The following is a 57,671-nucleotide window of genomic DNA, read 5'->3' as shown; positions in this document are numbered from 1 at the left end:
GATTTTTTCTAATATTATTTTTATAGCAAGGTGGAATGCTTCATTTATTATTCCTTGATTTGACGAATTTGCTAATCTAGATAAAGTACTTCTTTCAAGATCAAAAAAAGATTGGTAAGCATTAGTGATTTCTAGTTTATTCTCAACATCATTAGGTTTTAAATCAATAATCTTTGTTTTTTGTCCATTTATTGAAAGTTTTAAATTCCTTAGCTCCATTTCAAGTAATCTGAGAATTCGTCTAGCTTCAAACTTATCATTACAGAATATTTTTATATCATCCATAAATCGATAGTATTCTGGAACCAAATGACACATAAACACATCCAATTCACTTAAATAAAAAGTTGCTAATAAAGAAGAGGCATCACTATTTTGTGGGATACTAGTATTTGACTTTTTACTAAATATTTTCAATGCTTTTTTTAATTCAATAGAGGCATTTCTCTCGTTGTCTGTCTTAGCAATAGATGTAACTTTCTCACAAAGCAGGTTAATGTCAATATTATCATAGAAATTCAATACATCTATCTCTATAATATATTTGAAGTCTTTAGATCGTTCTTCAATCTTGTATTGCATTTTTTTCCATTGTTCAACACCAGAAATAATTAAACCTCCTGTATGTAGTTTATTGAATCTAGCTGAATAAACGAATGGTTTAATACAGTTATCGATTGATAAACCTAACACTTGAACAAGAGCAGCATAGAAAATTCGATCAGGATAAGAGATGACCATTGCTTTTCTTAAAGTATAAGATTTTTTTGGCAAAAAAAATGTTTCAGTAGAAATAGTTTCATACTGCTTGCCTTTTAAATTATCTCCGAAATAATCAAATAAGAAATCATAATTACTTAAATCAACAAAACTTAATGGGTCATGAAACCAGTCATCTTTAGAGTCAACCTTTACATGCTTAATAGCTAATTCTAAATTGAGGCTTACGTTATTTATTTTTGCATTATCAATATCTATTACAGTATCATCTTTGACAATTCTCCTTTTATTGTTTACAACATCCATACACAAAGTTTCTAACTTGTGCTTGCTTAGTAAATGATTTATTTCATTAAAAGTGATATCAACGGCATCGACAATATTTTCATTAAATTCCTCTGATGGAAGTCGCATAACAATTCCTTGTAATATCGGAATATCTGTTGAGATAATTCCAGATCCTGATGCACCATGAAGATCTTCTTTTTTTCCAAATTTATTAAGCTGATAAAGTTGTTCTTTTGAATCAACTCTTTCATAATTTAAAGGATATAACCTCGTATTAGACTTATTAATTATTGAATATGAAATACAATTTACATTACCTATATCTGAAACTTTTATTATTGGAAATTGGTAAACATTAGACTTCTCAACTAATAAAATAGCTAAATCTTTATCTGTGAAGATTATTCTTTCTCTATATTTATTCTTCGAGAATCTTTCTAATAGAGTGAACTTTTTGTTTTCATAAAATGAAACTTCAACTTTCGTAATATCTTCTAAGATAACATGTTCGTCTTCAGCATCATTTTTAAATGTGTGCTTAGTTGTTAAAACATAATCGAATTGACTATTCACAGATGTTACATATAAAAAACCAGTAGATTCGAATTCAACTCCTGCAACAAAAGCATTAATTCTGACTGAGCATTTTTTATATATTTCAGAAGGTGTATCCATTATCAGAATTATTAGGGATTAATTTTATATTATGACTTTTTCTTTCCTCGGCTGTTATACCTAATAAATCAATTACAGTAGAATAATTAAAGATGAAATTAATTTCAGTTTCATTTCGATTTAAAAAATTGATAACCTTTAAAAAGGTTTTTTTGTTTGGTAATTTGTTATTATTACCATCTGTACTTATTAGAAAAGAATCACATTTTATTTTTTCGATTATTTTTTTTGTAATATTTCGATTACTACCATGATGTGGTAGTTTGAAGAAATCATATTTAATGTATTCTCCTCCATTTTTTATATATAATGAGTCAATAATTTCCTCTAATCTTTTTGGGGTAACGTCAGCTGTTAAAAGACCTTTTCTCTCTCCTTTTTCAATTTCAAAAACAACACTTGTTTTGTTTGGTATTGAATCATCAAGACTTTTGTCATGAATAAAATTTTTAAGAGATTTTAATGAATTGTGCCAATCACCATTACCTCCATTTGACAAATATTTTTCAGGAGTTTTATCTGCATAATTGTCAATAATTTCTTGTGTTGGTGATAAAGTTTTTAGTTTAAACTCACCTACATTAATTTCATTTGCCCCCTCAATTAAAAGTCTATCACAAGTTAAATCTAGTTCTCTAATAAGAACTTCTATTTCATATGCTTGTTTATAAGATAAATAATTAGATTTTTTTGATAACCTTAGACCATTTATTAATTTTGGAGAATTAAAAAACACCTGCTTAATAAAGTCTTTTGGAGCTCCATATCTTCCTTTTTTGACTTCATTCAAGAAAGTTAAGACCCCTTCAATATGATCAGCATCATGATGAGTAATCACTAAATAATTTACACATTCATTCTTGCTTTTTATCTCATCAAGTTCTTTTATTAAGAATGATGCATCATCCCCTCCGTCAATAACCATATTCTCTCCTTTACTTGATATTAATATGGAATCTCCTCTTCCCGCTTTTAAAAACTTAATACCTTTCATCGTTACTTCTCTTTAACAAATCATTTCATGAACATTGTGAATAGTCAATTTATCAGTTCAAATGATTATTAATATTATTTATATAAATACTTTACTATAATTTTAATTTATTCCCTACTCAATCCATCCAGTTTAAACCATAAGCTGAATTTTAGAATCAATCTTAACTTTCAAGATGTGAGAGTTTACTTATTATTTTTAAAAATCGTGATCCACTACATTTTAGCTAATTTCGTAAGTTTCTCTTTTGCTTTTTTGCATTAGTATTTTATGAGAATTCTCAGATTTATAAGCTAGTTGACAAATTTCTTCCCAAGAGTCAGGGATGAATACACCACATAATTTATTTAAAACATAAAAGCAGATTTGTGAAAAACAACCTTGGCAATTTAGGAATAAAAATTTTTCTATAATTATGGGAAACCCTCAATTCTTTATAAAAATTAAGGTAAATATTCCCTTCTTTCGATATGTAAAACCAGTTGACAAAACAAACACTTATTAATCAGTTGTTTAACAAAATTAATTCCAATTGTACGTAACAAGCATAGGCTAACGGTTTAAAAACATCTATTGAGTGACTAATTTCATAATTAACAGTATCTCTCATAAAATTCATATAAGTTTCCATCCAATGATCACCTATTTTTCCATTAGGTACATTCATTAGTCTGTAAACTATTTCTGATATTTCTATAAAATAAAGTTCCGTACCGCAAAGCCCTATTTGATCTAAACCATATAATAATTGACTATGCTTTAAATCTTGTTGTATGAGTTCAATGATTAATTCTTTGTTTTCCATAGTGATTATATGTTTAAAATGGTATAAATATTGATTAAACCAATACAAACATAAGTATAAACAATGAATTTTTAAAATATTATCACTGTTTTAAAGCATATTAATATAGTTTTAAACAATGTTTTTGTTGGAAAAACCAGTGTTCGTAGATACAGCAGATTGTATGAAACTATCATTATTACTAATTTTACTGTATGGCAGAAAGAATAAATAGAATAAAAGAAGTACTGATTATTAAAGGGGTGAGTCAAAAAGAACTAGCCGCCGAGCTAGATAGAAATCCTAATACCGTTACTTCTATGTGTAATAATAAATCACAACCGCATTTAAAAGATTTAAAGCGTATTGCTGAGATTTTGGATGTGGATATTAGAGAATTATTAGTGCCTACTAAAGAATCTAAGTCATAGCACTTTTTATTTAAACATTTTGGATAGTTAGCCATTTCACACACATTACACTCCCCTCCTATTTTTCTTTAAATTTTGAATATGTGATTTAAACTGTTTTTATTACGAGTTTTATATATTCTCAAACTTTCATTTTTTTAACTTGCAATATTAAATTTAAATAGTAGATGAATCAAGAGAATATTATATCAGTATTCAATCAATATATAGAAGCAAATAATACACAATACGCTATTTTAATAAATGGTGGTTGGGGAACAGGAAAAACTTTTTTTTGGAAGGAAGCATTAGTACCTATAATTGAACAAAAAAATATTAAACCCCTATATATATCACTAAATGGTATTAAAAGTATTGAAGCATTACAGAGACAGTTATTCATTAAGCTAGTACCATATATTGGAAATGATCAAAACAAAGTATTAAAAACAATTACTACATTTAGTGGTAATTTAATTAATTCAGCAAGTAAAGCTCTAATTAAAGTTGATCCATCTGATTTATTTCAGGGTGTTGGAGTGGATAACTTCAGCTTTTCAAATAAGTTTATTTGTTTTGATGACTTTGAACGTTGTCAAATACCCATGAAAGAACTTCTTGGTTTTATTAATGGTTTTGTGGAACATAAATATCTTAAATGTTTAGTATTAGCTGACGAAGAGAAGATATTTGATACAGACTCAAACCAAAAAGTTAATTACTATAATATTAAAGAAAAAGTGATAGGGCGTGTTTTTAACTATAAACCCGAACTAAAAAGTGTTCTCCCTATTCTATTTAACAAGTATGAAAAGGATCAACCTTTTTTTATTTTTTTAAAAGGTAATCAAACTTATATTTATAAAATTTTTAACGAACAAATTGAGAATAATATAAGAATCATTTCTTTTTTTATTGATTGCCTAAGTAATATTTACAGCCATATAATTGAAATTGATAAAGAATTAAAAAAAGAAGTACTTTTTTTAACAGCTATTTTATCTATCGAATTCAAAAGAGGCTTTTTAAAATCTAATGAAGCCCAAGATTATAAAGATTTAGGAAATACTAGTCAATTTTGGTATCAAAATATTGATTCAGATCTTTTAATAGATAACGATGAAAAGCCAGAAAAAAAGAAGAGTTATATAGAAATATTTTTCATTAAATACATTAGTAATCGTCTTGATGATTATCATTTTTATGAAAGTATTTATACTTATATACTTTCTGGTTATTTAGATGTAGAAAAGCTTTTAAATGAATTAGAAAAAAGAAAACCAGAACAACTTACAGAAGAAAATAAGGCATTTGAAAACCTTATGAGTTATAATTTTAGAATACTAAACGATGAAGAATTTATAAAATTAACTACAAAAGTTTTAAGCTATTTAGAAAAGGGAGCATATAGTATATATTCCTATGAAAGATTATTTAGTTTTTATCATTTTTTTTCGGAAAAAGGACTCATAGATTATACCCCAAAAGAAGTTGAACAAAAATTATTCGCAGGTATTGAAATAGCTGCCAAACAAAAAGAAATAGATCGTAGATTTTACGAAAATATGATTCATTTTGAAGTTAGTGATCCTATTGTACAGCCAATTAGAGAAAAAATAATGGCATTGCATAAAATTCTCGATCAGGAAGAAGTACAAAAAGAAAGTTATTTACTTTTGGATGTTCTTGAAGAAGGGGATTATGAAAAACTTAATAATCTTTTTAAAAGTAAAAAATACAATAAAGAATTTATAGCTTATTTGGATGGTAAAGAGTTATTTAAAATTTTAAATGAGTGTTCAAATCAGTTCTTGACTATATTCACCAATGAAATAAAAGACAGGTACAATCATAATGGTATAAAGAAGTTTTACCCTAATGACCAAGACTGTTTAAATCCATTACTTGAATTGATACAAAAACATTTAGAGGATGAAGCTTTACCAGTACTTCGGAAATTTTTATGGAAAGAAATGGAATTAATTCTTAAAAATACTTGTGAGACATTACGAATTGTAAAAGAATAATTCAATGGTTTATTAAAGCAATGAATAAAACTATTAAACAAATAGATAACATTACCATTCCACACACATTAAACTCCCCTCCTGCCGTCGGCTCGCATAATAAGTGTTTCATTACCTTTTTTAAAGGAACATTTCGTTAGAAAACTTTTAAAATAAACTGTAGAGGGAATAAACTTTGCTTTTACCAAAGCAAAGTGACATAACGCAAGTACATTATAGTACAAATGTTATTGTAAGCAAATTGGCTTTTACATAATTGCAGATATCATAACACCGTTAGGTGTTTTATATCGTCAGCAATTATGTAAAAGCCAATTTGCGAAACGTTAAGCTCATTCGTAACTATAATGTAATATTATGTAAAATATCCCACAGTGATTCTATTTCATAGCAATATTAGCTACTGGGGTCATTAATAATTCAAAAAACTATTGCTGAAACATCCTGCTCACATTTGTAGCTATAATTTGCCGTTATGTAAAATTGCCGCGCCCAACCGCTTTATTGCTTTGTAAATAAAAATGCTTAATGCATTTTTCTCTACACACAATTTGTCAACGCTTGGCCACACCAAAAAAAAGCAAAACTTTCAGGTAGCTTATAAATCGCGTATTTGATTAATTATACGTGAAAAAAGTTTTTACGGGATTCTCATGAAGGTTTCCGCAAGAGTATAAAATTACTCTGACGAGATAATTTCTATACACATGCTATAATTCTGCTATGATTGAACTATAAATTATTTAGATTCCTTAAATTCTTTTATAGCTTGACAAACTCTATAAAATTCCCCTTTTAAAGCCCAATCATTAAGATTATTTAAATTGTCTTCATCCATATCGTTTATTTCAATTATTATTTCATCAACATTTTTTTCTTGTAAATATTCTAACAATTTTCTTTTGGCAACTTCAGCTGCCTCCAATAACCCATTAATTGTTCTGTCGTGTTCTTCCTTATTAATCATTTCTATTTATATAAATTAAGTATAATTGAAATCTTTTTTTCTTGATAAAAAAAGAAACAAAAAAATCAAGGCTGCACAAAACTTTGGAAACACGGACGAGCGTTAAAAAAATGTCCCAGAGGACATTTTTAGTGAGTAGCGAGCCTGTGGCGTTAGAGCGCAGTCGCTATATTTTAGAAAGCATACTAATTCTTAGGATTACTTAGAACTTGAATGAATATGTATAGCTTATATTAAAACTTAGTACTAAACCTCTAAAATATGGACGCTCCTTTACCTATTGTTTAGACCAAAGTTTTCTGAGGCCGTTTTTTTGATAAAACTTTCAAATTACCTCAATCTCCACCAACTTGTGAGTTACCATTTTGCTCAGAAAATTGTAAATTAAATATTTGATATCCAATACCAACTCCAAACCAGATATTACCATTACTTTGCCAATCAAATGTTTTTTGATTATTGATATAATCAACTCCTGCGTATAACCCAAATTGAACCTTTTTATACTGAAGCATTATACCAGTAAGTCCAGTTAAAGTTGTAACATCTTGTGGTTCTTCATCTGGTAGACTATTAGCATTGTTTTTATTAAGGCCAACGCTTCCAATTCCAGCACCTAATTGTAAATTAAATGAGGCTTTTTGAATTTCGGTTAATCGTATATTTAGTGTAGAACTTAGATTGAATTCAGTATCAAACTCAAGATTTCCTGTTCCTCCACCTTCAGATCTCACAGGTCTAGCTTTAAAAGGTAAAGTAAGAAGCCCTATAGAATAAGCCCCCTCCTCTTTCTCTTTTTTAGTTGAAGGTTTTGGTATTTTAGTAGTTGCGTATTTATTGAGATCATCAGAATTTACTTCATATATAATACTGTTGTAGCTTTTTCTTAAAGAGCTCCCAGAAAGTTTCCATTTAAAATTAATAGCTTCTAACGTTGTTATTTTATTTGTAGTGTCAATACTGATGACTTTATATCGATAACCATCATCCAAGAATATTTTTGAGTTTTTTGGATTTACAGTTCGACTACCATTTTTGTTTAATTTTTCTTTATAGGATGTTATAACTTTAATTGGCGCCTCGAGATATAAGACATTATCCACTTCGTAATTAAGTTGTGAATAAGAAAAAAAGGAAAAAATAAGAAAACCGAATAATAATAATTTTTTCATAAGAGATTTGTTTTTGATTTTAAGATTATTAAATGAATTTTTAATAATAATGCTGTTACAAAACATACCATTATCGAGCAGGTTTTAGTAAATACATATTATCAGAGAGGCAAGTAAATTTATATACTACCTTCATTTTATTACTGAAAAAATAAATGTGGGGAATAATAATATGACAATTGAAGTGTTTAAATTTAACAAGAACTCATTTATTAAAAAATAAGTAAAAACACCTGTTTTTAAGTCTTTTATAAAAGTAAATACTTTTATTTTATGTTTTTTATGGGAATCAGTATTTGAAGATAAATTTTTTAGAGAATATTCCCATTCCACACACATTACGCTTCCCTCCTGCCGTCGAATCGTATAATAAGTGTTCCATTACCCTTTTTTTAAAGAAACATTTGAGAAGAAAAAAATATGGGAAGATTCAGTGGTAAAAGCTTTTTCTTAAAGCTCAAGTGACATAACGCAAGTACATTATGATACAAAACTGTAATTCATAATTCCAGCCACATCATCTCGCAGCTTTACAAAATTGATTCACAGGATCAATTTTGTAAACTCGTATAAAATTGCTTTAAACTTTAAAAATTTCGGATGTGTATTATAAGCTATAAATTCTTTTCATAATCCATGCTTTGGTTTAATACACGAACAATTAAAATATCAATATCTGTAACCAAATAAAAAATAGTGTGAGATTTATAAGAAAATCGTTTTAATAATAAAACAAATTCTGATGCATCACGTCCAAAATTGGTATTATCGGCTAATACTTGAAACAGCGTATGCATTCCTAATAAATATCCCTTGGCTTGTTTTAATCCAAATATTTCAATACCATATTCATACATTTTGGCAAGATCTATTTCAGCCTTTTTTGATACTTTATAAACGGCCACCTGCTCGCATTCGCTCTTCAACTTCTTTCATAATATCTGGGACAGACTTATCACTAATACCACTATCCATACCTTCAGTTATAGCAGCTTTAAGTGTAGAAAATTTTTCTTTTTTAGCTTGGTCACGCCTTACTAAATCACGAAGATATTCACTATCATTTGTGAACTCCCCTGCTTTAATTTGAGATTTTATCCACTTATCTTGTTTCTCTGTAAATGTGATCGTTTTTCTAATTGTTGACATAATTGAATGTTTAGATAATCATACTATTGGTGTAATATACAATATTCATTAAACATTCCAAAGTACATATAATACAAATATATAATTATGAATAAAACAGCGAATAGAAGCATTTATAAACCACTAAAACACCTACGCTACACTCATCTTTTGTTTGAACCAAAATGATAGAAGGCCAGTGTTTGCCAACGAAGCACCTGAGTTAAAACTAACACAATATTATCTAAAAGAACATTTATAATTATAATATTATTTACTTTCGCAGGCTACGATGAAAAATAATAAGCACTTTATTGCCTTGTTTTATGTGGTCTTGTTTCTTTTATTCAAGGTAGCAGGTTTGCATGCGATTTCTCATCATGGAGAGGATTTAGATGTTCAGCATTGTGAAATCTGTAACATAGCAACAACTGCTAACTTTAAACCATTACTCCAGACAGAATCTCCTGTTTTACCTAAAACGGAATACTTTTTTTTAGAGACAAAATTCAATAATAAATTTCAATACGTTGTTTTTAACAGCAGATCTTTATTTAGTTATCTTCGTCGTACTAGACCTCCTCCAAAAGTAGCATAGTCCAAAGTTTTTAAAGTATCATCTTGTTTACAGGACAGTTACATGTTATTTAGTTTATAAAGACTAAATGATTGCCTAAAACTTTATGGACTCTATCCTCTATTAGAGGATTACTCTTCAGCTACAATCAAATTTAATTCATCTAATATTTATGCTAAAAGCAATAAACATTACGAAGTCTTACAATGGAAAAGTTGCATTGAAAGACGTTTCCTTTGAAGTATCTAAAGGAGAAATATTTTGCCTTTTGGGCCAAAATGGTGCAGGGAAAACTACAACCATTAATATCTTTTTAGGTTTTATAAAAAAAGATGGTGGTCAAGCCTTTGTTGGTGGTAAAGAAGTGGGTAGAGATGTAATTAACGAACTCACAGCTTATATACCCGAAATGGTACAATTATATGGTAACCTTAGTGGCATAGAAAATTTAGATTTTTTTAGTCGCTTGGCTGGTTTTAAGTATTCAACATCAGAATTAGAGGCATTTCTTACTAAAACAGGTCTCCAAGAAGAGGCATACCATCAAAGACTATCCTCCTACTCTAAAGGAATGCGCCAAAAAGTTGGTATAGCAGTAGCACTAGCCAAAAATGCAGAGGCTATTTTTATGGATGAACCTACATCTGGTTTAGACCCTAAAGCAACTGCAGAATTCACTAAAATCTGTAAAGAATTAGCAAAAATGGGCAAGGTCATTTTTATGGCTACGCATGATATTTTTAACGCTGTAGAGCTTGGTACCACCATCGGTATTATGAAAGAAGGGGTGCTCGTTCAGCAACTAAAGGCTAATGAAATAAATGCAAGCCAATTAAATCAGCTTTATTTAGAAACAATTTAACAAAAACATGAAACTAGCATGTTCAAATTTTAATCAACAAATTAGAATGATTAATTGCTAACTGCATGTGACCCCATAAAGAACAATTAGTAAAAACACATGAAAAATTATATTACAATTATACTAGCAATTTTTGCTATCAACTTATCATCTTCACAAATATCAGTGAATGGAAAAATTACGGACGCAAATGGAGTTCCTATTAATGGAGCAACCATTTCTTATTTAAACGAAAATTCTAACGTTAAGAATGGTACCATCTCTCAGGAAGATGGGAATTTTAGTTTTGAACTTTCAGAAACAGGTAATTATCAAATTACTATAAGTTATATTGGTATGAAGACACAACGTTTTCAAAAATCTTTTGATCAATTAATTGATTATGACTTAGAAAACTTGGTTTTAGAAGATAGTTTGGAGCAATTACAATTAGTTGAGATTACAGGAAGAATAAGAACCGATTATAACAGTGATTATTCCTTTTCTGCAACTAAAGTGGCTATAGAAAATAAAGAATTGCCACAAGCAATAACCTCTGTTACAAAAGAACTGATAGCCGATCGTATAGCTTTTCAATTACCTGATGCCGTAAAAACGGTAAGTAACGTTACCTCTACCGGATTATACAATCACTACAATATTCGTGGTATTACCCAAGCTGACGATGGACAAATACTTAATGGTATGCGTACGCGTCAATACTATTTTTTGCAACCAATTACGTCACATCTTGAGCGTGTAGAAGTTATTAAAGGCCCTTCTTCAGTTACCTTTTCGAGTGCCGATCCCGGTGGAACAGTAAATATGGTAACCAAAAAACCATTGGCTGAAAAAAGAAATGAGGTTTCTGCAACTACGGGTAGTTTTGGTACTTTGAGAGCTACTGTAGATTTTACAGGTCCTCTAAATGAGTCAAAGACGCTATTATATCGTTTTAATGGTGCGATTCAAGAGGCAGGTTCTTTTAGAGATGTGGTAAATAACAATGCTGTTTTAATTAGTCCATCTTTAAGTTATATCCCAGACGAAAATACATCGCTTAATGTTGAAATGATCTACAATAATGCTGTAGGTAATTTGGATAGAGGTCAGCCAATTTTTGGGGCTATAAATGGTGAATTTGATTTAAAAAGCACTCCAATTACAAGAAATGTTGGTGCATCGAGCGACCATTACAAAAACAAAGAGTTTATTTTCATGGCTAATTTTAGTAAAAAGTTTGCTCAAAACTTTAGTTTCAATGCACAGTACATGAAACAAACTTGGGATGAAGATTTAGCAGAACATAGAGTTGATGGTACAGCAGTTGATATTGATGGTAATGTGATTCCTACACTTGCAAGACTGCGATACGATGAAAGACAACAATTCTGGGAAACAGATAATTTTAGTACTTACTTTACTTATGACATCAAAAAAGGTAACATTACTAATAAAATATTAGTTGGATATGATGCTACACGTTGGGAACGTAAAATTGGAGCAGGATTTCTGCGCTCTAGAAGATATTTAACTGTCGATGGTGGTCAGTCTAATTATGACCCAAGTAATCCTGACAATTTTCAGCAAATGGTTGTAGACGGTGTAACGATGCCAGTGCCTGCTGTACCTCATTTTAATTTAGAAGATCCTTTTAATGGAGCAAGAAATACAAATAGTTACAATCTTGCGCAATTATCAATTCCTGCAAACTTATCAAAATCTGATGGTATCTATTTTCAAAACCAGTTTAAAATTGGAAAGTTTTCAGCCTTAGTGAATTTAAGGTATGAGTGGTTTACAGATATTTTTGACTATGAAGGCGATGAACAAGAGTTTAAAACCAGTGCTTTTGTACCTAGATTAGGTTTAACCTATGAAGTTACAAATGAAATTAGTGCCTATGCTACTTATTTAAAAGGATTTCAACCACATACTAATACGGTTTCATTATCACCAACTGCCGAAGGTTTCTTTTGGGAGGCTTCTCCAAGTAGATTTGACCCTTTAGAAAGTAGTTTATTAGAATTTGGTGCAAAAGGAGAATTCTTAAATGGAAAAATATTCGCTAACCTTGCTATTTATGATATTACGCAAAAAAATATCTTACTTGGAGACACTTATGTTTTAGATAGCTTAACAGCAAGAGGTGAGCAAAGAAGTAGAGGTTTTGAAATGGATATTTCTGGTTACATATTACCAAATTTTCAATTGACAGCGTCTTACGGTTTTGCAGATACTGAAATTGTAGAGGATGCTATAGAAGAGTTTATAGGAGAATCAATTGGTGGTGCTCCAAAACAGAATGCAAGTTTTTGGGGGCGTTATGACTTTAGAAATGAAACATTAAAAGGTATTGGAGTTGGTTTTGGAGCTCAATATGTAGATGAAAGATTTACTTGGTACAATCCTACATATTCTAGTGATCGCGTATTATTACCTGAATATACAGTATTTGAAGCGGCAGTTTTTTATAAACCGTCTAACTCAGGTATTCAATTAACGCTTAAAATAAATAACTTGTTTGATAAAACGTATTGGTTAGGTGGTCTTAACCCTTCTAGGTTAGGTCCTGGAGCTCCAAGAAATGTTTTATTGAATGCCACCTATAAATTCTAGGTATGAGAAAAAGTGTAATCTTTTTACTAGCACGTCAACTGTGTAAAGATACTTTTAGATCAAAAGTGATGCTTATCGCGTCACTTTTGATCTTGTTTTTATTGCTTTTTTCAGCGTATACTGGATGGGAAAATTATCACGACCAAAATCTTACAAGAGGTTTAGTACAGGATGAAGTGCAAGAAAGTTGGGAGAGCAATCCAGATAAGCATCCACATCGTATGGCGCATTATGGTTCATTTGCTTTAAGAAAAAAACATGTTTTAAGTGGTTTTGATTTAGGTATGGAAAATTTTGTAGGTAACGCTGTGTTTTTAGAAGCACACAAACAGAATACAGTCAATTTTTCTGAAGCTAGTATGTCTACAGGTTTATTGCGGTTTGGTGAGGTGAGTTTGGCCATGCTATTAAAAGTAATTATACCACTTTTAATTTTCTATCTAGGCTTTGCAACTATAGCGAAAGAGCGCGAAAACGGTACCTTAAAACTATTAATTGGCCAAGGTATTACTAGAAAGGAAATTGTATTTGGTAAATGGTTAGGACTTTGGTGCTTATCGTTAGCTTTTTTATTCACAGTTTTCATAGTGGTCTTATTTTTTGTCTTAATAGACTCGCACGATCACGTACTATCAGATAGTTTTATTAGATATTTTGTACTCTTGCTATCGTACATATTGTTTTTTGGGATTTTAAGTGCCATCACTATTTTGATCTCAGCATTTAGTAAAACGGCCAAAGGTGCTTTAGTAAAACTTTTGGGTATCTGGTTACTATTTGTAATCATAATGCCTAAATCTTTACAAGCTATCGGTTATTATTTATATCCTACTCCTTCAAAAATAGAAATGGAGACTGCTGTTGAACATGATTTAACTAAACTAGGTGATAGTCATAATCCTGATGATCCTCATTTTAAAGCATTGAAAGATTCTGTGCTTTTGGCACATAATGTGCCAAAAGTAGATGACCTTCCTTTTAACTATGGTGGCTTTATTATGGCTCAGGGTGAAAAATTGAGTACAGCCGTATATTTAGACCATCAAGAAAGATTATATAAGGTATATACACAACAGAATAATGTAGAGCGTTATTCTGCATTTATAAACCCTTATACAGCTATTAAAAATTTATCTATGGCTTTCTCAGGAACAGATTTTAAATCCTTTCTGCATTTTAAGAGTAAAGCAGAAGCTTACAGGTTTAAATTAGCTCAGGATATGAATCAGCTTCAAATGGATTTTATCCCGAATAAAGGAAAAGAGGGACCAAATAAGATTTCGAACAAATATTGGAAAGAATTCCCACCATTTGAGTATAATTTTTTGACCATTTCTAAGGTGTTTAAAAATGAATTGATTTCAATATTATCTTTATGTCTATGGGGGTTTTTAGCAATTTTTGGTCTATCTAGATTATCTACTAACTTAAAAGCCATTTAAATGTATAGTTTATTATTTAAATCATTTTTTAGAACAAAAATATTTTTGGTTAGTCTCGTGTTATTAATGAGCATTGGTGTTATTAGCATTTTAATAGGTAAGCAATATTTGGTTAAACAGGAAAAAACTATAGTTGCTGCGCAAGAATTTCAAGAAGAAAGCATAAAGCGAAATGTAGAATATCATAATGATGATTTAGGCTTGCTTTTGTATTACTTACGTTTCACATTAATAAAGAAACCAACAAATATTAGTGCTATTTCAATTGGTCAGAGTGATGTTAATCCGCTATTACAAACTGTAACTATTCGAGGTTTAGAGGGACAGAAATATGATACTGATTTTGAAAACCCATCTTTATTAATGTCTGGAAATCTAGATTTAGGATTTGTTATTATCTACCTGTTTCCATTGATATTGATAGCTATGACTTTTAACTTGTATTCTGAAGAAAAAGAGTTAGGCACTTGGAAAATATTAGCAGCACAAACGTCAGGTAAAGCAAGCTTTTTGTTTAAAAAACTAATTGTCAGAATAGGCTTTGTTTTTGCTATTTTAATTTTCTTGATGTTTTTAGCAAGCGCTATTTTACAACTACAACTAGACCAGAATTTCTGGGCTATATTTTTACAAAGTATTTTGTATTTACTGTTTTGGAGTGCTTTGTGCTTTTGGATGATCTCTTTATTAAAAAGCTCTAGTTTTAATGCGCTAGCGTTGATATCGGTTTGGGTTGTTCTTACCATTTTAATTCCCGCTTTAGTAAACAATTATGTTATCAATGCCTATCAAGTACCTGAAGCATTAGATGCTATGGTAGAACAGCGAGATGGTTACCACAAAAAATGGGATTTAGAAAAAGGTGCGACAATGACTGGATTTTATGAAGTATATCCTCAATATAAGAACTACGAAGTTCCTGAAGATAAATTTAGTTGGATATGGTATTATGGCATGCAACACAATGGGGATTTAGCAGCGAAAGAAACCAGCGCTGAAATGAAAGAAAAGATTATGTTGCGAAATACGGTGAGTGAAAACGTTGCGCTTTTTGTACCAACAATGCATGCACAATTAAGTTTTAACCATTTAGCAGGTACAGACATGTTAAATCATTTAAATTTCCTAGATGCACTTACCGAATTTCATGAGAATTTGCGTTTAGGTTTTTACACTAAAATTTTTGACAACAATACTGCAGATGCTGTAGATTGGACAAATCATAAAGTTAAGTTTTATACTTCAAAACGTGATTTTAGTTGGCTTTATCTTGTGCTACCAACTATTCTTATTACATTATTAATAGGGATTTTAGGTACGATTAATGTTGGAAAGTTGTAATTAAATAAGGCTAGATTTTTATTCTGGCCTTATTTTAATACTATTTACTAAATATTAGTTTAGAATATTATTGTTATTCCACAAATCTAAGAAGAAAAGTAGTTATTTATAAATTGCTTTTTCTCCCAAAGCAAAGTTACATAACGCAGAACATTATAGTACAATATATTATATGAGTAAATCAGCAAATAAAGCTTTTTACTGTGCTAATTTTTATAACATAATAACATGTTAGGCAATCCTATTAGGCTCATAAGTTTTACCTTACGAGCCTAATAATTTTATTTAATTTTAGTAGCTTCAACTAAAAGGGTTCCTCCTTCTGCAGTTTTAAGCAAAGCTCTAACTCCATGAACTGGAAAATAAACTTCTGGTTGAGTTTTCATTGATTCATGTATTGGACCAAAATCGGCTAAAGATAAAAAGCCATTAATTGTATTTAATATTCTATAAGCAGTAACTTTATCACATCCAGCAATCATGGCTATAACATGGTAAAAACTTATTAAACTAGATATTATCGGAAGTATGTATTTTGAAATACCATAACTCACCTTATCTTTTACCCCTTCTTGTTTAATTAGTAGGTAAAATATAAGTCCAAAAACGATTACATGTGTTGTAATAAACCCATAAATTAACCACTTAGTAGATGCTTTATCTAATTTTATATATTTGTTATACTGATATGTATAATTAGTACTTAGGGAAACAACTGTAAAAACTAACGAAATTTTATTAATAATACCTGCATCTGGATTTACTGGTTCGGCAATTTCTAAGGCTTTTTTAGGTAGTAAAAACCATGAATTTACTATTGCCGTCGTTCCTCCCACATAGGCATTGATTTTTAAGAATGTATTACTCATTTGATTTGTTTTTTAAATGGTTAACTTAAACATTGTTCTTCCTGAATTTAAAAATTCAGTTTTTTCGATTTTTTGTTTAAATGGCGCTTCTCCTTCTCCAATTTTATACATAGCCGTTATAGGAATAGCCATTAACAAACAAATCAAATCATTAATACTAAACGTATCTTCACCAGATACATTTTTGTATAAATAAGAGAAGAATGGAATGTTAATTGGTGCATTTAATATTTTATCTACACTTTGGATTAATTCTATTAATAATTCAAAAATTAAATCAATAATCTCTTGAGCTACTGCAACACCCAACTCTAATAAATTTAGCACCATGTATTCTAAGAAATCTCCAATTTTCATGTTACCATGAATAAGGGCAAGAAATTTTTCTGTTAAATCTGTAAAAACTGTTGCCGCTTGGTTTCCTAATACTTTGAAATGCTCTATTATTTTTGTTGAAATATCAGTGGCTTTTGCCATGACATTATCTGGAATTGCATTTGCAACTTTCCCTTGAGCATCTGATTTTACAATATGGTTTGTTTTTTTTCCAATCCAATTAGCTCTTGGATCTATTTTACTATCTTTTGTATTTACATTCCGAAGCTGATCTAAATTTTGATTATTTAAAGATTTAAAATCAATTTCTTCCCTAGTCTTTTTTAATTTGTCTTTAACTTCATCAAAATAATTATAGGTTTTCTTTTTAATATTTACCATTTCATCGGATAAGCCTAAAATAATATTTGAAATGTATTGCTCCATCACTCTTTTGGTATGAATGATATCATTCCAATTGAATAAGAATGCTAAATACTCAAATAGATCTTTAAAAAAGACTTTAATTTTTTCCCAAATCCTTTCTAAAAAATGAAATACATCGGATACCAATTTAGAGGTCCATTCAAAAATTTTTCCTCCAATTTTTACAATAAATTTGATGCCATGACTTATCTTTTCTGTAATAAACTCGGTTATTTTAATAAAGCCTTTTTTTACAGAATGCCATATATCTCCAAATGTATTTCCAATATCTAAAAAAGCATCATTAGAAGCTTGTAATTGAACCTTGTTTTCTTCAGCACTATTACTACTATTTTTTAAATCATCTATATGATCATAAGCTTTATTTGTGGCAGAAACAATAGCAGAAAGATCAGAATCACTAACAGTATTAGAAATTAGATGTTTACCACTAGGTAATTTTGCATTTTTCAATACTTGTTTATCTCCAAATTTGGTTTTTATCTCTTTTTTTAATTTATGTGCTGGATCTATTGTTTCTTTACCTGATAAAAAATCTGCCTCTACATAAAGTAATGATGATGCAATACTTTTTGTTGGATAGACAATAGTTATATAATCATCCTGAATAGATGTTTCGTAACTTTTATTAGGCCCTATAGCAACTTTTTCACTTCCTATATAAACTAGCAAATTAGCTTCGGATGAGACCCTTACTTTCTCTCCATGGAAAGAGCACATAGAAGAATCTGACTTAAATTGAATATTAACTGTAAACGTTTCTAAAGTTTTTAACTCTTGTAATGACTGTAAAACAACAGGATGTTCCTGCCAATGTGTTGTAACCTTATCTTGCCAAAAATGAATAAGTGAATTTGTATTCCCTTCTGTTCCTAATAAAAATAATTGATTAGAAAAGGCGTTTCCTTTTATACTTGAAAACTCACTTACAGCTGCTTGCATTTGTAAAGGCACTGTCCATTTGCCCTTATTTACTTTATCTGCAGATTCGTAAAAATTATTTGTTATATAATATAAGCCAGATTTATTATTGGCTTTACCAATTGCCCAAATTGTTGTTTCACTTTCATTAATAGAGACTTCAATTTTTGAAAACACTACTCCTTTACCGCTTTCACAAATAGTAATTTTATCATCATCTGGAGATGTATATTTATAAATGCCGTCACCAGATAAATATAAGTGACTATTACCATCGGCGTTATTTACTGTATAAAAACCATCTAAAACATTAACATTACTAGGTCTAAACCTGTATAAATTAGCCTCGCCAAATTCTGAATCTGGAAAACTTTGGAAAATCATTGTTCTTTCTGCTTTCATATCATAAAGTAAAAAAACTCCAAAATCATCGTAAATACAACCTACTTCTAATTGTTTTACTTTAGTTGTGTTTTCTGGCAAGGTATAATCTTGAGGCTTATTGCCATATACAAAATAACTGTATGTTGCATCATCATTTAAGTAAGAAGTACTATAAAGCAATCCACTTTGGTTCATTGAAATATGATCGATTTTTCTAGAAACGTTATTAATATTAATAGAGTCCCATTTTAATACATCTTTAAATTTAAAAGGATCGATGGTACTTAATTTAACTTCATCACTAAGTAATAGTGCACTAGAGTCATTGTTTACACTGGCATAAGCTATTTTAATACTATTACTTTTATCATCATGATGAATATCGAAAGCTGAAACCTCTAAATTATCGGTGGATAAATTATAACTAGACCAACCAGATTCTGACTTATCAATTTGGATAATCACACGGAGTGTATGCTTCTTATCTATAAAAAAAAGCATAGCAAGTTCATCTTTATATTGAATAGATTGTAAACCGTTGCTAGAATCTATTGTAGACTCAGAAAACATGTTTTGCATGAGTTCTCCATGGTATTCAACTTTTATTTTATCACTAATATTTGGTTTGAAATTATTTTCCATAATATGTTAGTATTTTATTTTTTATTGAGAAACAACACCATAGCTAGTGTCAAAAAGTAAGACAGGATCGTTAGCAGGTCCATTGTCTAAAAGCCTTACATTTTTATAAGTATAAACAGATGAAACTGGTAATATTATTTTGTTTTCAAGATTTTGAAGGTTACTTATATTTAGAGAATCGCCGATGTTATCTATATTAGATAAATTACTTAAGTCCTTTCCTATATCTGTTTGGATATTAAACATAACTTTTGCAAAGTCCGATAGTATTTTATTTAATCCATCCCAAAATTTATCTAATGCTCCTTTATAGTTAGGTTCCTCTGTATCGAATCCTAATTTAAACTCTGTTTCATAGTTTACTTTTAGTTCTAATTTACCGCTAGTACCAGCTTTTAAACTTACTATTAATAGCCCATCGTGACCATTAGATTTTCTATACCTACCTTTTGTTGAAATTGACCAATCAACACCTACTGTTCCAAAAAGTTGTTTAATCTCCTGATGTACTCGGGCTTTAGATTTCACTTTATAGATAATATCCACATACTTATTATCATTACTTTTTCGTATTCCATCATATTCAATATCAATACTTCCTTCTTTAACATTATGCCACCCAAAATTAAAATGGATATCATCTCTTCCATTTACAGAAGCAGACTTGCATTTACTACCCATGCTACTTTTAATTTTATTTTTTAAAACATTAGATAATAAATTAATATAGTTTTTCTCGAAATCAGTTTTATTCATACCAAAAACACCATTGATTGTTCCTGATTTATCTACAGCATACTCCATTAAACTGGTAGGCAAAATTCCAGCATCTCCACCTGTAGGAAAAGAATGGTTGTTTAAAAGCATTAAGAAGTTAAAGGTAGATGCTCTTTTTTGCTCACTGTAATTTGTTGAATATGCCACACCTGTTGGGTAGAACAAATTACGTTCTTCAGGTTTAACCTCGTTTTTATGAATGCCATATCCTAAAACATATGGGTTATTATTTGATTTAACTAGGTTAGAAAAATAATTAACCATTGCGGCTTGTAATAATGCATTATTATTTGCTTCACTAGGTAATTTGCTGTTTTTAGCATCATAACTCGCTATATTTGCATTTTCGAAATCAAGAAATAAAGATTGAATAGTAAAATCATTATCGGTAATTCCTTTATCTCTCAATGTTTTAGTGTGTTCTATCCCTTTACTATCAATTTCTACAATTTTTTTATCGGCAGTAATTTTCACCTTACCTATAGCAACTTTAAATGCATAAATAATTCCATTTCCTCCTAAATCATAAAAAGCCATTTTACCTTCATGAGTATAAAAAAGCTTACTATTACTTTTAAAAATAATTTGAAGTGTTAATTCTTTAGCATTGTCTTTATTAATTTCTATTTTAGGTGCAGCTATATTTGCTATAAGTCCTAAATCATATTTACTAGCTTCATCAATTTTTTCTTTTAGAACTTTTACTTCATCTTTTAGTTTTCTTTTTTTATTTTTTAATTCCTTAATTTTTTTATCGTCCCAATCTTCCTTATCCAATTCTGCCATGATTTGCTTATCAATAGCTTCTAACTTATCTTTTTTTGTTGCGTATGCAGCTTTATTAATGTTTACATTCTCCCAAAACTCTTTAGCCTCTTTACTTGTTAAGGTCTTAGCTTCTTTTCCCATTGAGTTTGTTAAAAAAACCCATTCATTATGTATAATTTTTCTTTTATACATTTTACTAAATTGATAATTGATCTTATTAGTTGAAAGACCAAGTACCATATCATAATTTCCAAGATTTCTGTTCATTATTTCTGGTTTTAAAAGTTATAACTACTTTAATTTTTCTAAACGTGTTGATTGAAGTAGTCATTTATTAGATTTAAAAGTAATTACTGCATATTTAGTCAGTAATCCCATTCCATACATATTTCGACTTCACTCTGTGGGTTTTCTCAAACCTAACTAGAAGCCATCTATGTTATTTCATCTGTTTTTTATAAAATTATTTGAATTGTAGATATAATTAATTGTCCCTAATTAAAAATCAACTCTTTTCCTCTCATTACTTTTGCCAATTAAAGGTTGTAATATTTTAAGAAAAGAAACAAAAAATGAAGATATTCTTGTATCTACACTTCTTCTATCCTGACTTCTTATAACGGTATACCTAATAAAACAAATGCAAAGTGTAGTAAGTCTGCAAAACTTATCGTGTAGGCTCCATCTTTATACGTTATTGCATAAACTACAGAACCTCTTGTTAACTTCGAAATGTCTATATCTTTTGAACTAACTAGTTGATCGATTTTGTGTAATTCGGTAGACCGAAACTAGCTTGAATAATATTTGATAATTCTCAGCCAAAACACAAAACTGTTTCCAGTAAGTAATAGAATCATTAATTAGAATACTACCCTGAATAAAAGTTGAAGATGTACCAGTAGAGATATTAAGATACCCTTTAGATCATGTAAAAACCTAATTTCCCATATCGAATTTTCATAATTAGGAGGTATATTACTAAAATCAAAATTTTCTGGAATTTCTATGAGGTTGGACATATGAATAAATAATTTAAATTTATTTGATTTGTGAAAAGGTTTATTAATTAAATTACAATCAAACTTAATGAAATATTACTATAATATGTCGTGAAATAACCACCTTTATAATTAGAATTAAGGACTTTTTTTTCTCATTTTTGATATATAAAATCAACTAGTGAAAATAAATATTTATAAGTCAATTGTTTATCACTTTTAATTCCAATTAGGCATAACAAACGTATGCCAACTGTTTAAAAATATAAATAGAGTGTAATTTTATAATTAACAGGGATTCTTATAAAATTCATATGGATTTTCCATCCAATAATCGCTTATTTTTACAAAATTGTAGATATAGCGTCTTTAGATCCATAAAACACTAATTATTTTGGAATGTTTGCTACACATTCCAAAATAATTACAAAAATCAAGGTTTTATTCTATAGCTATTAATTGACTATCTCTGATAAAAGCGCTGTGGCAACTTTACCAATTTCTCCATCAGTATCTAAAGAAATAGCCTTTTTGAGTACTTCTTTTGCTTTTTGAGTTTCTCCTACTGCTATATATGATTCCCCTAGATATTTATAAGCATTTGCTGAATCTGGGAATAATCCTAAAACCATAGAAAATACTTGAATAGAGGCCTGAATTTGTGGTGTACGACCACTTTGTAATAAAATATTCCCTATTTTGATTAAGCCTGTCTCAAAATCACAAAATGCATACAGTGGGTCTTGAATCATTTTAGGAAGTTCTTCTGCCATTTTTTGTGTTTGTCCAGATAAAAACAAGCTTACAATATAATCCATTGGCTTAGGTTTAAAATCCTGTACGTTAAAAGTTAATGCTGCTTCTAATACAGGATCCTGATTGCTAGCATACTCATCAAAACTCATAGTAACTGGAATACTAGGGGCTATCCATTCTGCATTTTCTAAAGCTGGCTTATCTTGCCACCATAAATACGATAAAGAGATATCAATAGTACTGTTTGGTAGTGTTACAGGACGGTTATCACCCCAAAAGTTGACATTTTCTGCTGTGGGTTCTCCCACAAAAATAACATTGGTATAATTGTCTATTTCATTAACCAGGTTTTGGGAAGCAGAATAGGTGCGTTTTCCAATAATTACAAATAACTTTCCTATTTTATTGATCTTTTCAGATTTTATAAGACCTTTTATAACATCTTTATTTAAATAGTTATTTCCACCACCATTTAAACGCAAATCGATAATTAATTTCTCAGTATCGTTAGTTTCTATTTCATTAAAAACACGAGCATAGAAATCTTTAGTGCTTTCTTCAGCATCATCTGCTATTCTACTATGCCTAACATACATCGTCTTTTCTTTAGCTAAGTATTCTGAGAAGTAAACCTTATCCAAATGTTGTAAATATAATGGTGTTGTTGATTGGTCTCTCGCATCTAACCAATTTTCATTTTGATGTACAAAACCACGATGTGTAGGCACTCTTTTTCCTTCCTCCAATACAGTAAAGGATTGTGTAAATAATTTCCCGCCTTTTTCTAACGTAAGTGTTACTGTATTTTGAAGGGTTTTTGTAATTTTTTGTGCGTGTAAAACTTCAGGATATCGTATATTATTAATTCCGTAGGCTTTAAAATACTGTGAGTTTTCTACTTCTACTGTCGGTTCAATTGCTTTTAGAACCTCTGAAATTGGCATCCCTTCTACTGCTATGACTTTTGCTCCAACTGCTTCTGGGTAGTTCTTGTGTGCTCCCTGAATATAAATTTCATCATTAAATTCATATAAATTGAAAGGAAATTGTGAAAACTCAAATGGCTTTTGATGAAAACTAATATAGGTATGCCCGTATTTGAATAAAGACACGAGTCGAGAAATCCCAACAATAATTTCGTGTTCTTGTAAATTCGGAATGTCATTGTATAGTGTTTCTACTTCGGTATCAAAATCTTCTTTTGTTGTTTTTACAAAAAGAAACGAATAATCTTTATGTATCGTGTTTTGAATAAAACGAAGATCTTCTTGCCATTGAGCTGTAGTTAGAGTCTCTTGAGACCATAACTGAGAACATAGAAATAGACTGAGTATAATTAGTATTTTTTTCATGATGCTGTTTTTTTGATTACATCACAAACATAGTTTTAACCCATCTTCATTAATAGTGTTTTCAGTTGAAACGTAAGTATTGATACTTGAAACGTCACTTGCTTCTTATTTATTCATCCAATCTTTAAAATCACTTGTCTTTTGTCTACTTACAATAAACTCTTGATCCCTTGGATTTGAAATAGATAGCTTTACGCGATGGTTGAAATAAGTATCTATTTTATGGATTGAATTTTTAGATATAATCTGTCCTCTATTAATTCTATAAAACTTAGTATCATCTAATGAGTCAAATAATTGATCCATAGTTTCATCTATGATATATCGTTTGTTGTGGGTGATACCAAAAGTGATACTATCCTGTGAATACATATATAAAAGCTCTGACACCTTTATTTGTACAAAGCCACTCCCCTCTTTTACTAATATTCCTGAGCGTTTTTGTGGAGTTTGAATACTACTCAAGAGTTCTTTTAATATATTCGGTTCTATAGGGTTTGATAGACTTTTAGATTTTGAAAATTTGTTTAACGCAGCGTCTAAGTCATTTTGTTGGATAGGCTTTAGTAAATAGTCAATACTATTTACTTTAAATGCTTGAATGGCATATTGGTCAAAAGCCGTAGTAAAAATAATGGATACAGTTACTTCTATTTTCTGAAAAATCTCAAAACTTAAGCCGTCTGCTAGTTGAATATCCATAAACACTAAATCTGGTGCCCTATTTTTTTTAAACCATGAAACTGAATCTTCAACGGAATCGATAATAGTTAGTACTTCAAAATCAAAAACACTTTTGTTTAATAAGTTTTGTAATTGACTTGCAGCACGAGGCTCATCTTCAATAATTAATATTTTCATGAGTTGTCTTTTGATTTGATGCTTTTAATAATGGTAACGAAACTGTAAAATATTCTCCATCATTATTAATAACAGGTGTTTTGTTTGATATAAGTTGATATCGTTTTTTTATATTATTTAAGCCAATTTTTGTAGATGGTGTTTGGGTAGATTTTGCTTGAATTTTGTTGCTCACCACTAAGGTATCCACTTTAATAACTACAGTAATAAGTAAAGGTTTGGCTTTAGAAACAATATTGTGCTTTATAGCATTTTCTAGTAAAAGCTGTAAACTCATAGGCACTATCATTGTAGAGAGTTTATCCTCTGGAATATCCCAAGTAAGCTTTAAATTATCTCCAAATCTTTCTGATTGAATATGAATATAGGCTTTAGCAAATTTCAACTCTTTTTTTAAGGAAATTAAATTTGAATTACCAGACTCGATAATAAAACGATATACACCAGATAAATTATCTACAAAATCTTTGGCATCTTCCTTAGTATCGTAGTCTATGATATCTCGTAAGGTATTAAGACTATTAAATAAAAAATGGGGTTGCGCTTGATTCCTTAGCGTATCTAATTGTGCTTGAATCATTACCTGTTTTGTTTGTTCTTCTTCTCGTATAGATTTTTTCAATCTCACATAATAATACATAGCTTCGTATATAGCCATGATCATTATGGTTACTAAGGTAACTGGTAGCAACACTTTCAACTGTGTAATATAATTTGCATTTTTACCCAAAAGACGATATACATATTCAATCAAACTTCCTCCTACATAATCAACAATGAGTATAATGGTGACAATGGCTATAAAAAAAATGACTATACGCTTTACATCATCACGAAAATCAGGATACTTTTTACGTAAAAAGATTAAAATTCTTCGTATAATCAGCCAATCACAAATGGTTACGATTAAAGAAGCGCCCCAACTATAAAAAGCTAATCCTAATGGATAACTCTGAAAAGAATTATTAAAGATATAATCCGTACTAAGACTTAAAATCAAAATGCCAACAACCGAAAACCACACATCATTAAATCCTAAATATTGTATACGTTTCTTTTTGTTGAATAGTGGCATAGATTTATAGACTTAATTTGTGGTATACCTTCTCTTGGATACTATGAATGCTAATAACGGAATTATTTGTATACCGTGCAACCAAAAAAAATGAGCTGTTGTCAACAACTCAAATATCTTATTCTTACTTTTCACTCCTATCGTTGCTTTGGGCAAAGCTTATTATATTATAATTACCAAAGAAAAGCTACATAACGCAAGTATATTATATTGAGTTCTTTTTTTGAATTAAACAATCAAAAATAATGAACTGATCTACTTCTTCTTTTCGAATACCTGGTTAATTAGTACCTTTGATTTACTTTTTCTCATATATAAACAAAATAACATGCTAAGCATATCAATAGTAAAACGATTTATAATTGCAATTTGTATTGTAACATTATGTTCTTGTAAGCAAAATGAAAAATCTAAAGAAGTTACAATACCGAAAGAAATTATAGTAGTAGATACTATAAATACTAGTTTAAAAGAGGCCCTAACCTTTTATGCTTCTTTTGACCAAGGGGTTGAAGCCGACTTCTCATTAGGTGATCCAAGTATGTATACAGCTGTTGATTCTGTTAAGACTGGATTACATAAACCTGATATTAATAGACAGGAAGAAGAAGGAAAATATGGCTATGGATTAGTATTTACAGAGAGAAGCAAAGGAGATATTTATTATCCTAGCGAAAAAAATATAGCTTATAATAAAGAAAATTGGAATGGAGCTATTTCATTTTGGTTAAGCTTAGATCCTGCTACGGATTTAAAACCTGGTTTTTGTGATCCTATTCAAATTACAGATGTTAGCTATAATGATGCTGCAATTTGGGTTGATTTCACTAAAGAGAATCCTCGTGATTTTAGATTAGGAGTTATTGGTGATCGAGATGTATGGAATCCAAATCCTGAAGGGCCAGATAATGAAAATCCTATTTTTAACAAACGTCTAACTGGAGTGAAAAATCCTCCTTTTGGTAAAGATCAATGGACACATATTTTGATTAATTTTTCTAATTTGAATAGTGATAATGGACAAGCTTCTCTATACATGAATGGTAAACTTATGGGTACTCGTAATAATATTGATACCCCATTTACGTGGGATGTATCAAAATCTAATATTTATTTAGGGTTAGGATACATTGGACGTATGGATGACTTATCAATTTTCAATAGAAATTTAATCAATAAAGAAATTACTGCTCTATACCAGCTGGAAAATGGAGTACAAACTATTTTAGAACCGTAAAGCTATAATTTACTCACGAGGGTTATAATTTGAATTATAACCCTCGTGATTGATTTGGTAGTTTATTTTACACCCAATTATCCAACGCTTGCCAACTGCCAAAATAAAAGCTAACCTTTATTTAATACCATTTACGCTTTGAATTTACCGCAATAAAATTCTCTTCTTCTCCTATGCTTTAGAATAAAAATTAACCGTAGCTATACTACCACTTGAACATCACCATCTGGCACTAAAGGGCATGACCCACCAGAGAAACTAATTGCTAATTGATTAGTGAGTACGATACCTCCAATAATTTGAGCAGCTTCTTCTGGTGTCATGTTTTCGTCAGCATGGTTTACGTCTTGAGCAACTACATAGATTTTCCACCTACCTTCGTCTTCTTTATTAAAAAAATAACTTCCTGTATAGGTACCATCATTTTTTAATTTATCTATCTTATTACCATTATCTTGAAGAATAAAATCTATGGTTCTTCCTGTTTCATTATGTATTAAGAAGCATTTCACAAATAACTGTTCACCTTTGAATAACTTCTCATTTTCATCATAAAACTTTCCTTTAACAATAAAATACTCCTTCTTATATGGCCGTACAATATCTGGTGCCTCAATTTCATATTTTGATAATAAATGAACATTTTTATTTTCGGTAACTTCAGAATATGTATATGATTTTTCAACACCATTTGTATCCCTAGTTAATCGTTCATAATGCCAATCTATAATAACCTTAAATGGGGTACCAAATTCAATGCTATCCATATATTTTAATTTAGAAGTCATACTCTCACTTATGGTCAATTCCCCAGGGCCTGGAAACGTTTTGTCTTGCCCAATTCTATGTAAATCTCTTTCGTCACTATATGCTGCAATACCTGCAACAACAGCAGCTGCAGCAACAAGACCTGCTGCAACAGGGCTACTTCCACTACCCGATGCGCAAACACCAGATGGTGTAGTGGTACAACCTGCTGTCGCAGTAATAGAACCAGACCCAGAAGTTGCTTCAACAATTGCTGCAGCTACAAGTATTAGAAAAGCTATAATAGCAATCACCACTTTCCACCAAGGGTCATTAAATGGCAAATCACTATACTGTCCAGAGTAAGGCGGACTTGGTGTCCAACCTGTTTCTAAATTTAATGGTAAGAAAAAGACTGGACATAATTCATATGTTTTATTTCCTAATGAAAAAGTATAGCTCAAATTTTCGAAGAAATCATCATAACTTAAATCATTATTCTTTGACCTTTCTTTTTTACAGCATTTAGTTTTATTTACTTCTGTAACTTCTCTATATCTTACTGCAATTTTCCCCTCAGGAGTTTCGGCAAAGAATGTATCACTAGTTGAATCAAAGCTTACTTTTGTAATAAAAATCTTCTTGATAATTCTTTGTCTACCACTTGTATTTTCAACAATAAAACTAACATAATGTGATCCTGCTGAAGCCGCTGAAATATCTACATCCCAATTTTGTAATACAGATGCTCCACTTTCTAATGAACTTACATGGTGTGTTACAGGAGTAACTACAATTCCTGGATGAGAAGCACTTTCAACATAAATGCTTAATCCACTTAAACTATTGGTACTTGAATTGGAAAAATGTGCATTTAGCTTCATTTTACCTAAACTTGTTTCAAAAATCCCATCTGGCATCATTATACCTGTAATTAGATCCGATGCAAAAGGTCTGTTATTTATTTTTATTGGTATCATGCTTACTAATCTTTGTCATTAATTACTACTATTCCTAAACCTCCCATTTCAACATTTTTATGATATTGAGTGACAACTAAAAAGACATAATCTCCTTCTATATTTCCTGTAATCGCTAAAGGTTTCTTACCAAATCCATTAAGAGTAAATTCTTCACTATTATTTTTACATTTTGAAAACTCTCTTGTCTTATCCATACAACGCTCATTGGTAAAATCAACATTTTTTAATTTACCTTCTTTTTTACCCTTAAGTTTTTCTTTTAGATCTGGTGAAATATTTTGAAGTTCTTTAATGCTTACTTGTTCTACCTTTGCATTGAATTTTGCTTTTTTTCGTGAACCGTTATGCATTTCAAAATTCATGTGAAACATTGATCTAAAAGCCATTAACACAGAAAGATTTTTTTGAGCAACATGTCGATCTGTTGGTACGTTAAAATCTACAGTTCCTGGTAAAGGGTCACTAGAATGAAACACTTCTACTATAAGACACTCATGTCCATTATTTACATACTCAGGTACCCAAGGTGTTAAGCATAGTACATCGGCCTCACCCGCTCCGTCTAAGCTAATAAATGATTGACCTATAAGTATTGCGGTATTTCTATTTACCCCAGTAGATGGGTTTGCCCAATAAAATTTTACAGTTGCATTTGTTGCATTTGTCGTTCCATGGTTTTTCACCTTTGCTTTTACAAAGAAAGGCATGCCAGCAACTGGCACTGATTCAATTAAATCTTCAGGTTCTTTTACTACCCATATATCTGGACTTAAATACCAGTGAGGAGAACCATCTCGAATTTCTAACTCTATAGCCATAATGTTTTTGTTTTGAGATTTAAATGTTATTCCTAAATCTTAAGTTATTTATAGTATAAAATTATAAGTATGCATTACTACAATCAAGAGGTTAAAACACTAAAATGAATAGGTTTTCACCCTATTTATTTTAGTGTTTCGCCTATTTTAAAAAACGTGTATTAATGGTGTAGTAAGATTTATTTGTAAGCCAGTTAAGTTTCTATTCCATACACATTTCTTCTTCATTCTTATCATCACCTATACCGCAAAAATCACATTTTTCTAATTCTAGAATATAATTCTTGGTCGTTTAAATGAGTAATTTCTGTATGCGAGTAAGAGAAGAATGATGAAGACACAAATTTTACAATTCAACCAAATTTAACGACGGTTTAACCTAAAGTCATTTTATAAACTAGTTAAGAGTTTAATATTTGATACCCGCAGAGCAAGACATCAATACAAAAGAATAATTATGAAAATATTGATAATTGAAGATGAACCACGAGCAGCAAGCCAATTAGAACGAATGCTAAAAGCATGTAATTTTGATTATGAATTGTTAGGTATAATTGATACGGTTGAAGATGCTGTGCTATGGTTTCAAAAAAACACTACTCTGGATTTGGTATTTATGGATATCCAACTGGCAGACGGCTTAAGTTTTGAGATTTTTCATAAAACAGAGGTTACAGCTCCTATTATTTTTATCACGGCTTTTGATCAATATGCCATTCAAGCATTTAAAGTAAATAGTGTTGATTATTTATTAAAACCTATTCAAAAAGACGATTTGAATACTGCTTTGGATAAATTTTTGAAGTCTAATACATCAACCGCTATCAATTCTACCATAATCAAAGTAATTAGATGACAGTATACAGGCATCCTCTAAAAGAGGAGGTGTTGATCAAAGAAGGGTGAATCTCAATATAACTCAAAAAATAGATGTATCAATGAGACTATTGATTACAATTCAACGACCCATTACGACACTTTGGTAAAAATGATTACTAAGAGTAATAGGTTAAACGGATATTGTACCAATATTAATTTAATCATTGAAAAAAGAAAAGTAAAACTCATTAAAACAAATCGAAATGAAAAAATATATATTTATTACATTATTCGGAATTTTATTTACTAGCTGTAGCGTAACAAATAAGGAAGAAACTCGAAACTTAGAAAGGTTTGATAAGGTAAATCTTGTAGGTAATGTGGAGCTTCATTTAGAAAGAAACTCTAATCACTCTATAGAGATTGTTGCAAAAAACACCTCTGATATGGCAGATTTAATTACAGAAGTTCGCAATGGTGAGTTATATGTTTATAATGAAAAAAGTTGTGGTAATTGCAAAAACTCTAAATACATTATTTACCTGAATCATTCTGGGATATCAGGTTTAAACATGACTGGAGTAATAACACTAATCTCGGAGGATAAAATAAATCAAAAAGATTTAGTTATAAGTGGGGATGGTATTTTAAACGGAAATTTAGAGGTTTCTGTTACTAATCTCAGTGTTAACTTAAAAGGGTTGTCTAATATTAATATTTCGGGTTATGCAGCTACTTCTAACTTAAAAGTCACTGGTATTGGAATGATTAATGCTGCGAAATTGAAAACTAAAAGCAGTAAAAATGTCTCAAAAGGTATTACTATGATCAATAAATAGAAATCACAATAGAAATGATTTTATTTACATAAAAAGGCAACAAAAGAATAATCGTATTTTTTAAACCTTAAGAAATCTGGTCATTAAAACCCTGTCTATACATTTAGACAGGGTTTCTGATTTATAATTTATTTGGTGTAATACATTACCATCTTAGTTATCAAGGTATGTTCTCTGTATATAAATCTATTCTAAAAAAATCAATACTTAAAATAATAAAACAGAGATACAGTTCAACGATCTAAAACGATGATCTGGCAATATTACCTATCTAGAGAAGAAGGTAAATGGGATATTGCAACCATATTAATAAAACAAAACTACATCATGAAAACGCAACCTCAAAAAACTGAAAGACTACACTCTTTAGATTCTTTAAGATCAATTATGATGCTATTAGGATTGGTTATTCACTCTGCTATTACGTATGGTGTCCATAATTATGGTAATGATTGGATTCTAAAAGATACTGGAGCTATGCACATCTCTAATGACTTAATTGTTGTATTGATTCATTTTTTTAGAATGCCAATATTCTTTCTAGTCGCCGGTTTTTTTGGATCAATGTTGTTTTATAAAAGAGGTTCTCTAGAAATGATGAAAAATAGAATCTCAAGAATAGTATATCCTTTTATTGTTTTTATACTGTTATTATGGCCTGTTCTTTATTTTTCTATGGAGTATACCACTGAGGTACTTGCAGGAAATAAAGATGCTTTTGCAGAGACAATTGCTCACTTTTCCAATCCTATTATGTTTATCCCACAACTTACCTATCATTTGTGGTTCTTATATTATCTGATATTGATAACAGTATGTTCAGTCTTACTTGCACTATTAGTCAAAAAAATACCGAACATTTCAAAAATGGTATCCAAGGTATTTAATTGGGTATTTCAAAAACCATTCTTACGTATCATCGTTTTCGCTAGTTTGACCTGGTTCACATATTTAATTACTGGTACTACTATAATAGAAACTTCTTTTTCTTTTGTGCCTAAAATCAACACATTTCTTTTTTACTTTTATTTCTATATTGTTGGTTGGATTTTATTCAAGTCAAAACATCTACTAAATAGTATGATACGATTAGACTGGGCTAGTACTATTTTGGGGGTTGTATCTTTTTTAGGCTATATTGTTGCAGGATCGTCATTACGCTATGAATGGGTTATCCTTTTACAATCATTGATTGTTTGGCTGTTTATTTTTGGGATTATTGGCTTGTTTATTCGTTATGGTAGTACTTACTCGTCAAAGATGCGGTATATTTCAGATGCATCTTATTGGGTATATTTGGTTCACTTACCACTTACTGCTATAATTCCAAGTTTTCTATATGATTGGGATATGCCTTCAACCATTAAATTTTTAACAGTATTAATTAGCACGACTACTATATGCTTTGTTACCTACCATTTTCTAGTTAGGGCTTCATTTATTGGGAAATTCTTAAATGGTAGAAAATACTCAAATAAGTTTTCAAGTAGTAAAAAGGAAAGAGTACCATCTGTTTCAAAACCTATTCTTGAAAAGTAAAATCTAATTTTAACACTGTCAAAGTTTAAACTAAGTTGAAATACGTTTATTTAAACTTTGACAGTGTTAAGAAACCATTGATTTTGCAGGATATTAAGAGAAGTCTTACTTATTTTGGGTTGTCTTTTTAAAATATCACTTGCTAGATTTATTACTTGGGTCTGAGATTCTCAATAATCTTTGCATCCACCCAATAAGGACTTCCTCCCAATTCATACTTCCATCACCTCGAACCTTCTCATCTCCTCTCCAAAAAAATAAATATTTTCCATCGGGTGTGACCCTTGCGCCCTGCTCATAGATCCCTGTGTTTATTTTATCTCCTATGCTAATTGCGGCTCCCCATGAATCATCTTTCTGTCGAAAACTAATATAAATATCAGCACCATGTTCACCTTCTTTTTCAGCACCCCACATTAAATAGGATTCATCTGGAGCAATGTAGGGGTGGGCAATCCATTTTCCTGTGTTAATCTCCTTGCTCATTTTTTGAGGGTTTTCATATTTTCCGTTTATAAAACGTGAATAACTGATATAGCCATTGTCCTCCTTTTCTGTCGAAACAATACCAGGAGCAAATAATTCGGGAGTTAATCCTGGTGGTTTTTGACCAAGATAGCGGCCTTTGAGTACAGGGAATTTATCTTTATTTAACAAACGCTGGAATGATCACTTTAGAAACCTGAGTCATTATAGTATCTTCTCTGTCATGACCATTAATCACAATAACCAAATCTAGTTCTTCTACAGTAATAATGTATTGTCCTCCTCCTCCCCAAGCAAAACTGGTACTATAATTTTTATCCCCTACTGTGATATCTGTTTGGTAAAAAAAATAACCGTAGTTATAATTTTGGGGTATCCAATCTTGAGTAGGCTTAGTAATGTTACTGATAGCCTTTGCTAAGTAATCTCCTGAAATAAGCTGTTCTCCATTCCATTTGCCTTTATTGGCAACCAAGGAACCCAACTTCAACATATCGCGTGATTTTAGGCTTACACGCCAACCCGCTTCTGGCTGACCACTTACGGCATTCTTCCATTGATAATTGGTAATGCCCAATTTATCCAGCAGTTCTTTCTTAATAAAATCTTGAACGCTTCCTGGTACAACGGCATCAATTACTTGCATTACCAAAATGGGATTGTAGTTACCATATTTATAGACCTGAGTCTCTGGTGTGATTGGTGTACTGTATTCAAGAAGAGTCTGAACAAACCCTTGTCCTTTTAGCTTACTAGAAGGTTTTTCCAAATTTTTACGTTGTTCTTCACTTATACCAAGCCCCCCATGCATAATCAATGCTTTATGGAGCGTGATTTTTTCTGCACCTTTAGCAAGATCTTTGGTATCCAGTTCTGTGAGAAAGCCGATTAGGGGTTTGTCTAAATCAGCCATAGATAGGTACCCTAGCTGTATAGCTCGGCCAAGCAACAAACTGGTGTAGGCTTTAGTGGCTGATGCTTGTGGATGTAGCAGATCAACACGACCTTTTCTGTAATAAGATTCAAAAATCAATTTGTTTTTGTGTGAAATAAGTAAGGCATCGTAATCGCCATGTAGCGTCGTATCAATAATCTCTTGCGCTAGTTTTAGAACCATTGCTTTATTACCGCCATCAACTCCTAGCTTACCAACCAGAATATTATCTTCTCTGGCCTGTGGTGCTGTATCGATAAAGGCTTTTTCTAAATAAGGAATATCCCAAAATGAGAGTTCGGCTTCTGCGGTCGTGACCTTTGGTGCATGATTCTCTTTTTGTTGGGCGAAGCTACTAATGGTAATAACAAGAAGAGTGATAAATAATAATCCTATTTTGTTTTTCATAGTCGTTATTAAATTTTTCGTTTTTAATATATTTTTGATTCTATTTCTTTTATGGTAGTATTATTCACTTTTTTGTAGTTCTTCAAGCTTATGTCTGGTACGGTTATTTTGAGGATTTAATTCGAGTGATTTGGTATAATTTGAAATTGCCAAATCAATTTCTCCTATTTTCGTACAAGCTTCTGCATAACTATCATATACTTTATAACTATCTGGATAGAGTATCATATTCACTTTGAAAACATCTTGCGATAATTTCATTCTATCCTCATGGAAAAAACTATATCCTAAATCATTTAAATAGTCCTCATTAACAGTAAGATAAGTTGGGGCATGTTCTTTTAAGGCCTTATATGCATTAAGTGCTTTGTCAAAGTCACCTTCAAGAAGGAATTCTACTGGTTCTTTTTTATCAATATCCATCTTAACAAAAGTTGAAGCTATTGTTCCATCGTTTCTATTCAGGTAAATTAAATTGAGTGTTTCTTTTTCAGAATCTGGCTTGAATTGAATAAATCGACTAGAATTTCTTCTAACAAAACTACTATCTGAGACTTTGACTAGTTCTTCTGCTTGCACGTCAAGTATATTTTTATAGAACAGTTGATTGTCCTTTTGAAAAACTTCTACAATCTTACCATTATTCATATATCTCCCAGTAATTTTATCGACTAAAGGTTGTTCAATTTCTATTTTTTTATGTACTGGAACATACTTATCCCAATCATATGCAAGGGCTACAGAACGAATCACTTCAGCATTAAACTCCGGAAAAGTAGAATTAGTGAACACTACTACACCATAACCTTTGTCTCTATGAGCCACAATCTCAGCATAAAAACCTGTATTCCATCCGTGGTGTCTTAAGTAGATTTCATTGTTTTTATTATAAAGCTGAAACCCTAAGCCTAATGTAAATGACCAACCAGAATTACTCACTCCATATGGTGTCCCCATTAATACTGTCAGATTTTTTGATAACCCTTTAGTACTCTCACCTTTTAAGGTTTGCTGTATGTTGGTTATAAATTTTGCATAGTCTTCTGCAGTTGTCCATAATCCAGTTGAAGCCAATGCAGGATCAACCTTTCTTCCTCCTTTTACTTTAGAACCATCTTTTAAATAACCTGTTGCTACCTTAGTTAATTGCTCCTTAGTAAGTGATAAGTTAAACGTACTGTTGTTCATTTCTAAGGGCTGTAACACAAGTTCATGCATAATCTCTGGGAATGTTTTCCCCTCTACCTCTAGCATCATTTGTTGAATGGGTACATAGCTAGTATATGCAAAACGAACACTTTCGCTAGGCTCTTTATTTACGGTAACGGGCTCGTTTTTAGCTGGAGAAGTTCCATTTAATGTCTCTATAAGTGTTGGAATCTTTTCATTGATACTATAGGATCCCGTTCCACGAGGGTGTATTCCAGCAGAGTGATTTAAAAGGTTTTTTATAGTAACTTTCTTTTCTTTGGTAAATTCATTTTCTGGTACTTTCCAGGATTTTAAGTAACTGTTAATATTTTCATCTAAGTCTACTTTATTTTGTTCTACAAGACGTAATGCACCATAGGCCGTTACAGGCATACTAGTTGCCGCTGCCTGAAAAAGTGTTTGTGTCGTTACTGGAGTTTGACTTTCTTTATCCACGACACCGTACCCTTTTGTCCATGCAATTTCACCATTATGTATAACTGCAATACTCACACCTGGGATACCGTAGTGTTCCATACGTTCTTCTATAGACCATGTGGAATCGCCTGCTATGTGTGTCTGGGTTGTGAGACCAATTTCTACTTTTTTAATTAAATCAGTTGTGCTACCCTCATTAGGTTTTTCTATACAGGATTGTATAAGAATGAGGAAAGAGAGAATCGAGATTTTATTTTTCATTATTTATTCTTTGATGAGTACATCTAGATTTTAATTTTTGAGTCTTTTAAGCCATCTTTTAGCAAGTGAAAAATTCGGATCAATTGTCAGTGCTTTTTCGAACATGACCCTAGCACTTTCTAGCTGACCTTGAGCTTTGTGTACAAGACCCATTCCGAGATAAGATTCCTTCCCTTCAGGATATACTTCTAAGGAATATTGAAAGATTTCTTCTGCTGCAATTAAATCCTTACTTAGTATCGTGTGAAAACCAAGGTCAAATATGATCGATATAGGTGTCTTGATTTCATACCCGTATCGTTTTGATAACCTATCGAAATGTTGTGTTACTTTATCCAACGATTCCAGATTTTCACTGGGATTGAAGGGATTGAAGTCAGGATATAACGTAAGAAGAAACTGTGTAAAATCCATCGCTGGTACATGACCCTGATTCACCAATTCATCCACTTTATAAGTAAAACTCTCTGGTTTATGGTTGGCTAAAACACGAGTGAATTCAGAAACGTGATTTGTTAATCCCTCATCATCGCTGTAAATGATGTGTAGAAATCTGTTTTCCGAAAGCGTTTTTAACGGACCTGATTTTATTTTTTGTTGAAGCTCTGTCGGTATGATCATAAGAGATGGACTGCTTGCGAAGTAGCCATTAAACAGAAGAGGGTTGTTGAGTAGCGTGTAAACACAGAAAAATCCACTGTTAGAACCACCAAAAAGGACTTTGAACGGAGCAGTCTGGTAGTTATTATCAACGTGCGGTATCAGCTCTGTCTCAAAAAAGTTGATATAATTATCTGGAATTTTTGTGTCTTGATTTTTCCTTTTTGGCAACAAAATACTATTTCCTTCAGGTAAATCTATTCCAATAAGTATCATCTCAGGAATTTGTCCCTCGCCCATGTAGTCTAGTGTAGAAGCTAACATGGCGAACCGTGCTCGGTAATCTGAACCCAACATATACAGCACGGGATAGCTTTTCTTGGAGCTATCGTAGTTCTCAGGTAAATGGACTGATAGTGGAATAGTTTTGTTTAAGACTTTTGACTGAAGTGAAGATATCTCGCCTAAGGTAACTACTGGTTCACCAGGATCGTTTTCTCCCTTTTCTTGGGCAAAGACAGTATTTAACACTATAGTACATATTAATATTAATAATTTAGTAATTTTCATATTTACTCTATTTTTATTACTTGCGATACTAAATTATCGTATAACTTATGTTTAACAACATAAATAGGATAAACACAAAAGTTAAATGACAAAATCATTTCATCATTGATATATGGCTTTTGTAAGAAATTATAGTAACTGCCAGGTATAGATAGTATCTTTATACCCTTTTAAGAAAAACATATATGTTTAATAGGTACATAAAGAATACCATACTCATTAATATAGGAGCTTTCTTGCTGGTTTTTATGCTTGAAACATTGAGTAATTTGTTTTTTAAAGATAATTTTGAAACTAGTTATTTATTTTACACACATGGACTTAATTATACTCTTATGATTATGGGTTTCATTTGGGTAAATCATTTTATTCTTATTCCTTTTTTCTTAGATAAGAAACGGTATTTTTTATATGGAATATTACTCATAGGGAGTTTACTTATTTTTTCCTACTTAAGAACAAATAGTTGGTCTGGCACTTCTAAAATATTCTTCTTTCTTCTTTATACAACAGGAGCTGGTATGGCTGTTTTTTTCTTAAGAAGAAATATGATTATCCAAAAAGAAAATGAGGAGAAAGAAAAATTGCAAAAAGAGATGGAGCTTACCTATTTAAAAGAGCAGGTAAATCCTCATTTTTTATTTAACTCCTTAAATAGTATTTATGCACTATCTCGTCAGCAATCACCAGAAACTCCTGATCTTGTAATGCAGCTCTCAGAATTAATGCGATATCAATTAGAGAGTTCTAAAAAAGATACTGTTTTATTAAAAGAAGAGCTTGAGTTTATTGAAAATTATTTGTTACTTGAAGAAAAAAGGTTGAGTAAACGTTGTACGGTTGAGTTTTTGATTAATGGAGACTTCTTACACTTAACAATTTCACCTATGTTATTAATTCCATTTGTTGAAAATGCTATTAAACATGGTGCTCAAAGTACTAATGAGCAAAGTATCATTGATATTTCTGTCACTATAAAAAAATCTACACTTCATTTTTGTGTCGTTAATTCAAAGCCTCCCATGATTACTCAATCAAAAAGAAAAGGGCTAGGTCTTGAAAATGTGAGAAGACGTTTAAATTTATTATATCCTAATTCTCACTCATTAGAAATTAATGATATGGAAAAACTATATCGTGTAAACTTATCTATTGATTTAACAGTTTCAATATTAAAAAAATAGTTAATGATTAAAATTGGCATCATAGATGATGAAATACTAGCTCGTAAGGTGTTAGAGGATTACTGTTCTAAAATTAACAACTTTAAATTAGTTTTAAGCACAGGGAATCCACTCGAATTCATCAATTTTGCTCAGCAAAATGAAGTTGATCTCATTTTTCTTGATATTGAAATGCCAGAACTTAATGGTATGGAAATTTTGCGCTCTATGATAAACCCACCTAAAGTTATCTTAACTACAGCATATTCTGAGTATGCATTAGAAAGTTATAATTATGGTGTTGTAGATTATTTATTAAAACCTGTGAAAATTGAACGCTTTTTGAAAGCAATAAACAAAGTTTCTTCTTCAAAAATAACACAGACTAAAAAAAATATAGGAAGTGAAGAACTTCAAATAAAACATGATGGAATGCCCGTTAATATTTTATTTACATCAATTTTGTACATTCAGAGTTTTGGAAATTATTTAAAAATATTTACAGATTCAAGAATGTACCTTATTTCTGAAACACTTACTAATATCACTACCTTATTATCTGATAATTTTCAACGCACCCATAAATCATATATTGCCAATTTAACTAGAGTTACCAAAGCAACCAGAACATATTTATTAGTTGAAAATAATAAAGTCCCAGTTAGTGCTACGTATAAAGTTATTGTTTTAAAAAAATTGGAAGTTTTAGCAAAACTATAAAATAGTCAATTTCGATTTCACAAATATTCCACTTCCCTCCTACATTTTGACTACGCTGAATGTAAGCTTGTCACATGAAAAATGTTGTATTACAATTATAGAAGAAACTTTTAAGAAAGGAAAAACATTTTTTTATTTTACATTTAATTTCACTGAAAACAGGGTTACTCAAAAATAGAATAACAATTACTTTGGACAATAAATAAAACCCTATTTTATGTTTTTATATTTCGGAACTAGATCATCTAGACTAAAAGAAAGAAAACTGCAAGGTAATACCACTTGTCCAAATTGTGAAATCCATAACTCTTTTATTGCTACAACATTTGGTAAATACTTTCATGTCTTTTGGATTCCTTTGTTCCCATTATTTAAAACAACAATTTTAGAATGTAGTCATTGTAAAAAATCTTATCATCAAAAAGAAATTCCAGTTAATATTAATAGAGTTCTTTTAAAAGATAATCAATTGAATCCCGTTAAAACCCCACTATGGCAATGGTCTGGTAGTCTGATATTAATTGTTTTGTTTCTATTTACATTTATACCTGCAGTAATCTATTTATTTACATATGAAAGGAAAACCGATCCAAGAGAAATTGATCCCAGAAAAGAGTTATTAAATTATGATATTGATAAAACATCATCAACCCCAACTCTTGAAACAGACTCAATATCATTTTATCTAAAGCCATGCGTAAGTTCGTCTCTTGAAGGTATAAATATGGATGGAATAAAATATTACTCTAAAATAGAAAAGAATAAACTATTAGTTTTACTAAAAGCCACTAATATGAGAAAAATTGAAACATCTTCTAGAAAAGAACTTCTATTTGCTGTTGAAGATTGTTTATTAGATTTTGGTTTACTTGAAACTTATGACTGTTATATTGGTGTAGATGGTTTATGGAGTATGCTTTTGGTTAAAACACCAAATGGTTCTAGCTTATCTGGTAAATATGCAGATACTAGCCTTTTGTATCGATTTTATGATACTGACACCGTACCAATTTATAATAATGACTCTATCCCAGCAACAAATTAATATTTTCAATATTTATCTAAACAACTACATCTATTATAAAATGATTACTTTTCCTTCTTAAAGTAATCTAGTTTGCATACGAATGTTTAAACCTATTTTTATATAGTATCAAAAACTATCTAAAACTGTTTTTCTTAGTCGTACACTTATAGGAATTTTATAATCCCTAATTATAACTTGATTCCCTATAATTTTGTCCACTTTATATTTTGAGACTACATATGATTTATGTGTTTGAATAAAATTATCATCTGGTAGTTGGTTTTTAAAACACTTTAAAGTCATATTTGTAATTATAGTTTCTTCTAGCGTTATTACTTTAATATAGTTTTGCATCGCTTCGATAAATAGAATATCATTTATATTCACTTTTTTAAGCTGTTTTTTACTTTTTATAAACAGAACTTTATTTTCAGTATTATGATCTTTATAATTATAGACTTTATTAGTAGCTTGTAAAAAACGTTCAAAAGAAATGGGCTTTACTAAATAGTCTAAAACATTATATGCAAAACTTTCCAGAGCATACTCTTCATAAGCCGTTGTCATTATAATTGAAGGAGAGTTTTTTAATTCTTTTAACCAATCAATCCCTGAAACTATAGGCATATTGATATCCAAAAAAATTAAATCAATTTGATTATTTTCTAAATAATGGTTTGCTTGCAATACATTTTTACATAGAGCAACAACATTTAAAGATGAAATCTCATTACAATAATCTGCAATACCTTCTCTTGCAATAGGCTCATCATCGATAATTAAACAGTTGAGTTGTTTCATTTTTAAGCGTTATAAACTAATACTAATAGAAAGATTTACAATATGTTTAGTTTTGTCTTTTTTGATATTTAGTTGATATTTATTTGGATACAATAATAATAACCGTTTTTGTACATTTTTCAACCCTATTCCTCCCACTGTATTTTTATTAATTAACTGATCATAACTATTCATAACATCTAGAGTAAGCTTCCCTCCTGCTTCTTGAATTTTTATTTTAATGACATTTGTACTACTATCTATATAATTACTGCAATGTTTAAATGCATTTTCAATAAAAGGAATTAATAATAAAGGTGCAATTTTTAATTGAGGGTTTTCTGATTTGATATCATAATCTAAATGAATATCAGAGCCTCTACGTGTCTCTTCAATTTTAATATATTTTAACACATAGTCTAGTTCTTTTTCTAATAAAATATGAGAATTACTTTCATACAATTGATAACGCAACAGCCCTGAAAATTGAAGTAATGTTTCTTTGGCTAATACATCATTTTTTCCAATTAAATGGTAGATACTATTGATCCCGTTAAATAAGAAATGAGGGTTCATTTGAGCTTTCAAGTATTTTAATTCAGTTTTATAGGTTTCTTCTAAAAGACTTTGCCTATTCTTTTCAGATTTTTTATGTTCTAATTTAAAAATGTAGAAAAAACCAACGCTACTATATATAATATGGAATATCGTATTTGTAATTAAACTCCCTTCTAATTCCTTTATATCAATTTTATAAATACCATAAAATATGTAATCTAAATAGGTTTCAATTAAAGATATAGCTGTAATTAAAAGAATAGAAAGTAAATAAAATTTCATTTTTTTATTAAGAACATACATTTTGGGAACTAACCAAAAAACCTGTGTATAAAATAAAACAGCATTAAAAAAAAGTCCATAAACATAGGCGTATGCTAAACTACCAGAAGCCGTAGTAAAACCATTCCAATTAAATTCAGCTCCCATAGTAACAAACCAATAATTGAATAACCAGAACAATACATGTCTTGCAATCAACGCTATTTTGGAAGTATTCATTTTGAATGTTTTGAACAAAGGAAAGCATAATTTATTTGTATTACCCCGTTTTTCTACGTTCATCAATAACTATTCTACGTTTATCAAATTATTCTTTTTTGAAGTATCTATTTCTATTGTTTTGTTTTAAATATTTTAAAATGAAAGTATATTTTTTTGCTATTTTATGTCTATCTATTTTATCTCTGAATGCTCAAGATAAAATTCAAAAAAAGAATAATTTAGAATTCTCTACAGGTTATACTATTGGTTTTTTAAAAAACTTAGCATTTGCTCCTGTTAAACGCTATGATTACAATGCATTAAACTATCAATTTCGATATACTCGCATAACTAAAAGAGAAAAGCTATTTGAAATACAATTTGATTATTTGGATTCTGAATTAGAAACCAATATAATTCCAGAGCCTAATCCTCAATATTCAAAAATTGTACTAAACTTCAATTCATTAAAACAAGTTTATGTAAATAAGAAGGTTAAAATACATATAGGTTTACAGGCGCAAACAAATGTATTTTCTTATTTTGATTGGAAACAATACGATTTTCAACAAAAATTAGGAATAGCAGGTCGTTTTACTTTTAAGATAAATAAAAAACACTCCTTATCTTCTAAATTAACACTTCCATTTATCATGTGGAGGACTTCAACTTTTGAAGAAAATTTTTACTCACTAAATACATATCAAAGTGTTCTTTGGAATACAGCATATCAGCACACACTTTCAAAACACTTTGATTTGAAAGCAAGCTATGGTTTTAATTATGATAAACTTCAAATCTCAAAGGCATATGGTGAGATACAACATCAAATTAATCTTGGTATTAATTATAAATTTTAATCAATTATGAAAAATATAAAACTATTCATTTATGTATCGATTATAGCATATACTCTGATTTCTTGCACAAATTCTTTGATAGGAGATGAAGGGGAACTAGATGAGGATATATATTTAAACTATGAAACAGTTACTGATTTAGAATTGCCTTTTGAAGAAGAATGGTATGTATTTAATGGTGGAAAAACACATAAAGAAGGAGCACATCATTTTACAACTCGCGGTGGTGGCGAACGATATGCAATTGATTTTGTAATAGTGGTAGATACAGAAATAAGTAATGGTATATTAAGAAAGATACATTCAGGAGATGGTAAGAAAAATGAAGACCATTATTGTTTTGGCAAGCGATTGAATGCCCCAGGCGATGGAAAAATAACAGAGGTTGTAAATAATATTGATGATAATCAACCAGGTACTATGAATAGGGATCAGCCTGGTGGTAATTACATTATAATAGACCATTTAAATGGTGAAACTTCAATATTAGCACACTTAAAAAAAGGCTCGATTATGGTTGCTGTAGGAGATACTGTGGTTAAAGGTCAAGAAGTTGGTAAAACTGGAAATAGTGGTTCTTCAGGCGCGCCACATCTTCATTATCAGTTACAAGGAACATCAGGTCGCTTAGGTGGTTTAGGGCTTCCTGCCCAATTTTTGAATTATTATGAAGATGATGTACTTGTAGAACGAGAGGAACCAGTAAGAGGTCAAAAAATTAGAAAAAATTAAAAAATAAGAAAATAGAAACTTTATCCATAAACATTACACGTTCGCTCTTCCTATTGCTTTGGGCCAAAGCAAAGTTGCATCACTCAGAATATTATATTATAATGGATTATAAGTGCTTAGATTGATCAATCAACGCTATGTATATCGGTAATTTCGTATCCCTTTAAATAGATAACAGTAATACCATGTGAGTCTTCTATATCAGACCAAAAAGAGATTAGCCATTCATCTTTATCTTCATTTAAAGTACCTATATCACTAATTCCTACCTTAAAATTGGTGTGATCTAACATATTAAAATCTTTAAAATTTTCTTCTACACTAGTTATCGTTTTTGAATTTATTATTAGAGGATTTTTAGACTTAGCATCTTCATATAAGATATTGCATAAAGCCAGTTCGTAATCTGTTTTAGACGTATAAAAATAATCTGTGTTCTCATCCAATATATCGCTTAGTATTTCTTTCTCTCTTCTGTTTTCTATAAACGCTTTTATTTGTTCTTTTCTTTTGGGCGTTTTATAATCATTTATAGTTTCTAATATAGTATTTATTTCATCTCTAAAATTACATGTAGCAACATCTCTTCTACTTCCTTTTAATTTTTCATCTATATCAGTAAGTTTTCTCGCTACCCATTTTTTCTTATTATCATAGTAACGTAGCTTAGTGCTATCTTTTTCTACATCTTTCTCATTTTTATTAAGTTGTAATACCAAATTATAATAACTTATTGCTTTATCGTAGTTACAAATAGCAAAATAATCATCTCCTATATACTCAGCTATTGAACTATTGTGGTACTCTTTATCGCAATGAAACAGCTGTTCGTTAATTTCTATAGACAAGCCATGTGAAACTTCTTTACTAAAAGAATGTAAAAGAGAAGAATTACTATTTTTCCTAATCTTGTTATATAAGTATTTCGCTTTTAATGGATATTTTCTGTATTGATCATAACTTTCTTTATAAATGCTATCATTATACAATTTTTCCTTTCTATGAGCTCTGCATAGTTGAAGGTATTCATTAGCAGATTTTGACACTTTCATTATTGAATCGTCTATTAAAACATTAATATCATCCCACCATCTTGGTTGTTCAAAATAATGAATAGAATCGCAAATCAAAAACTCAATTTTTTTCTGGCTGATTTTCTTTTCACTTATTTTACTGCAAGAACAGAGGATAAAACTTATAAAACACAAAAAGACTAACTTAAAATATGCATTCATTTATTTTTAATTTTAAAATAGATGTTCCAAAAATAATAAAAAGAAGATTTACCTACTATTAGATAAATGGGGGCTCATGAACCAATCCTACAGAAGTTTTATGACAATTGCCTAAAAAACTCTTCGGAAAATAAAAACAATAAGAAAATAATAAGATACCTAAATATAAATTATAAGTAAAACGGCGAATAGATTTTTTCTATTCGCCGTTTTCATATAGTATAAACTAAGGTTAAACAAAAAATGGATATTATAATGTTAGTTTTGTTTATTGTTTTTTTTATACGCAGTTCCACCAAGAGCAGATCCAAAGACTAAACCAACTCCGGCTCCCAATGATATTCCTATTGCTATATTATTTATTAGGATTCCTATACAAAGTCCAATTCCTGCTCCAAAAATTAAACCTAATTTTATATACTTATTTTTCATTTTATTTATTAATATTAATTCTCTTTTTGTCGTATCTAATTAACAATAATTGCTAGTGTAATTAACTTTTTTTATCAAACTGTAATTGGATGAGAACTCATAGAGAGTTATTAAATAGACTTTATACGCGAATAAATGGGCTTTTTTTCCACTCTCTAAAAATTAAGTTGAAAAAGTATGCGGAATCATTCAGTTTTATTTCCATTTGATACTACACCCCATGCTAGGTTTTTGATCATTAGGAACTTCTGAATTATTTAAAATAGCTGTTAATGCTGTTACTAATTCGTTTCCAGTAGCGATCCCCATTTCTGGTCTTGTTTCATCAAATCGTCCTCTATAAACCAGTTTTAAACTACCATCAAACACAAAAAAATCAGGGGTGCATTCTGCTTGATAAGCTACTGCCACTTCTTGAGTCTTATCATATAAATATGGAAAACTATAGCCTTGACTCTTTGCAACTTTTTTCATCATTTCTGGCCTATCTTCGGGATAATAATCTACATCATTACTACTAATAGCAATAAACTGAATCCCTTTTGCTTGAAATTCATTGGCTACCTCTACTAATCTATTATTTATATGATGTACAAATGGGCAATGGTTACAAATAAAGGCTACTACTGTGGCTGTACTTGACTTTATCTCAGAAAGAGATATTACAGTATCAGAAATTGTATCAGGTAATGAAAATAATGGAGCTTTTGTTCCTAACTCCATCATATTTGATTGTACTAATGACATATTTTTTGTTTTAAGTGGTTGATCTGATCCTGCTGAAAATAAAATTCACCAACAGGATCAGGTCAACTAAGGATTAATTTCTAATACATTTTCTTGAGTAAATTTAAAAGATCATTTATATTTTTAAACATAATCTAAATATCCTTCAATACCTGGGGTATAAAGTTTTTCAACATCTGGTGCTGCTAAACTTTCTTTATTCTTTAATTTTTCAATTAGGTTAGGGTTAGCTATAAAAGCTCTTCCTATATAAACCAAATCGTATCCATCCTCTAATAATTCCTCAGCTCTTTCTGCACTCCATACATCACCCCCACCAAGCATGGTTCCGTTGAAGTTATCTCCTATAGTTTTCCATATTTGGGTTGCAAATTCTGGTGCTGACATCGCTGCTCGTTGATCAGCAATATGAATATAAGCTATACCTATTTTTGACAGTTCTTGTGCTAAGTAGGTATAAGCTTCTGTAATTTCCTTATAGTCTCCTGACATTCCATTAAAAACACCATAAGGAGAAAATCGTATTCCTACTTTGGATGCTCCGATAGCATCTGCCATTTTTTTTGTAGTCTCTAATGTAAATTTTGCTCTACTTTTATAATCACCTCCATAATCATCATTTCTCTGGTTAGTCCCTGGGTCTAGAAATTGGTCTAGTAAATATCCATTTGCACTATGTATCTCTATACCGTCAACACCTGCTTTGATCAGTTTTGTTGCTGCTTGTACAAATTCATCTTGTGCTTGTTGAATATCGGTAAGATTCATTTCTCTAGGAACATCATGAGGTTGCATCCCTTCTTGATCTGTATACATCTGCATTGAAGTTAATGGAATTGCGGAGGGCGCTATAGTTTCGCTACCATCGGGTAAATTAAGAGATGCAGAAACTCGTCCAGTATGAAATAATTGAACAAAAATAGAGCCTTGATTCTCATGTACACCTTTTGCAATAGATTTCCAACCTTCAATTTGTATATCTGTATATGCAGAGGGAATTCTAGGATATCCTGTTCCGTTTGCGGATACAGCGGTGGCTTCCGATATAATAAGCCCTGCTCCTGATCTTTGGGAATAGTACTCTTTCATTATATCGTTGGGAATGTTATCAATGGCTCTGCTTCTTGTCATAGGTGCCATTACAATTTTGTTTTTTAATTTTAATCCTGATAATGTAAATGGTTCAAATATTTTCATTGTATTGTTTTTAAATTAATTTAATAATAGACCGTTCGTTTATTTTTGAAATAAAAAAACAGAATGATTAATTGACGTTTTTTTCTTTATTTTTTATAAAAGTCATATTGATATTTAGAAATAGGTCTAATGGTTCACTACTTCTTTCTACTTTCATTCTACCTACAGCACCATTAAAACTATCAAACAAATAATTTGCAAGATGTAATGCTTCTATATCGTCAACTATTTCTCCTTGTTCTTGTCCTTTTTTTATAAAAGAGGCCAACCCTCTACTCCATCTATCATATACACCAGATATTGAATTTGAGACAGAATCAATAGTACCAGCTACTTCTGTGCTTAAGTTTCCTAATAAGCAACCTACTTTAAAATCATTATCTGTATACCATTTTATATGGATTTTAAAATGGTTTTTTATTCTTTCATAATAAGATAATGATTCATCTGATAGATTTTTTTCAAAATCTTTGCCTATCACTTCTTCAAAATGGCTTATTGCCTTAATAACAAAATCTTCTTTACTTTCAAATGAATGGTAAAAAGAGCCTTTAGGCATATCACACGCTTTAAGAATATCTCTAATCCCAGTATTGTGATAACCATTAAGCCGGAATAGCTCTATTCCTTTTTCTAAAATGTTATTTAAATCATGTTTTGCCATTATTAGACCGATCGTTTATTTACGCAAATATACAATAATAGACCGATCGTTTATTGATAGAAACACTAAATATTTGTTAATATTTTTTTTTCTACTCAGCATACATTGCATCTACTCTCCTATTGTAGAAAAGGTAATAATGACGTATTACCTTTTGATGGTTTTTAATGAAGTTAGTTATTTTGTTATACTGTAATATTATTTTTCATTTGGATATTCTTTACGTGTATTCACATCTATCCATCCTTTTTCTCCATTAATAGTTTCATAATTAATAAAGTTTGCTGTTACCATACCAAGATTCTTATATTTTAGTCCATTCTTCAAAGGATAAATCCCATACTTTTCATCCTTTTTTACAATAATTAATGGTTCTATTAGTTTGATTTCATCATATAATATCGGTAAAAGTTCCTCTGCAAGTGTACTACCATATTTTGACTGATTAATATCTATGATCTGAGGGGGTTTTACTATTCCGTTTTCGTCTTTTTGTTCCGTATCCTCAATAACATTCCCAAAATTAAATTCTATATTATCATCATTATAAGTATATAAACCCACTTTTTTATTTTTACCAACAACAAGCAAGTGTGTTCTATCTATATAACCATCTACAAAGCTACTGTTGCCATCATAACCATCTCTTTTGGTTTTATTAAGAAATGTAACATCATATTCTGCTTCTAGGTTTTTGAGGAGTAATTCTTTTTGACTAGGGAAACCTCCAAGCCCTCCTGTTCTAATTTCAATAGCATTAAAATGTTTATTTTTCTTTGATTTTATAATCTCAAAACTTGTTGAACTAACTGTTCCACAAAAAGAATAGCTTATAATTCTCCTGTTTGTTTCTTTACCTAACACATCAATATACTTTACGCTATTATTGGTGAGAATTTGCAAATTCCCTCTGTCGTAATAGGCTTCTCTTACATTGTTAATAGGTAGTTTATCTAGTTTTAAATTATAGATATCAAGTTTATTTTTATTTTTTCCAATGATATACTGATTTTTTCTTTGGATACTATCATATGCGGTGTCAATCAATATTTCATTGAAAGAATTTGTGATATACTTTTTGCCTTTTTGAGATTTTACCCCATAAAATTGTTTAGAATTACCTCTATGCATAAGTTCTTTAAAAACACTTTCATCTAGATTAGAACTAATTTGTTCTGTGGCACCTTTTTCTTTAAAATTTACAAGTAAACCATTATTCTTAGTCGGGATGATGTAATACTCCATATCATCATCCTTGGTTAAAATAAGTATTGGTTTATTGTTATTAAGTACAAGGATATTAATAGTATAAAAATCTACGTTCTGTAAACGCCATTTTTTTGTATCATCATCCTTATTTTGGTATGAAGAACCTAAGCCACCTCTATAAGCCTCAGTAAAACTCAAATCTAAATAAGTAAAAAGCTCTGAATTAAATTGTTTAAAAATAACTTTGTTTTTGGTCGTATCATCAGAATAACTACTAGAATCTATATAAGTACTACTCCACTCTTTATTTGCAATTGTTTTAAGTAAATTCTCAACAGATTGTGTTTTTACATCACTTATATTAATGATTTTATCTGAATATTTTTTTATACCTTCAATTGTATAATCTCTATCATCTTTGCCTAATAATCTGAATGATTTTATTGGAATTGCTCCTTCATAAAAAAATTCATAATCTAATTTTGAATAATGATTTGCTATTTTTTTTTGATAAAAATCTAGCGCACCATCTTCATTTGCACCTACATGACTTATATTATTAAGCCTTATAAGTTTACTTTTTTGATTATTAAAATGTATAGAATCTATTGTTATAGCAAAGCCGTTGTTAGTTTTTATGGTATAATACTTACCATCTAGTAATTTATTGTTTACAAAATCATTTTTGCTAAGATGTTGTGTTAACTGTTTATTTTCAGAATAAGAACGTTCTTCAATAATTGTATTATCAGTATACTTTATAATCTTTGCTGGATTACCTGTATGGCTCCAATACAACGTTTTTGTATAATTATCTATAGGTGGCGTAGCTTTGTCAAACGTATGAGTTTTATTATAATTAGTACCAGAATAGTATCGTTTATTAAATTTACCTATAGTGTCATTTGTAATAAATCCTTCTTTAAAGGTTTCTGAAGTAATAAAAGCACCTTTATTATTAAAGAGTTTAACTACACCTTCTTTTACTCCATTTTTATAAGTAATAGTTTTCCAAATTGAACCATTATTATGGTAATATTCTAGAGGTTCATTTGTTGAATTAAAATTTTGTTCATACGAAGAGTCAAATCCATTCTCATCATACCAATACACATCACCTACAAGTTTTGTGAGACTATCTGTATATGCATATCCTTGCATTTGCATATTTCCATTTTTGTAATAGTCAATAATTAAGGAAAGGTTCTTTGTAGTTTTTAATGGTAACAGCCTATAAAATTGATGTTTTGACCTAATTGTAGGTTTCCAGCTGCTGTCAAAATATAGAGTATCTTTGTTTTGTATGGCCTGTGAAAAGCTATTTTGAAATATAACAAAAGATCCTATTAATAAAATTAATGTATGAATTCGGGGTTTGTTTTTTATTTCCTTCATGTAATTTTATTATTCCTTTTGAATTTTACAAATATATTTTTTCTACGGTGTTAAGTACTTTTTAATCAAGCATAAATATATTTATTTTTGTTATACAGTATGGTTAGAAATTTGTACTGAATTCCTAATTATCAATTCACAGTGTATCCTAGAAATTGTTTTATTGAATTATAGCTTTTTTTATTTCCTGCTTTTATAATCCCCATTATTCATAGAATGATATAAAAAAGAAGCTGCCAGATTCGACAGCTTCTTAAATTACATCTCGATTTATGAGTTAGATAAATAGATTATTTTTTTACGAAAGAGGTAGTATAACTAGCTCCATTCGAAATAACTTTTAAGGTATACGTACCTGCTTGTAATTTTGTGATGTTTATGTTTGATCTATATTTTCCTTGTAGTACTGTTTTACCAAACATATCTATAATATTGAATACTGCTTTCTCTGCTGGATTAAAAAGAATGTGTATTTCTTTATTTGCAGGAACAGGGTATACAGAAATTTTATCTTCTGGTGGTATAATTTTACCAGATTTATTAGCGCTACAAGATGAAATAAATTTCCACCCTCTAAAAGTACGCTCCCATAAATTTCCTCTATGTACTACTCTATCTCCTGGTTGGTATGATACATTTGGGCTCCATGGTGCTACACCGTTACAAATATCGGTAGGGTCTCCAGGTAATGTAGTCGCAGTAGCTATATTACTAAACTCTGATTTGTTTCCTGCTGCATCTATTGCTAATACTTTAAAAGTATATTCTGTACCAGCTGTTAAACTTACTGCCTTATATCTGGTTTCTGCTACAGTAGTAATCATCGTATTTCCTCTATACACCTCATACCCTGTTACACCAACATTGTCTGTAGAAGCTGTCCAAGCGAGATCAATTGTTGTTTGTGTTGGATTACTAGCAGTTAAATTTGTAGGTCTTGTAGGAGCCACATTATCAGTACTTCCTGTTTCTGTATAAGGTTTAATTCCTGTTTGACTTTCTATCCAAGATGCAGCATTAGCAACATTTCCCCAAAAGCCATAATCTGTACAAGGAGTTCCTTCTCCTCCACTCACTGCTCCAACCAAAATTCTTTCAGACCTGTTACTGTTATATACAACCAGCGGGCCACCACTATCTCCTCTACACACCATTCTTCCTTCTGTTTCTTCAACTCTAATACGTTCGTCAGATAGTTGCACAACTCCAAATTTTAATGATGCTCCTTGCAAATGATCAGGAGAACCACCATTAGGCCCCAATTGCCCCCAACCTGTAGCATAACAATCTTTACCTTGCTTTACATAGCCTTCTGTAAAAACATCAGCTGATGCATATTTGATGGCTTTAGCATATCTACCAGACAAGTCTAATGGAGTACTTAGTTCTAAGAGACTTAAATCACATCCTGAACACGGAAACTTAATAACTCTTTTTACAGTAGACGTCTGTCCTGTTGATCTGTCACTTCTTTTGGTGTACCCGACTCCTATCCTTCTTCCTACGATTCCTCCAACACAATGTTCTGCAGTAAGAATCCAAGTAGGTCCTATAATTGTTCCTCCACATCCACCTAAATCGGCTTGATATGGATGATTTTCAATCAAAACATCTTCTCCATTTTTTATTTTTGCAACGTTAGACGGGTTATTTTCCGAGTCTGGTTTTACTTGAGCTTGCAATTCTGTAACAGATAAACAAATAATTAAACTTAAAATAAGTAAATAAATTTTTTTCATGATTTCTAATTTTTTAAATTAAAATGATTTATTTTACTTAAACACAGCAAGTTGTAAATTATTTTGAAGATAAATTTCACTTATAATTAAAAAAATGTAAGATTTAACTTCTAAAATAAAAAATAATAGAAAGTAATGGGTATTCGTCTATAATTCTGATACTTACATCTAAGTTTTAAACAAGAAATATTGCTTAATGATACAAAAAAAACAATCGTAATTAACTATAATTTAGCTTTTTAACTAATTCCTACAATGGTTTTGTTAAACAACTAAAAGAAGTATCTTTTCTCGTTGAAATTACTCATAAAAACATCGTAATTATTAAGCTTCAGATTGACTATTACGCCAATTATGGCTTTGTTAATGTATTGTACGTCTTAGATTTTATAATTCTCTTTTAGTATCGTTATCAAGAATTCGATAGTATGTATTCTTTTCAATAACAGACTATTCAGCTACCCTTTTGCAATTAACTCTTCACATTTGTCAAGTCTTCTTTAGAATCAAAAGAGATAATAAATTTAGTTCCAACACCTAATTGGCTTTCACAATGAATTTTACCATTCATAGACTCGATATATTTTTTTGCAATTGATAGCCCTAAACCAATAGATGCTTCTCCCTCGGTAGGTTGTGCGCTAAGTTTTTGAAACCTCCCAAATAGTTTTTTTTGATCTTGTTGACTAATACCAGGTCCCTGATCTTCAACAACAACATATGTTTTTTTATTACTAGATCTTACATTTATAAAAATAGTACTTCCCCTATCAGAAAACTTGATTGCATTAGAAGCTAAATTTTCTAATACCTGAATCATATAATTCTTATCAATTTCTACAAAGTGATTTCCTGGTTCTGATGTAGCTATTATCCTAATTTGCTTCTCTTCAGAGGTAAGACGAAAACATTTTACAACATAATTAACCAATTCTACCAAATTAATAATTTGATTCTTTAATTTAACTTGATTTGTTTCTAGTGCATGTATATCCAAGATACGACCAATCATTTGTGAGAGACGATCTGCCGAGTTATCAATCTCTGTTAAATAAGATTTCTGATCATCGGTCAAATCCAAAGATGTCATATCCAGTAGTTGCATTAATAATCGTATGTGACTAAGTGGGGTTCTAAGGTCGTGAGCAACTATATTTACCAACATATCCTTTTCTTTATTCAAGTCAACAAGTCGTTTATTTTGTGTAGCTACTTCTGCCGTTCGCTCCTTAACCTTCTTTTCTAATAGTATATTTTGCTCTTGGATCAACCTTTCATTTTCTTTGGCTGCTAATAAAGCATCTAGTTGAGCATCTTCTTTTTGCTTTTTATACATATTAATCCTATCACCAAGGGCAAATGAAAGCAACACAACTTCTAAAGCAGAACCAATTTGCATTGCATTTACATACTTCATAACAAAAGTCAGATTTAAAGACTCAAGAATAGCAAAACAAATACCTACTATAAGAGCTCCCCAAGCAAATAAATAATATTTAGCAGGGCGATACCCTTGCAACTTAAATTGAACCCCTAAAATAAGAAAATACACTGCCATGATTAGAAGACCGCCTTGCGATAATTTCAGGCCTTCTATTTTATAACCAAATAGAACTAATACACATACTAAAAGACCTACGATAAGAAAAACTATCAACCCCTTGTGCATAATAGAGTTCGATTTTTTAGTATTTAAAAACTTTTGTGTAAATAAGGTTGCTGTAATCATTGTCAACCCTGCACTGACTACCACAATTTGATTAATAATAGGTGAATTGGGCCAAAAATACTCAAAGAAATATCCAAATATCGAAGCCATAAACCATGTGATACTGAATACATACGCAATGTAGTAGAGATAGATTCTTTCTCTTGTAGAAAAATATAAAAAGAGATTATAGAGAAAGATTAACAACATAAACCCAAAATAAATACCTTGTAGAAAATCTAAATCATGTTCATACGCCGCAAAATTAGCTAGTGTACCAACTCGAAGAGGAAAAAACAAAGGTTGATCACTCTTTACTCTAAGATAAAAAGTTCGTGTAATATTCTTTTCAAAATCCAGTGCAAACAGATAATTTCCTACTTTAATCTCTCTACTATTAAAAGGTAAATTATCACCTGTATGCCGTATTGATAAAAGTTTATTTTTCTCATCAAATTCATACAAGGATATAGAATCTATATAAGCAGATCCCACATTCAGGTAATGATAATCTCCTATCGCTTTGGTTACTTTGAATTTTAACCAGTAAGCAGAGGCTGTACTAGAAAAGTTTATAGTTTCTTGAGAATGTTTTTTAAACTTATTTTGAATATCAATTACAACTTCTTCAATAGATAATTCAAGAGAAGAATCCTCCAAATAGTGAGTTTGCGTTCCAATATCAAGTAACTCCATCGAGTCATCCAGTATAATTTCTGTTTGACTAAATAAGCCAAAAGGAGAGCATAATAGTATTGATAAGAACCCTAAATAATATTTTAAATAAGTTATCATTCTTAATCTTTAAATACTTTGAGAAATTAGTTTTCTTATAACAAGGAAATTTTATGAAATACACTAGTTGAATTTACTAAAATATTTATTGTAAATAACGATTTTACTTGTAAGTTTATATACCATTTTGCGAATATATGAACAAACTTGAAATACTAAATAAAAAAGCTAACCGAATTGTATTAAGCGTTGCTGATGACCCACAAAGTCGGTATAAATTACGTTATGAATTTTATCAAAAATATGGAAATTCTTTGATTAAAGGTAGTAATGGACTTGGAAATTCTGAATTAGCATTTATTGATTGGGAAATAAAAAGAGGTGTGCTCAACCCTGTAAATGCAACACAACCTGGTAGTCTCTGGTGGAGAACAGTAAATAGCCATTTTTTGTATTTAGGAACACTTGCTCAATTAATTAAGGAGTCTGGAGAAACATTTGAAGAGGTTCCTACTCCTGTTAATTTTTGGCTTGATTATATCAATACACCCAATGAATGTTCCTGGTATCGTGCGCACAACTCAAGTATAATCTCAGGGTATCAACTAGCCGATTCTTTGGCTTTTACTGAAAATATTTATGAGCAATATTTTATCAATATTGTATTCTATCGATTACTTTATGCACAATCTATAGTTCAAGGTGTAAATTTTGGAGTCTTAGGTAAAATATTTGCTAATCCTAGAGGGTCAGCAGTTTCTTTAATCACAGATATAGAAGCCTTTTATCCTAGTCACTATCCATTATCAAAAAAAGATATCACTTATGTAATTCATCATGTACATAACTTTGTTGGAGTAATTGAAAACGTTTTGGATACACTTTTTATAGTACCTCATTTGGACAAGCTATATACCAAAGCCGCCAAATGGAACAGCGCTCCAATAGTGAAGAAATTTGTAAAAAATAATCAACCATTATACCCAATTACTGAAAATGAATTGAATTCAGAACACTTCAACAATAAATTAACAACCAAAAAAACACATATTTAATTAAACGCACAAAACAATGCAAAATAAAGAAAAAAGCAAAAAAAAAATAGCCATTCTAGGCAGTGGTATGTCATCTCTGACCACTGCTTATGAACTTAGCTCTTATAAGAACTGGCAAGATCATTATGATATAACAATTTATCAAATGGGCTGGAGATTAGGAGGTAAAACGGCAACTGGTAGAGGGCCTAATCAAAGAATTCAAGAACATGGTATTCATATTGCTCAGGGGTGGTATGAAAATGCATTCAGACTGATACAAGACTCTTACAAAGAATGTGAAACACATAATCTTATGCCTGATAGTCCTTTTAAATCTTGGGATGAAGCTTTTGATCAAGAAAATACCACATTACTTACTCACTTTGACTCTAAAAACAATAAATGGATCAAAAAGAATATCGTTTTTCCTTCTAATGAATATATTCCTGGACAAGGTGGCCCTTTGCCTTTTTCTGCCATTATACACAAAGCAGTAGGCCTTGTCTCTGAAATATTGTTTGGTACAAATCCCAATAAAAATGGATTAGCAAATATAGCCTCTGAGTCTCATGAGGATATCAAAGCACCTGAACATCATTCTCTTTGGGCAAATTTCAAACCTAAATTTGAAACTTTTATTAAGACTAAAATATTTAGACATGAGGGAGAAAAACTATTGAATTATGTAGCTGAATTAGTTCAAAACTTAATGACAAATAAAAATCATGATCATGCACAGCGAAAAGATCATCATTCAATAATCAAAGAGCTTCTTAATGTACTTTTTAAATGGGTTACTAAGCTTATTGACTCCATAACAGAACACAACGAATACTCATATTGGCTTGCTGTATTTGTAGAATTTGGGCTTATTAATATGAAAGGAACATTTGAAGATGTGTATAACTCAGAAACTCATGAGTTAGACTATGAACGTGTCAATCATTTAGATTACAGGGAATGGCTCAAAAACCATGGAGCTAGTGATCGTTTATTGAGCTCTGCAATGGTACGCTTTCTCTATACAGGAACATTTCATAATCTCACAGGAGCTGATCAACAAGGTAGCTTAGCAGCTGGAGTTGGTCTTCATTTCTTGACAAACTCTGCTGGTTACAAAGGGTCTTTTGTATGGAAATTCAAAGCTGGAACAGCTGATACCATGATTACTCCAATTTATTTAGTGCTTAAAAATAGAGGAGTCAAATTCAAATTCTTTCATAAAGT

General features: G+C 30.4%; 47 protein-coding genes (2 of these 47 cut by a window edge). 18 read left to right on the top strand and 29 right to left on the bottom strand.

Going from position 1 to position 57,671, the window contains the following annotated elements:
• The 3 genes from DG508_RS16105 to DG508_RS16095 form a co-directional block, all read right to left on the bottom strand.
• Window positions 1-1,683: the 5' portion of an RNA-directed DNA polymerase gene (locus DG508_RS16105; protein ID WP_108869131.1), read on the bottom strand. Its footprint begins 669 nt before the window's first position; only the first 1,683 of its 2,352 coding nucleotides appear in the window; it begins with the start codon at window positions 1,681-1,683; its stop codon lies beyond the left edge, outside the window.
• Window positions 1,667-2,677: an MBL fold metallo-hydrolase gene (locus DG508_RS16100; protein ID WP_108869130.1), complete on the bottom strand. Its 1,011-nt coding sequence runs from the start codon at window positions 2,675-2,677 to the stop codon at window positions 1,667-1,669. The genes DG508_RS16105 and DG508_RS16100 overlap by 17 nt, the downstream gene beginning before the upstream one ends.
• 505 nt (window positions 2,678-3,182) lie before the next feature.
• Window positions 3,183-3,482, bottom strand: a complete 300-nt coding sequence (locus DG508_RS16095; RefSeq protein ID WP_108869129.1) for a hypothetical protein — start codon at window positions 3,480-3,482, stop codon at window positions 3,183-3,185.
• A gap of 194 nt (window positions 3,483-3,676) precedes the next feature.
• Between DG508_RS16095 and DG508_RS16090 the strand changes: the two genes are divergently transcribed.
• Together DG508_RS16090 and DG508_RS16085 are read left to right on the top strand one after the other, a co-directional pair.
• A complete protein-coding gene (locus tag DG508_RS16090) occupies window positions 3,677-3,892 on the top strand; it encodes a helix-turn-helix transcriptional regulator (protein ID WP_108869128.1) in 216 nt (71 codons plus the stop codon).
• Between the two features lie 167 nt (window positions 3,893-4,059).
• Complete coding sequence (locus DG508_RS16085; protein WP_108869127.1) at window positions 4,060-5,898, top strand: P-loop NTPase fold protein; 1,839 nt, start codon at window positions 4,060-4,062, stop codon at window positions 5,896-5,898.
• A 739-nt stretch (window positions 5,899-6,637) separates the two neighbouring features.
• Here the strand turns inward: DG508_RS16085 and DG508_RS16080 are convergent.
• From DG508_RS16080 to DG508_RS16065, 4 genes are all read right to left on the bottom strand, one after another.
• Window positions 6,638-6,865, bottom strand: coding sequence for a hypothetical protein (locus tag DG508_RS16080; RefSeq protein WP_108869126.1), 228 nt, complete (start codon window positions 6,863-6,865; stop codon window positions 6,638-6,640).
• Window positions 6,866-7,200: 335 nt separating this feature from the next.
• Complete coding sequence (locus DG508_RS16075) at window positions 7,201-8,037, bottom strand: hypothetical protein (protein ID WP_159090868.1); 837 nt, start codon at window positions 8,035-8,037, stop codon at window positions 7,201-7,203.
• A 614-nt stretch (window positions 8,038-8,651) separates the two neighbouring features.
• Entirely contained in the window at window positions 8,652-8,963 is a 312-nt protein-coding gene (locus tag DG508_RS16070) for a type II toxin-antitoxin system RelE/ParE family toxin (protein WP_159090867.1), read from the bottom strand.
• The gene (locus DG508_RS16065; RefSeq protein ID WP_108869123.1) at window positions 8,929-9,186 is read right to left on the bottom strand and encodes a type II toxin-antitoxin system ParD family antitoxin; all 258 of its coding nucleotides are present in this window, start codon (window positions 9,184-9,186) and stop codon (window positions 8,929-8,931) included. Before DG508_RS16065 ends, DG508_RS16070 begins: the two co-directional genes overlap by 35 nt.
• A gap of 271 nt (window positions 9,187-9,457) precedes the next feature.
• Between DG508_RS16065 and DG508_RS16060 the strand changes: the two genes are divergently transcribed.
• The 5 genes from DG508_RS16060 (at window position 9,458) to DG508_RS16040 (ending at window position 15,985) form a co-directional block, all read left to right on the top strand.
• Window positions 9,458-9,763, top strand: coding sequence for a hypothetical protein (locus DG508_RS16060; RefSeq protein WP_108869122.1), 306 nt, complete (start codon window positions 9,458-9,460; stop codon window positions 9,761-9,763).
• Window positions 9,764-9,914: 151 nt separating this feature from the next.
• Window positions 9,915-10,604 carry an ABC transporter ATP-binding protein gene (locus tag DG508_RS16055; RefSeq protein ID WP_108869121.1) on the top strand — a complete coding sequence of 230 codons (690 nt, stop codon included), beginning with the start codon at window positions 9,915-9,917 and terminating at the stop codon, window positions 10,602-10,604.
• 99 nt (window positions 10,605-10,703) lie between these two features.
• Entirely contained in the window at window positions 10,704-13,202 is a 2,499-nt protein-coding gene (locus DG508_RS16050) for a TonB-dependent receptor (protein ID WP_108869120.1), read from the top strand.
• A gap of 2 nt (window positions 13,203-13,204) precedes the next feature.
• The gene (locus DG508_RS16045) at window positions 13,205-14,644 is read left to right on the top strand and encodes an ABC transporter permease (protein ID WP_108869119.1); all 1,440 of its coding nucleotides are present in this window, start codon (window positions 13,205-13,207) and stop codon (window positions 14,642-14,644) included.
• On the top strand, window positions 14,645-15,985 hold the full coding sequence (locus DG508_RS16040; RefSeq protein ID WP_108869118.1) for a DUF3526 domain-containing protein: 1,341 nt from the start codon (window positions 14,645-14,647) through the stop codon (window positions 15,983-15,985).
• A gap of 281 nt (window positions 15,986-16,266) precedes the next feature.
• Here the strand turns inward: DG508_RS16040 and DG508_RS16035 are convergent, their stop codons facing one another.
• The 6 genes from DG508_RS16035 to DG508_RS16010 all read right to left on the bottom strand — a co-directional run bounded on the left by DG508_RS16035 (window position 16,267) and on the right by DG508_RS16010 (window position 26,153).
• Window positions 16,267-16,854 carry a hypothetical protein gene (locus DG508_RS16035; RefSeq protein WP_108869117.1) on the bottom strand — a complete coding sequence of 196 codons (588 nt, stop codon included), beginning with the start codon at window positions 16,852-16,854 and terminating at the stop codon, window positions 16,267-16,269.
• 12 nt (window positions 16,855-16,866) lie between these two features.
• Window positions 16,867-19,563, bottom strand: a complete 2,697-nt coding sequence (locus tag DG508_RS16030; protein ID WP_108869116.1) for a hypothetical protein — start codon at window positions 19,561-19,563, stop codon at window positions 16,867-16,869.
• 21 nt (window positions 19,564-19,584) lie between these two features.
• Window positions 19,585-21,375 carry a hypothetical protein gene (locus DG508_RS16025; protein ID WP_108869115.1) on the bottom strand — a complete coding sequence of 597 codons (1,791 nt, stop codon included), beginning with the start codon at window positions 21,373-21,375 and terminating at the stop codon, window positions 19,585-19,587.
• Window positions 21,376-22,564: 1,189 nt separating this feature from the next.
• On the bottom strand, window positions 22,565-24,217 hold the full coding sequence (locus tag DG508_RS16020; protein ID WP_108869114.1) for a S41 family peptidase: 1,653 nt from the start codon (window positions 24,215-24,217) through the stop codon (window positions 22,565-22,567).
• 105 nt (window positions 24,218-24,322) lie between these two features.
• Window positions 24,323-25,078: a LytR/AlgR family response regulator transcription factor gene (locus DG508_RS16015; protein WP_108869113.1), complete on the bottom strand. Its 756-nt coding sequence runs from the start codon at window positions 25,076-25,078 to the stop codon at window positions 24,323-24,325.
• Window positions 25,059-26,153 carry a sensor histidine kinase gene (locus DG508_RS16010; RefSeq protein ID WP_108869112.1) on the bottom strand — a complete coding sequence of 365 codons (1,095 nt, stop codon included), beginning with the start codon at window positions 26,151-26,153 and terminating at the stop codon, window positions 25,059-25,061. The genes DG508_RS16015 and DG508_RS16010 overlap by 20 nt, the downstream gene beginning before the upstream one ends.
• Window positions 26,154-26,481: 328 nt before the next feature.
• Between DG508_RS16010 and DG508_RS16005 the strand changes: the two genes are divergently transcribed.
• Window positions 26,482-27,390, top strand: coding sequence for a LamG-like jellyroll fold domain-containing protein (locus DG508_RS16005; RefSeq protein WP_108869111.1), 909 nt, complete (start codon window positions 26,482-26,484; stop codon window positions 27,388-27,390).
• Between the two features lie 200 nt (window positions 27,391-27,590).
• Here DG508_RS16005 and DG508_RS16000 read toward each other — a convergent pair whose 3' ends face one another.
• Both DG508_RS16000 and DG508_RS15995 read right to left on the bottom strand, forming a co-directional pair.
• Window positions 27,591-29,117, bottom strand: coding sequence for a hypothetical protein (locus DG508_RS16000; protein WP_159090866.1), 1,527 nt, complete (start codon window positions 29,115-29,117; stop codon window positions 27,591-27,593).
• Window positions 29,118-29,122: 5 nt separating this feature from the next.
• On the bottom strand, window positions 29,123-29,938 hold the full coding sequence (locus tag DG508_RS15995) for a hypothetical protein (protein ID WP_108869109.1): 816 nt from the start codon (window positions 29,936-29,938) through the stop codon (window positions 29,123-29,125).
• Window positions 29,939-30,395: 457 nt separating this feature from the next.
• Here DG508_RS15995 and DG508_RS15990 point away from each other — a divergent pair, with 457 nt between their 5' ends.
• From DG508_RS15990 to DG508_RS15980, 3 genes are all read left to right on the top strand, one after another.
• Window positions 30,396-30,794, top strand: coding sequence for a LytR/AlgR family response regulator transcription factor (locus tag DG508_RS15990; RefSeq protein WP_108869108.1), 399 nt, complete (start codon window positions 30,396-30,398; stop codon window positions 30,792-30,794).
• 226 nt (window positions 30,795-31,020) lie between these two features.
• Window positions 31,021-31,596, top strand: coding sequence for a GIN domain-containing protein (locus tag DG508_RS15985; RefSeq protein ID WP_108869107.1), 576 nt, complete (start codon window positions 31,021-31,023; stop codon window positions 31,594-31,596).
• A 249-nt stretch (window positions 31,597-31,845) separates the two neighbouring features.
• Window positions 31,846-33,135, top strand: coding sequence for an acyltransferase family protein (locus tag DG508_RS15980; RefSeq protein ID WP_234418251.1), 1,290 nt, complete (start codon window positions 31,846-31,848; stop codon window positions 33,133-33,135).
• 135 nt (window positions 33,136-33,270) lie between these two features.
• On the opposite strand, the gene DG508_RS15975 is transcribed toward DG508_RS15980, so the two are convergent.
• From DG508_RS15975 to DG508_RS15960, 4 genes are all read right to left on the bottom strand, one after another.
• Window positions 33,271-33,621: a PD40 domain-containing protein gene (locus tag DG508_RS15975; protein WP_199912800.1), complete on the bottom strand. Its 351-nt coding sequence runs from the start codon at window positions 33,619-33,621 to the stop codon at window positions 33,271-33,273.
• 160 nt (window positions 33,622-33,781) lie between these two features.
• On the bottom strand, window positions 33,782-34,963 hold the full coding sequence (locus tag DG508_RS15970) for a serine hydrolase domain-containing protein (RefSeq protein WP_108869106.1): 1,182 nt from the start codon (window positions 34,961-34,963) through the stop codon (window positions 33,782-33,784).
• Window positions 34,964-35,023: 60 nt separating this feature from the next.
• Window positions 35,024-36,853, bottom strand: a complete 1,830-nt coding sequence (locus tag DG508_RS15965) for a serine hydrolase (RefSeq protein ID WP_108869105.1) — start codon at window positions 36,851-36,853, stop codon at window positions 35,024-35,026.
• 30 nt (window positions 36,854-36,883) lie between these two features.
• Window positions 36,884-38,023 (bottom strand): alpha/beta hydrolase-fold protein, encoded by a 1,140-nt coding sequence (locus tag DG508_RS15960; RefSeq protein WP_108869104.1) that lies wholly within the window; start codon window positions 38,021-38,023, stop codon window positions 36,884-36,886.
• 185 nt (window positions 38,024-38,208) lie between these two features.
• Here DG508_RS15960 and DG508_RS15955 point away from each other — a divergent pair, with 185 nt between their 5' ends.
• The 3 genes from DG508_RS15955 to DG508_RS15945 all read left to right on the top strand — a co-directional run bounded on the left by DG508_RS15955 (window position 38,209) and on the right by DG508_RS15945 (window position 40,951).
• Window positions 38,209-39,207 carry a sensor histidine kinase gene (locus DG508_RS15955; RefSeq protein ID WP_108869103.1) on the top strand — a complete coding sequence of 333 codons (999 nt, stop codon included), beginning with the start codon at window positions 38,209-38,211 and terminating at the stop codon, window positions 39,205-39,207.
• A gap of 3 nt (window positions 39,208-39,210) precedes the next feature.
• Window positions 39,211-39,906, top strand: a complete 696-nt coding sequence (locus DG508_RS15950) for a LytR/AlgR family response regulator transcription factor (RefSeq protein WP_108869102.1) — start codon at window positions 39,211-39,213, stop codon at window positions 39,904-39,906.
• A gap of 217 nt (window positions 39,907-40,123) precedes the next feature.
• Entirely contained in the window at window positions 40,124-40,951 is an 828-nt protein-coding gene (locus DG508_RS15945; protein WP_108869101.1) for a zinc ribbon domain-containing protein, read from the top strand.
• A 108-nt stretch (window positions 40,952-41,059) separates the two neighbouring features.
• On the opposite strand, the gene DG508_RS15940 is transcribed toward DG508_RS15945, so the two are convergent.
• Both DG508_RS15940 and DG508_RS15935 read right to left on the bottom strand, forming a co-directional pair.
• Window positions 41,060-41,734 (bottom strand): LytR/AlgR family response regulator transcription factor, encoded by a 675-nt coding sequence (locus tag DG508_RS15940; protein ID WP_108869100.1) that lies wholly within the window; start codon window positions 41,732-41,734, stop codon window positions 41,060-41,062.
• Between the two features lie 9 nt (window positions 41,735-41,743).
• The gene (locus DG508_RS15935; protein ID WP_159090865.1) at window positions 41,744-42,772 is read right to left on the bottom strand and encodes a sensor histidine kinase; all 1,029 of its coding nucleotides are present in this window, start codon (window positions 42,770-42,772) and stop codon (window positions 41,744-41,746) included.
• 140 nt (window positions 42,773-42,912) lie between these two features.
• On the opposite strand from DG508_RS15935, the gene DG508_RS15930 reads away from it, so the two are divergent.
• Both DG508_RS15930 and DG508_RS15925 read left to right on the top strand, forming a co-directional pair.
• On the top strand, window positions 42,913-43,614 hold the full coding sequence (locus DG508_RS15930) for a hypothetical protein (protein WP_108869098.1): 702 nt from the start codon (window positions 42,913-42,915) through the stop codon (window positions 43,612-43,614).
• A 6-nt stretch (window positions 43,615-43,620) separates the two neighbouring features.
• Window positions 43,621-44,346, top strand: coding sequence for a M23 family metallopeptidase (locus tag DG508_RS15925; protein WP_108869097.1), 726 nt, complete (start codon window positions 43,621-43,623; stop codon window positions 44,344-44,346).
• A 125-nt stretch (window positions 44,347-44,471) separates the two neighbouring features.
• Here DG508_RS15925 and DG508_RS15920 read toward each other — a convergent pair whose 3' ends face one another.
• From DG508_RS15920 to DG508_RS15885, 8 genes are all read right to left on the bottom strand, one after another.
• Window positions 44,472-45,476 (bottom strand): hypothetical protein, encoded by a 1,005-nt coding sequence (locus tag DG508_RS15920; RefSeq protein ID WP_159090864.1) that lies wholly within the window; start codon window positions 45,474-45,476, stop codon window positions 44,472-44,474.
• 363 nt (window positions 45,477-45,839) lie between these two features.
• Window positions 45,840-46,013, bottom strand: coding sequence for a hypothetical protein (locus DG508_RS15915; protein WP_199912799.1), 174 nt, complete (start codon window positions 46,011-46,013; stop codon window positions 45,840-45,842).
• Window positions 46,014-46,208: 195 nt separating this feature from the next.
• A complete protein-coding gene (locus DG508_RS15910; RefSeq protein ID WP_108869094.1) occupies window positions 46,209-46,760 on the bottom strand; it encodes a thioredoxin family protein in 552 nt (183 codons plus the stop codon).
• Window positions 46,761-46,883: 123 nt separating this feature from the next.
• Window positions 46,884-47,957: an alkene reductase gene (locus tag DG508_RS15905; protein ID WP_108869093.1), complete on the bottom strand. Its 1,074-nt coding sequence runs from the start codon at window positions 47,955-47,957 to the stop codon at window positions 46,884-46,886.
• Between the two features lie 67 nt (window positions 47,958-48,024).
• The gene (locus tag DG508_RS15900; RefSeq protein ID WP_108869092.1) at window positions 48,025-48,621 is read right to left on the bottom strand and encodes a TetR/AcrR family transcriptional regulator; all 597 of its coding nucleotides are present in this window, start codon (window positions 48,619-48,621) and stop codon (window positions 48,025-48,027) included.
• 198 nt (window positions 48,622-48,819) lie between these two features.
• Complete coding sequence (locus DG508_RS15895) at window positions 48,820-51,225, bottom strand: toxin-antitoxin system YwqK family antitoxin (RefSeq protein WP_108869091.1); 2,406 nt, start codon at window positions 51,223-51,225, stop codon at window positions 48,820-48,822.
• A 290-nt stretch (window positions 51,226-51,515) separates the two neighbouring features.
• Window positions 51,516-52,964 carry a trypsin-like serine protease gene (locus DG508_RS15890; RefSeq protein WP_108869090.1) on the bottom strand — a complete coding sequence of 483 codons (1,449 nt, stop codon included), beginning with the start codon at window positions 52,962-52,964 and terminating at the stop codon, window positions 51,516-51,518.
• A 472-nt stretch (window positions 52,965-53,436) separates the two neighbouring features.
• Window positions 53,437-55,467 carry a sensor histidine kinase gene (locus DG508_RS15885; protein WP_108869089.1) on the bottom strand — a complete coding sequence of 677 codons (2,031 nt, stop codon included), beginning with the start codon at window positions 55,465-55,467 and terminating at the stop codon, window positions 53,437-53,439.
• Between the two features lie 137 nt (window positions 55,468-55,604).
• Between DG508_RS15885 and DG508_RS15880 the strand changes: the two genes are divergently transcribed.
• Window positions 55,605-56,462: a hypothetical protein gene (locus tag DG508_RS15880; protein ID WP_108869088.1), complete on the top strand. Its 858-nt coding sequence runs from the start codon at window positions 55,605-55,607 to the stop codon at window positions 56,460-56,462.
• 16 nt (window positions 56,463-56,478) lie between these two features.
• A protein-coding gene (locus tag DG508_RS15875; RefSeq protein WP_108869087.1) for an NAD(P)-binding protein crosses the window boundary here: on the top strand, window positions 56,479-57,671 show its 5' portion. Its footprint extends 1,048 nt past the window's final position; 1,193 of the gene's 2,241 nt are visible here — the first part of the coding sequence; it begins with the start codon at window positions 56,479-56,481; the stop codon falls past the right edge of the window.

The sequence above is a fragment of the Aquimarina aquimarini genome, assembly GCF_900299535.1.
Classification (GTDB): domain Bacteria; phylum Bacteroidota; class Bacteroidia; order Flavobacteriales; family Flavobacteriaceae; genus Aquimarina; species Aquimarina aquimarini.
This window is presented reverse-complemented; position numbering and strand designations above follow the sequence as displayed.

Coding starts and splice junctions, on each gene's coding strand:
- DG508_RS16100 (WP_108869130.1), bottom strand. CDS start 2,677: ATGAAAGGTATTAAGTTTTTAAAAGCGGGAAGAGGAGATTCCATATTA.
- DG508_RS16095 (WP_108869129.1), bottom strand. CDS start 3,482: ATGGAAAACAAAGAATTAATCATTGAACTCATACAACAAGATTTAAAG.
- DG508_RS16090 (WP_108869128.1), top strand. CDS start 3,677: ATGGCAGAAAGAATAAATAGAATAAAAGAAGTACTGATTATTAAAGGG.
- DG508_RS16085 (WP_108869127.1), top strand. CDS start 4,060: ATGAATCAAGAGAATATTATATCAGTATTCAATCAATATATAGAAGCA.
- DG508_RS16080 (WP_108869126.1), bottom strand. CDS start 6,865: ATGATTAATAAGGAAGAACACGACAGAACAATTAATGGGTTATTGGAG.
- DG508_RS16075 (WP_159090868.1), bottom strand. CDS start 8,037: ATGAAAAAATTATTATTATTCGGTTTTCTTATTTTTTCCTTTTTTTCT.
- DG508_RS16065 (WP_108869123.1), bottom strand. CDS start 9,186: ATGTCAACAATTAGAAAAACGATCACATTTACAGAGAAACAAGATAAG.
- DG508_RS16060 (WP_108869122.1), top strand. CDS start 9,458: ATGAAAAATAATAAGCACTTTATTGCCTTGTTTTATGTGGTCTTGTTT.
- DG508_RS16055 (WP_108869121.1), top strand. CDS start 9,915: ATGCTAAAAGCAATAAACATTACGAAGTCTTACAATGGAAAAGTTGCA.
- DG508_RS16050 (WP_108869120.1), top strand. CDS start 10,704: ATGAAAAATTATATTACAATTATACTAGCAATTTTTGCTATCAACTTA.
- DG508_RS16045 (WP_108869119.1), top strand. CDS start 13,205: ATGAGAAAAAGTGTAATCTTTTTACTAGCACGTCAACTGTGTAAAGAT.
- DG508_RS16040 (WP_108869118.1), top strand. CDS start 14,645: ATGTATAGTTTATTATTTAAATCATTTTTTAGAACAAAAATATTTTTG.
- DG508_RS16035 (WP_108869117.1), bottom strand. CDS start 16,854: ATGAGTAATACATTCTTAAAAATCAATGCCTATGTGGGAGGAACGACG.
- DG508_RS16030 (WP_108869116.1), bottom strand. CDS start 19,563: ATGGAAAATAATTTCAAACCAAATATTAGTGATAAAATAAAAGTTGAA.
- DG508_RS16025 (WP_108869115.1), bottom strand. CDS start 21,375: ATGAACAGAAATCTTGGAAATTATGATATGGTACTTGGTCTTTCAACT.
- DG508_RS16020 (WP_108869114.1), bottom strand. CDS start 24,217: ATGAAAAAAATACTAATTATACTCAGTCTATTTCTATGTTCTCAGTTA.
- DG508_RS16015 (WP_108869113.1), bottom strand. CDS start 25,078: ATGAAAATATTAATTATTGAAGATGAGCCTCGTGCTGCAAGTCAATTA.
- DG508_RS16010 (WP_108869112.1), bottom strand. CDS start 26,153: ATGCCACTATTCAACAAAAAGAAACGTATACAATATTTAGGATTTAAT.
- DG508_RS16005 (WP_108869111.1), top strand. CDS start 26,482: ATGCTAAGCATATCAATAGTAAAACGATTTATAATTGCAATTTGTATT.
- DG508_RS16000 (WP_159090866.1), bottom strand. CDS start 29,117: ATGATACCAATAAAAATAAATAACAGACCTTTTGCATCGGATCTAATT.
- DG508_RS15995 (WP_108869109.1), bottom strand. CDS start 29,938: ATGGCTATAGAGTTAGAAATTCGAGATGGTTCTCCTCACTGGTATTTA.
- DG508_RS15990 (WP_108869108.1), top strand. CDS start 30,396: ATGAAAATATTGATAATTGAAGATGAACCACGAGCAGCAAGCCAATTA.
- DG508_RS15985 (WP_108869107.1), top strand. CDS start 31,021: ATGAAAAAATATATATTTATTACATTATTCGGAATTTTATTTACTAGC.
- DG508_RS15980 (WP_234418251.1), top strand. CDS start 31,846: ATGATCTGGCAATATTACCTATCTAGAGAAGAAGGTAAATGGGATATT.
- DG508_RS15975 (WP_199912800.1), bottom strand. CDS start 33,621: ATGAGCAAGGAGATTAACACAGGAAAATGGATTGCCCACCCCTACATT.
- DG508_RS15970 (WP_108869106.1), bottom strand. CDS start 34,963: ATGAAAAACAAAATAGGATTATTATTTATCACTCTTCTTGTTATTACC.
- DG508_RS15965 (WP_108869105.1), bottom strand. CDS start 36,853: ATGAAAAATAAAATCTCGATTCTCTCTTTCCTCATTCTTATACAATCC.
- DG508_RS15960 (WP_108869104.1), bottom strand. CDS start 38,023: ATGAAAATTACTAAATTATTAATATTAATATGTACTATAGTGTTAAAT.
- DG508_RS15955 (WP_108869103.1), top strand. CDS start 38,209: ATGTTTAATAGGTACATAAAGAATACCATACTCATTAATATAGGAGCT.
- DG508_RS15950 (WP_108869102.1), top strand. CDS start 39,211: ATGATTAAAATTGGCATCATAGATGATGAAATACTAGCTCGTAAGGTG.
- DG508_RS15945 (WP_108869101.1), top strand. CDS start 40,124: ATGTTTTTATATTTCGGAACTAGATCATCTAGACTAAAAGAAAGAAAA.
- DG508_RS15940 (WP_108869100.1), bottom strand. CDS start 41,734: ATGAAACAACTCAACTGTTTAATTATCGATGATGAGCCTATTGCAAGA.
- DG508_RS15935 (WP_159090865.1), bottom strand. CDS start 42,772: ATGAATACTTCCAAAATAGCGTTGATTGCAAGACATGTATTGTTCTGG.
- DG508_RS15930 (WP_108869098.1), top strand. CDS start 42,913: ATGAAAGTATATTTTTTTGCTATTTTATGTCTATCTATTTTATCTCTG.
- DG508_RS15925 (WP_108869097.1), top strand. CDS start 43,621: ATGAAAAATATAAAACTATTCATTTATGTATCGATTATAGCATATACT.
- DG508_RS15915 (WP_199912799.1), bottom strand. CDS start 46,013: ATGAAAAATAAGTATATAAAATTAGGTTTAATTTTTGGAGCAGGAATT.
- DG508_RS15910 (WP_108869094.1), bottom strand. CDS start 46,760: ATGTCATTAGTACAATCAAATATGATGGAGTTAGGAACAAAAGCTCCA.
- DG508_RS15905 (WP_108869093.1), bottom strand. CDS start 47,957: ATGAAAATATTTGAACCATTTACATTATCAGGATTAAAATTAAAAAAC.
- DG508_RS15900 (WP_108869092.1), bottom strand. CDS start 48,621: ATGGCAAAACATGATTTAAATAACATTTTAGAAAAAGGAATAGAGCTA.
- DG508_RS15895 (WP_108869091.1), bottom strand. CDS start 51,225: ATGAAGGAAATAAAAAACAAACCCCGAATTCATACATTAATTTTATTA.
- DG508_RS15890 (WP_108869090.1), bottom strand. CDS start 52,964: ATGAAAAAAATTTATTTACTTATTTTAAGTTTAATTATTTGTTTATCT.
- DG508_RS15885 (WP_108869089.1), bottom strand. CDS start 55,467: ATGATAACTTATTTAAAATATTATTTAGGGTTCTTATCAATACTATTA.
- DG508_RS15880 (WP_108869088.1), top strand. CDS start 55,605: ATGAACAAACTTGAAATACTAAATAAAAAAGCTAACCGAATTGTATTA.